The organism is Arthrobacter sp. NPDC056493 (assembly GCF_042795115.1).
Taxonomy (GTDB): domain Bacteria; phylum Actinomycetota; class Actinomycetes; order Actinomycetales; family Micrococcaceae; genus Arthrobacter.
Genome location: NZ_JBHTSL010000016.1, coordinates 1 through 56,407 on the forward strand (window position 1 = coordinate 1; position 56,407 = coordinate 56,407).

52 protein-coding genes (1 of these 52 cut by a window edge) are annotated in these 56,407 nt (G+C 66.8%); 28 read left to right on the plus strand and 24 right to left on the minus strand.

Annotation, left to right across the window (positions count from 1 at the left end):
• Positions 1–624 (plus strand): lipoyl synthase (locus ACFQ50_RS09095; protein WP_377995196.1); only part of this gene is annotated, 624 nt, incomplete at its 5' end.
• A gap of 32 nt (positions 625–656) precedes the next feature.
• Entirely contained in the window at positions 657–1,229 is a 573-nt protein-coding gene (locus ACFQ50_RS09100; protein ID WP_377995197.1) for an MOSC domain-containing protein, read from the plus strand.
• Between the two features lie 5 nt (positions 1,230–1,234).
• Here the strand turns inward: ACFQ50_RS09100 and ACFQ50_RS09105 are convergent, their stop codons facing one another.
• Complete coding sequence (locus tag ACFQ50_RS09105; protein ID WP_377995198.1) at positions 1,235–1,534, minus strand: hypothetical protein; 300 nt, start codon at positions 1,532–1,534, stop codon at positions 1,235–1,237.
• An 85-nt stretch (positions 1,535–1,619) separates the two neighbouring features.
• Here ACFQ50_RS09105 and ACFQ50_RS09110 point away from each other — a divergent pair, with 85 nt between their 5' ends.
• Together ACFQ50_RS09110 and ACFQ50_RS09115 are read left to right on the plus strand one after the other, a co-directional pair.
• Positions 1,620–2,198, plus strand: coding sequence for a TetR/AcrR family transcriptional regulator (locus ACFQ50_RS09110; protein ID WP_377995199.1), 579 nt, complete (start codon positions 1,620–1,622; stop codon positions 2,196–2,198).
• 92 nt (positions 2,199–2,290) lie between these two features.
• Positions 2,291–2,935, plus strand: a complete 645-nt coding sequence (locus ACFQ50_RS09115; protein ID WP_377995200.1) for an NADPH-dependent F420 reductase — start codon at positions 2,291–2,293, stop codon at positions 2,933–2,935.
• Positions 2,936–2,946: 11 nt separating this feature from the next.
• Here the strand turns inward: ACFQ50_RS09115 and ACFQ50_RS09120 are convergent, their stop codons facing one another.
• Positions 2,947–3,954, minus strand: a complete 1,008-nt coding sequence (locus tag ACFQ50_RS09120) for an ABC transporter substrate-binding protein (protein WP_377995201.1) — start codon at positions 3,952–3,954, stop codon at positions 2,947–2,949.
• 177 nt (positions 3,955–4,131) lie between these two features.
• Between ACFQ50_RS09120 and ACFQ50_RS09125 the strand changes: the two genes are divergently transcribed.
• Positions 4,132–4,761, plus strand: coding sequence for a DUF6919 domain-containing protein (locus tag ACFQ50_RS09125; RefSeq protein WP_377995202.1), 630 nt, complete (start codon positions 4,132–4,134; stop codon positions 4,759–4,761).
• A 163-nt stretch (positions 4,762–4,924) separates the two neighbouring features.
• Positions 4,925–6,088 carry an ABC transporter substrate-binding protein gene (locus ACFQ50_RS09130; protein WP_377995203.1) on the plus strand — a complete coding sequence of 388 codons (1,164 nt, stop codon included), beginning with the start codon at positions 4,925–4,927 and terminating at the stop codon, positions 6,086–6,088.
• A gap of 69 nt (positions 6,089–6,157) precedes the next feature.
• Here ACFQ50_RS09130 and ACFQ50_RS09135 read toward each other — a convergent pair whose 3' ends face one another.
• Positions 6,158–6,625 carry a hypothetical protein gene (locus tag ACFQ50_RS09135; RefSeq protein ID WP_377995204.1) on the minus strand — a complete coding sequence of 156 codons (468 nt, stop codon included), beginning with the start codon at positions 6,623–6,625 and terminating at the stop codon, positions 6,158–6,160.
• Between the two features lie 180 nt (positions 6,626–6,805).
• Positions 6,806–7,522, minus strand: a complete 717-nt coding sequence (locus tag ACFQ50_RS09140; protein WP_377995205.1) for a GntR family transcriptional regulator — start codon at positions 7,520–7,522, stop codon at positions 6,806–6,808.
• Between the two features lie 125 nt (positions 7,523–7,647).
• Here ACFQ50_RS09140 and ACFQ50_RS09145 point away from each other — a divergent pair, with 125 nt between their 5' ends.
• Genes ACFQ50_RS09145 through nagA form a run of 4 tightly spaced genes read left to right on the plus strand, consistent with a single transcriptional unit; the run spans position 7,648 to position 12,394 of the window.
• Positions 7,648–9,075, plus strand: coding sequence for a sugar porter family MFS transporter (locus tag ACFQ50_RS09145; protein WP_377995206.1), 1,428 nt, complete (start codon positions 7,648–7,650; stop codon positions 9,073–9,075).
• Complete coding sequence (locus ACFQ50_RS09150) at positions 9,072–10,124, plus strand: N-acetylglucosamine kinase (RefSeq protein WP_377995207.1); 1,053 nt, start codon at positions 9,072–9,074, stop codon at positions 10,122–10,124. Before ACFQ50_RS09145 ends, ACFQ50_RS09150 begins: the two co-directional genes overlap by 4 nt.
• A 42-nt stretch (positions 10,125–10,166) precedes the next feature.
• Positions 10,167–11,249 carry an SIS domain-containing protein gene (locus ACFQ50_RS09155; RefSeq protein ID WP_377995208.1) on the plus strand — a complete coding sequence of 361 codons (1,083 nt, stop codon included), beginning with the start codon at positions 10,167–10,169 and terminating at the stop codon, positions 11,247–11,249.
• Positions 11,246–12,394, plus strand: coding sequence for an N-acetylglucosamine-6-phosphate deacetylase (nagA, locus tag ACFQ50_RS09160; protein WP_377995209.1), 1,149 nt, complete (start codon positions 11,246–11,248; stop codon positions 12,392–12,394). Before ACFQ50_RS09155 ends, nagA begins: the two co-directional genes overlap by 4 nt.
• Positions 12,395–12,445: 51 nt before the next feature.
• On the opposite strand, the gene ACFQ50_RS09165 is transcribed toward nagA, so the two are convergent.
• The 5 genes from ACFQ50_RS09165 to ACFQ50_RS09185 are packed head-to-tail and all read right to left on the minus strand — an operon-like array spanning position 12,446 to position 19,813.
• Entirely contained in the window at positions 12,446–13,702 is a 1,257-nt protein-coding gene (locus tag ACFQ50_RS09165) for a M20 family metallo-hydrolase (protein WP_377995210.1), read from the minus strand.
• A gap of 8 nt (positions 13,703–13,710) precedes the next feature.
• Positions 13,711–15,420 carry an amidohydrolase gene (locus ACFQ50_RS09170; protein WP_377995211.1) on the minus strand — a complete coding sequence of 570 codons (1,710 nt, stop codon included), beginning with the start codon at positions 15,418–15,420 and terminating at the stop codon, positions 13,711–13,713.
• 19 nt (positions 15,421–15,439) lie between these two features.
• Positions 15,440–16,846 (minus strand): gamma-aminobutyraldehyde dehydrogenase, encoded by a 1,407-nt coding sequence (locus ACFQ50_RS09175; protein WP_377995212.1) that lies wholly within the window; start codon positions 16,844–16,846, stop codon positions 15,440–15,442.
• Between the two features lie 13 nt (positions 16,847–16,859).
• The gene (locus ACFQ50_RS09180; RefSeq protein WP_377995213.1) at positions 16,860–18,482 is read right to left on the minus strand and encodes a thiamine pyrophosphate-dependent enzyme; all 1,623 of its coding nucleotides are present in this window, start codon (positions 18,480–18,482) and stop codon (positions 16,860–16,862) included.
• On the minus strand, positions 18,479–19,813 hold the full coding sequence (locus ACFQ50_RS09185) for an MFS transporter (RefSeq protein WP_377995214.1): 1,335 nt from the start codon (positions 19,811–19,813) through the stop codon (positions 18,479–18,481). Before ACFQ50_RS09185 ends, ACFQ50_RS09180 begins: the two co-directional genes overlap by 4 nt.
• Before the next feature lie 153 nt (positions 19,814–19,966).
• Between ACFQ50_RS09185 and ACFQ50_RS09190 the strand changes: the two genes are divergently transcribed.
• The 4 genes from ACFQ50_RS09190 to ACFQ50_RS09205 all read left to right on the plus strand — a co-directional run bounded on the left by ACFQ50_RS09190 (position 19,967) and on the right by ACFQ50_RS09205 (position 23,728).
• Positions 19,967–21,154, plus strand: a complete 1,188-nt coding sequence (locus ACFQ50_RS09190; protein ID WP_377995215.1) for a PucR family transcriptional regulator — start codon at positions 19,967–19,969, stop codon at positions 21,152–21,154.
• A gap of 146 nt (positions 21,155–21,300) precedes the next feature.
• Positions 21,301–22,689, plus strand: coding sequence for an MFS transporter (locus tag ACFQ50_RS09195; RefSeq protein WP_377995216.1), 1,389 nt, complete (start codon positions 21,301–21,303; stop codon positions 22,687–22,689).
• Entirely contained in the window at positions 22,686–23,096 is a 411-nt protein-coding gene (locus ACFQ50_RS09200; RefSeq protein ID WP_377995217.1) for a RidA family protein, read from the plus strand. The genes ACFQ50_RS09195 and ACFQ50_RS09200 overlap by 4 nt, the downstream gene beginning before the upstream one ends.
• A complete protein-coding gene (locus ACFQ50_RS09205) occupies positions 23,093–23,728 on the plus strand; it encodes an RraA family protein (protein ID WP_377995218.1) in 636 nt (211 codons plus the stop codon). The genes ACFQ50_RS09200 and ACFQ50_RS09205 overlap by 4 nt, the downstream gene beginning before the upstream one ends.
• Positions 23,729–23,804: 76 nt before the next feature.
• On the opposite strand, the gene ACFQ50_RS09210 is transcribed toward ACFQ50_RS09205, so the two are convergent.
• Genes ACFQ50_RS09210 through ACFQ50_RS09225 form a run of 4 tightly spaced genes read right to left on the minus strand, consistent with a single transcriptional unit; the run spans position 23,805 to position 29,156 of the window.
• Positions 23,805–25,523: a flavin monoamine oxidase family protein gene (locus tag ACFQ50_RS09210; RefSeq protein ID WP_377995219.1), complete on the minus strand. Its 1,719-nt coding sequence runs from the start codon at positions 25,521–25,523 to the stop codon at positions 23,805–23,807.
• Positions 25,520–26,347, minus strand: a complete 828-nt coding sequence (locus ACFQ50_RS09215; RefSeq protein WP_377995220.1) for a nitrilase-related carbon-nitrogen hydrolase — start codon at positions 26,345–26,347, stop codon at positions 25,520–25,522. The genes ACFQ50_RS09210 and ACFQ50_RS09215 overlap by 4 nt, the downstream gene beginning before the upstream one ends.
• The gene (locus tag ACFQ50_RS09220; RefSeq protein ID WP_377995221.1) at positions 26,344–27,669 is read right to left on the minus strand and encodes a M20 family metallo-hydrolase; all 1,326 of its coding nucleotides are present in this window, start codon (positions 27,667–27,669) and stop codon (positions 26,344–26,346) included. Before ACFQ50_RS09220 ends, ACFQ50_RS09215 begins: the two co-directional genes overlap by 4 nt.
• Positions 27,666–29,156 (minus strand): amino acid permease, encoded by a 1,491-nt coding sequence (locus ACFQ50_RS09225; RefSeq protein ID WP_377995222.1) that lies wholly within the window; start codon positions 29,154–29,156, stop codon positions 27,666–27,668. The genes ACFQ50_RS09220 and ACFQ50_RS09225 overlap by 4 nt, the downstream gene beginning before the upstream one ends.
• A 184-nt stretch (positions 29,157–29,340) precedes the next feature.
• Between ACFQ50_RS09225 and ACFQ50_RS09230 the strand changes: the two genes are divergently transcribed.
• A complete protein-coding gene (locus ACFQ50_RS09230; protein WP_377995223.1) occupies positions 29,341–30,483 on the plus strand; it encodes a helix-turn-helix domain-containing protein in 1,143 nt (380 codons plus the stop codon).
• Here the strand turns inward: ACFQ50_RS09230 and ACFQ50_RS09235 are convergent.
• Positions 30,464–32,062: a glycoside hydrolase family 32 protein gene (locus tag ACFQ50_RS09235; protein WP_377995224.1), complete on the minus strand. Its 1,599-nt coding sequence runs from the start codon at positions 32,060–32,062 to the stop codon at positions 30,464–30,466. The two genes, ACFQ50_RS09230 and ACFQ50_RS09235, sit on opposite strands and share 20 nt — an antisense overlap.
• Positions 32,063–32,288: 226 nt before the next feature.
• On the opposite strand from ACFQ50_RS09235, the gene ACFQ50_RS09240 reads away from it, so the two are divergent.
• From ACFQ50_RS09240 to ACFQ50_RS09260, 5 genes are read left to right on the plus strand one after another with little or no spacing between them, the layout of a single operon-like run.
• Positions 32,289–33,725 carry a family 43 glycosylhydrolase gene (locus ACFQ50_RS09240; RefSeq protein WP_377995225.1) on the plus strand — a complete coding sequence of 479 codons (1,437 nt, stop codon included), beginning with the start codon at positions 32,289–32,291 and terminating at the stop codon, positions 33,723–33,725.
• Between the two features lie 59 nt (positions 33,726–33,784).
• On the plus strand, positions 33,785–35,119 hold the full coding sequence (locus ACFQ50_RS09245; RefSeq protein ID WP_377995226.1) for an ABC transporter substrate-binding protein: 1,335 nt from the start codon (positions 33,785–33,787) through the stop codon (positions 35,117–35,119).
• Positions 35,120–35,166: 47 nt separating this feature from the next.
• Positions 35,167–36,048, plus strand: a complete 882-nt coding sequence (locus tag ACFQ50_RS09250; RefSeq protein ID WP_377995227.1) for a carbohydrate ABC transporter permease — start codon at positions 35,167–35,169, stop codon at positions 36,046–36,048.
• Complete coding sequence (locus ACFQ50_RS09255; protein ID WP_377995228.1) at positions 36,045–36,950, plus strand: carbohydrate ABC transporter permease; 906 nt, start codon at positions 36,045–36,047, stop codon at positions 36,948–36,950. Before ACFQ50_RS09250 ends, ACFQ50_RS09255 begins: the two co-directional genes overlap by 4 nt.
• Before the next feature lie 38 nt (positions 36,951–36,988).
• Positions 36,989–38,068 carry a LacI family DNA-binding transcriptional regulator gene (locus tag ACFQ50_RS09260; RefSeq protein ID WP_377995229.1) on the plus strand — a complete coding sequence of 360 codons (1,080 nt, stop codon included), beginning with the start codon at positions 36,989–36,991 and terminating at the stop codon, positions 38,066–38,068.
• 62 nt (positions 38,069–38,130) lie between these two features.
• On the opposite strand, the gene ACFQ50_RS09265 is transcribed toward ACFQ50_RS09260, so the two are convergent.
• The 3 genes from ACFQ50_RS09265 to ACFQ50_RS09275 form a co-directional block, all read right to left on the minus strand.
• Positions 38,131–39,477, minus strand: a complete 1,347-nt coding sequence (locus ACFQ50_RS09265) for a formimidoylglutamate deiminase (RefSeq protein ID WP_377995230.1) — start codon at positions 39,475–39,477, stop codon at positions 38,131–38,133.
• Positions 39,474–40,673 carry an allantoate amidohydrolase gene (locus ACFQ50_RS09270; RefSeq protein ID WP_377995231.1) on the minus strand — a complete coding sequence of 400 codons (1,200 nt, stop codon included), beginning with the start codon at positions 40,671–40,673 and terminating at the stop codon, positions 39,474–39,476. The genes ACFQ50_RS09265 and ACFQ50_RS09270 overlap by 4 nt, the downstream gene beginning before the upstream one ends.
• A gap of 138 nt (positions 40,674–40,811) precedes the next feature.
• Positions 40,812–41,138 carry a PepSY domain-containing protein gene (locus ACFQ50_RS09275; protein ID WP_377995232.1) on the minus strand — a complete coding sequence of 109 codons (327 nt, stop codon included), beginning with the start codon at positions 41,136–41,138 and terminating at the stop codon, positions 40,812–40,814.
• Positions 41,139–41,326: 188 nt separating this feature from the next.
• Here ACFQ50_RS09275 and ACFQ50_RS09280 point away from each other — a divergent pair, with 188 nt between their 5' ends.
• Both ACFQ50_RS09280 and ACFQ50_RS09285 read left to right on the plus strand, forming a co-directional pair.
• The gene (locus tag ACFQ50_RS09280) at positions 41,327–41,806 is read left to right on the plus strand and encodes an NUDIX domain-containing protein (protein ID WP_377995233.1); all 480 of its coding nucleotides are present in this window, start codon (positions 41,327–41,329) and stop codon (positions 41,804–41,806) included.
• A 4-nt stretch (positions 41,807–41,810) separates the two neighbouring features.
• Positions 41,811–42,170 (plus strand): hypothetical protein, encoded by a 360-nt coding sequence (locus ACFQ50_RS09285; RefSeq protein ID WP_377995234.1) that lies wholly within the window; start codon positions 41,811–41,813, stop codon positions 42,168–42,170.
• A gap of 15 nt (positions 42,171–42,185) precedes the next feature.
• Here the strand turns inward: ACFQ50_RS09285 and ACFQ50_RS09290 are convergent, their stop codons facing one another.
• The 4 genes from ACFQ50_RS09290 to ACFQ50_RS09305 form a co-directional block, all read right to left on the minus strand.
• The gene (locus tag ACFQ50_RS09290) at positions 42,186–43,094 is read right to left on the minus strand and encodes an NAD(P)-dependent oxidoreductase (protein ID WP_377995235.1); all 909 of its coding nucleotides are present in this window, start codon (positions 43,092–43,094) and stop codon (positions 42,186–42,188) included.
• Positions 43,095–43,125: 31 nt separating this feature from the next.
• The gene (locus tag ACFQ50_RS09295; protein ID WP_377995236.1) at positions 43,126–45,045 is read right to left on the minus strand and encodes a TRAP transporter large permease subunit; all 1,920 of its coding nucleotides are present in this window, start codon (positions 45,043–45,045) and stop codon (positions 43,126–43,128) included.
• 112 nt (positions 45,046–45,157) lie between these two features.
• Positions 45,158–46,180 (minus strand): DctP family TRAP transporter solute-binding subunit, encoded by a 1,023-nt coding sequence (locus tag ACFQ50_RS09300; RefSeq protein WP_377995237.1) that lies wholly within the window; start codon positions 46,178–46,180, stop codon positions 45,158–45,160.
• Between the two features lie 44 nt (positions 46,181–46,224).
• Positions 46,225–47,577, minus strand: a complete 1,353-nt coding sequence (locus tag ACFQ50_RS09305) for an NAD(P)H-dependent oxidoreductase (protein ID WP_377995238.1) — start codon at positions 47,575–47,577, stop codon at positions 46,225–46,227.
• Between the two features lie 205 nt (positions 47,578–47,782).
• On the opposite strand from ACFQ50_RS09305, the gene ACFQ50_RS09310 reads away from it, so the two are divergent.
• Complete coding sequence (locus ACFQ50_RS09310) at positions 47,783–48,832, plus strand: LacI family DNA-binding transcriptional regulator (RefSeq protein WP_377995239.1); 1,050 nt, start codon at positions 47,783–47,785, stop codon at positions 48,830–48,832.
• Positions 48,833–48,846: 14 nt separating this feature from the next.
• Positions 48,847–49,158, plus strand: a complete 312-nt coding sequence (locus ACFQ50_RS09315) for a putative quinol monooxygenase (RefSeq protein ID WP_377995240.1) — start codon at positions 48,847–48,849, stop codon at positions 49,156–49,158.
• Positions 49,159–49,228: 70 nt separating this feature from the next.
• On the opposite strand, the gene ACFQ50_RS09320 is transcribed toward ACFQ50_RS09315, so the two are convergent.
• Positions 49,229–50,233, minus strand: a complete 1,005-nt coding sequence (locus ACFQ50_RS09320; protein ID WP_377995241.1) for a LacI family DNA-binding transcriptional regulator — start codon at positions 50,231–50,233, stop codon at positions 49,229–49,231.
• 144 nt (positions 50,234–50,377) lie between these two features.
• Here ACFQ50_RS09320 and ACFQ50_RS09325 point away from each other — a divergent pair, with 144 nt between their 5' ends.
• The 4 genes from ACFQ50_RS09325 (at position 50,378) to ACFQ50_RS09340 (ending at position 54,938) form a co-directional block, all read left to right on the plus strand.
• Positions 50,378–51,556: a Gfo/Idh/MocA family protein gene (locus tag ACFQ50_RS09325; protein ID WP_377995242.1), complete on the plus strand. Its 1,179-nt coding sequence runs from the start codon at positions 50,378–50,380 to the stop codon at positions 51,554–51,556.
• Complete coding sequence (locus ACFQ50_RS09330; RefSeq protein WP_377995243.1) at positions 51,553–52,569, plus strand: sugar phosphate isomerase/epimerase family protein; 1,017 nt, start codon at positions 51,553–51,555, stop codon at positions 52,567–52,569. Before ACFQ50_RS09325 ends, ACFQ50_RS09330 begins: the two co-directional genes overlap by 4 nt.
• Before the next feature lie 167 nt (positions 52,570–52,736).
• Positions 52,737–53,405 carry a GntR family transcriptional regulator gene (locus tag ACFQ50_RS09335; RefSeq protein ID WP_377995244.1) on the plus strand — a complete coding sequence of 223 codons (669 nt, stop codon included), beginning with the start codon at positions 52,737–52,739 and terminating at the stop codon, positions 53,403–53,405.
• Between the two features lie 126 nt (positions 53,406–53,531).
• Complete coding sequence (locus tag ACFQ50_RS09340) at positions 53,532–54,938, plus strand: MFS transporter (protein WP_377995245.1); 1,407 nt, start codon at positions 53,532–53,534, stop codon at positions 54,936–54,938.
• A 98-nt stretch (positions 54,939–55,036) separates the two neighbouring features.
• On the opposite strand, the gene ACFQ50_RS09345 is transcribed toward ACFQ50_RS09340, so the two are convergent.
• Together ACFQ50_RS09345 and ACFQ50_RS09350 are read right to left on the minus strand one after the other, a co-directional pair.
• Positions 55,037–56,032, minus strand: coding sequence for a substrate-binding domain-containing protein (locus ACFQ50_RS09345; RefSeq protein WP_377995246.1), 996 nt, complete (start codon positions 56,030–56,032; stop codon positions 55,037–55,039).
• A gap of 166 nt (positions 56,033–56,198) precedes the next feature.
• Positions 56,199–56,407, minus strand: partial view of a YbhB/YbcL family Raf kinase inhibitor-like protein gene (locus ACFQ50_RS09350; RefSeq protein ID WP_377995247.1) — the final stretch only. 322 nt of this gene lie beyond the right edge of the window; 209 of the gene's 531 nt are visible here — the last part of the coding sequence; its start codon lies off the right edge, out of view — the gene reads right to left on this strand; the stop codon is at positions 56,199–56,201.

A 56,407-nucleotide genomic window follows, 5' to 3' on the forward strand; every position in this document is an offset into this window, starting at 1 on the left:
GTCTGGCTCTACGCCGAAACGGTCCGCAAGATCCACGAACTGAACCCCGGCACCGGCGTCGAACTCCTCATCCCGGACTTCTCCGGCAAACCCGAACACATCGCGGCGATCTGCGACTCCAAACCCGAGGTCTTCGCTCACAACGTCGAGACCGTGCCGCGGATCTTCAAGCGGATCCGCCCGGCGTTCCGCTATGAACGCTCCCTGGACGTCATCACCCAGGGCCGGAACCTGGGCATGGTCACCAAGTCCAACCTGATCCTGGGCATGGGCGAAACCCGCGAGGAAATCTCCGAAGCCCTCCGCGACCTCCACGGGGCCGGCTGCGACCTGATCACCATCACCCAGTACCTGCGCCCCTCCGAACGGCACCTGCCCGTGGACCGCTGGGTCAAACCCCAGGAATTCGTGGACCTGCAGCACGAAGCCGAAGAGATCGGCTTCCTCGGCGTCATGTCCGGACCCCTGGTCCGCTCCTCCTACCGCGCCGGCCGGCTCTGGGCCACCGCGATGCGCAAAAAGGGCCGCGACATCCCCGCCGAACTCGCCCACATCGCCGACGGCATCCAGGACTCCGGAACCACCCGCCAGGAAGCCAGCTCCCTGCTCGCGAGGCCGGCCTGATCTCCATCCGCGGCCGGGTATAGCGTTATTGCATGACGGCAACCTACCGGTACGACGTGGACGTCCTGCATCTGCTCGTTTCGCCGGCGCACGCCTACTTCGGCCGCGCACGTGACGGCGCCGCTGACGTGCCGACGGCGGATGCGGACCGGGTTGAGATCGTGGACGGCAAGGGCATTGTCGGGGACCGGTTCTTCGGCAAGGCGGCGCACATGGACGCGGCAGTCACCCTGTTCGCCGTCGAGGCCCTCGAAGCCATGGCAGCCGAATTGGATGCCGGCCCCTTCGATCCGCTGCTGACCCGGCGCAACGTGATCCTCCGGGGCGCACACCTGGCCCCGCTCCTGGGCCAGGATTTCGCGCTGGAATCCCGGGGCGATGTGGTGCGGTTCAAAGGCGGCCGCCCCGCCCACCCCTGTACCTGGATGGACAGAATGCTCGCCCCCGGCGCGCACGCCGCGATGCGCGGGCGCGGGGGCATGCGCTGCCGGGCACTCTCCGACGGCGTGCTGCACCGTGGGCCCGCGGTGCTGGTCAGTCCGGTGCCGCTGGAGCCCGCACAGGCGGGCACTCCGAGCGTGCTGCGGCCGGACAGGCTGCCGTAGGAGTTTCAGCCGCGCACGCGTGCCCGTCCGCGCACCCAGCCGCTGATCCGGCCCTGCAGCAGCAGAAGCCTGGGCACTGCGAAGTACACGGCAGTCGGCACCACGATGAGCGTCAGGACGAAGGCCCGAAGCACGGGAGGCCAGTCCGGCGCGAAGACCGCAAGCAGGTTCATGCCGATCGCGGCCAGCGGGAAGATCGCCAGCCAGGTGATCGCGGCCCGCACGTGGACAGACACAAGACCTGGGATCCGGTGGTGATGCCCGTCTGTTTCGTCCGCCGCAAAGGCCCTGCCGTTGTGTTCCACGAAATCTCCAACTCTTTGTTTGGATTTGATGCTAGCCAGCGGCTGCGGGCAAAAGCAAACGAACGGTTGGAGATAACATCGGTCCATGGCATGGGACACGGAGGCTACACGCGAACGACTTCTCGACGCCGCCATCAGGGAATTCTCCGAGCGCGGCTTCTCGGGCGCGCGGATCGACCAGATCTCGAAAACATCGGGAACCAACCGGGAACGGATCTACTTCTATTTCGGCGGCAAGGTCCAGCTGTTCGAAGCAGCACTCAGCCGGCAGCTGGCAACCTCGCTTGAGGGCCTCCCGGTTCTCGGGTCAGGGCCGGAGGCCGCTGCGGACTTCGCTGGCCGGTACTTCGACTTCTCCGTCACCCAACCCGCCCTGGCACGGCTGACGTTCTGGGAGGGGCTGGAGCGCGGAACCCCGGTCGACGCCGAGCGGCGCGCGCTGCGGGCGGCGGGCAAGGTCAACGAACTGCGCCAGGCATTGCCGGGCGTAGACCAGCAGGCCGCCGAAGAGCTGCTCCTCACCATCGTGACGCTTTGCCATGCCTGGGCGTCGAGCCCCAACGTCAGCGCGGTCATTGCCGGCACGCAGGACACGGCACGCCGGCGGGCGTCGATCATGCGGACAGCCGAACTGCTCGCCAGGGACGCCGGGAATATCGCCTGACGCCTCTTGATTTTGTTGGAGATTGAAGTAACGTCGCCCACCTGGATGGATTTTCCTGATCCCTGGACTGACCCCCTGGAAGGAAGAACACAATGACTGACATCACCATCATCGGAACAGGCAACATGGCCCGCGGGCTCGCGACCCGCGCCATCGCAGGCGGCAAGAGTGTCCAGCTCCTCGCCCACGAGGACAAGGGCAAAGCCGATGCCCTCGCGGCCGAGCTTGAGGGCCAGGTGACCACGGGGGTCGTGGGCGACGACCTCAGCGGCGACATCGTGATTCCGGCCGTGTACTACGATCCTGCCAGAGACGTCGTTGCCAAGTACGGCAGCGCGCTGGACGGCAAGATCTATGTGGACATCACAAATCCGGTGGACATGTCCACGTTCGAAGGCCTCAGCGTCCCCGAGGGCAGCTCCGCGGCCGAAGAGCTGCAAAAATCCACCGGCGCCAAAGTGGTGAAGGCCTTCAACACCACCTTCGCCGGAACGCTGGCCGCCGGTGACGTGGCCGGCCAACAGCTCGACGTCCTCATCGCGGGTGACGACGAGGACGCCGTGCGGGCCGTCGCAGGGTTCGTGAAAGCAGGCGGCCTCCGGCCGATCGTCGTCGGACCCCAGCGGCGGGCCCGGCAGCTCGAGCAGGCCGGTTTCCTTCACATCCTGCTCTCCGCGAACGACCAGCTGCCGGAGTTCCAGTGGAACTCCGCGCTCAAGGTGGTCCCGGGAAGCTAGCCGCCAGGCAGCTAGCTCTTGGGCAGGCCCGCCGGATTCAGCTCCGACTTCTTGACCGCTTCTGAAGAGAGGCCCCAGCGGTCCAGGATCTTGCCGTAGGTGCCGTCCTCGATCAGGTGGTTCAGCCCGGCCTGGGCAGCTGCGCCGAGGCCGTTGCCCTTCTTGGTGGTGGCGGCGATGCTCGCCTTGAGCGGCCAGCCGCCGTCCACCAGGCCCACCAGCTTGGTCTTCTCGTCGGTAGCGGCCTTGTAGGCGGCGGTGGCGTTCGGCCCGAAGGTCAGGTCAGCGCGGCCGGACTGCAGCGCCAGGTTCGAGGCGGAGTCGTCGTCGTAGTACTGGAACTCGACCGGCTTCAGCCCCTTGGCTTTGTTCTCCTCGTCCCAGCGCAGCAGGATGGATTCCTGGTTGGTGCCCGAGCCAACGATGACGCGCTTGCCGGCAACCTCCGCGGCGGATTCAACCTTGCTGATGCCGCTGTCGCTCTTGGCGTAGAAGCCGAGCTTGTCGTCGCGGTAGCTGGCGAAGTCGAACCTGAGCTTGCGCTCCTCCGTCACGGTGACGTTGGAGAGGACGGCCTCGTACTTGCCCGATTCGACGCCGAGGGGCCAGTCGGCCCAGGCGGTCGGCACGATCTCCGCTTCCAGTCCCAGCGTCTGGGCCAGTGCGACGGCGACGTCCACCTCGTTGCCCACCGGCGTCTTGTTGTCCGTGGCGTAAACCGCCAGGGGCGGCGCGTAGGGGCTGACGGCCACTGTCAGCTTTCCGTCCTTCTTGATCGCTTCCGGAACCAGGGCCGCGGCGGCCGTGTCCACTGTGACGGGAAAGCGGTCCTGCTCAGGCGTCAGGTTGAAGGTCTTGGCTGATGACGTGGCGGTGGTCGTGGCGGCCGGCGCGTTCGCCGACGCCGCAGCCCCGGGGTCGGAGCAGGCGGAGAGCGCCAGCAGGCTGGTGGCGGCGAGGGCCAGGCCCACCGCCGGCGTGAATGCGCCCGTGCGGGACGTGGGAGACTGACGGTTCATTGGGTGCCCCTAAGAAAGTAGTGAATGCGAAGGTTGTGGCTGCAACTATCCGTCAGCGGAAATGAGCGGTCAAAGCCCGGGGAAACCGGAGGATACACGGCGTAACCGCGATTCACACTGCGTCCGACGGCGTCATTGGGCCTGCCCGTCACCGCGCCGCCGCGCCTAGCATCGAGTATGAGCGATCAATTCACGACCGAACGTGACAGCTACGGCAGGCTCCTGGCAGACCGTGAGGTGTGGCGGCAGGCCGGCACCCTGGCCGCCGCCGGGGAACTGACCGCGCGGTGGCTTGAGGGCACCAGCGAATACCAGCCCGGAACCCTCGCCCCGCGCTTCGACGACGAGACCCTGCCCATCGCCGGCCAGCTGGCCGAGCTCAACCGCAGCGGGCTGTTCACCAAGGAATCCCAGCCCGGCCTCGGTCCCGACGCCGGCCACGCCCAGCGCGAGTATGTCACCGGCTTCTGCTCAGCGGAGTCGGCGGCCCTCCTGTTGCGGCTGTCGGCCGGGACAGAACTCATTGCCATCGCGCACGCACCGGGAGAGGTCAGCCAGGCCTCCGTTCCGGTCACCGTGCACGACGGCGACGTGGTCACTGTTCTGGGAAGCAGCGAAAATCCCGTCGAATCGGAGCAGATCCAGGACTGGGCCCGCGAAAGCAACGAGACCCTCGCGCTCCTGCTGGCCGACTCCTGGTACGTCGAACTTCTCGATCCGGTCTGGGGCCGGCAGCAGCACCTTCTGCCCGCCGTGCTGGAAACCCTTAAGTCCGCCGGGGACGAGCGTTTGGCCCCCGATTTTTAACGTTCCGCGACGCCCGGTGAAGCTATGAGACCCCGAGGATGAACGATTGCGACGCCGGGTGAACGCCTGCGTCGGCAGCCATTGTGGCCGCCGGAGGGTCGCCATAATCTCAATCCAACGCTCAGCGCCATCCCCTCCGCTCCATCATCCAAAAGGAAACATCATGTCTTCTTCACACGAGAACCCGGGTTCCACCCGGATCGCCGCGGGCCAGCCCGCCGGCCGGAAGCGCCCCAGCGGGCTCAAGATCGGCATCGCCGCCGGCATCCTCGCCGTCCTGGGCGCAGGCGTCGCCGTCGCCACCACCGCCGCGAACAACTCCGCACCGAGCTCCGCCAACGCGGCCGCTGTCACCAGCCCCGCCACCGAGCTGAAGCTGGGCTACTTCGGGAACATCACCCACGCCACCGCCCTGGTCGGCGTCCAGAAGGGCTTCATCGCGAAGGAGCTCGGCGACACCAAGCTGAGCACGCAGGTGTTCAACGCCGGTCCGGCCGCGATCGAGGCACTCAACGCCGGCGCAATCGACGCCACCTACATCGGCCCGAACCCGGCCATCAACTCGTTCGTCAAGAGCAAGGGCGAATCCATCAGCATCATCGCCGGAGCGGCCTCCGGCGGCGCACAGCTGGTGGTCAAGCCTGAGATCAAGACCGCGGCTGACCTCAAGGGCAAGACCCTCGCCTCCCCGCAGCTCGGCGGCACCCAGGACGTGGCGCTTCGCGCCTGGCTCGGCAAGCAGGGCTACAAGACCAACACCGACGGCGGCGGGGACGTTGCGATCAACCCCACCGAAAACGCCCAGACCCTGAAGCTGTTCCAGAACGGCAAGCTCGACGGCGCGTGGCTGCCCGAGCCGTGGGCGTCCCGTCTGGTGCTCCAGGCCGGCGCCAAGGTCCTGGTGGACGAGAAGGACCTCTGGGACGGCTCGCTGACCGGCAAGCCCGGTGAGTTCCCCACCACCATCCTGATCGTCAACAAGAAGTTCGCCGCAGAGCACCCGCAGACCGTGGAGGCCCTGCTCAAGGGCCACGTGGAGGCCGTGAAGTGGCTCAACGACACCCCCGTCGCCGAGAAGGCCACGGAAGTGAATGCCGCCCTGAAGGAGGCTGCCGGCAAGGCACTCCCGCAGGAAGTCATTGACCGTTCGCTGAAGAACATCGTGTTCACGGTGGACCCGCTGGCCGGAGCGTTCAAGAAGCTGCTGCAGGACGGCGTGGACGCCGGCACCACCAAGCAGGCCGACATCAACGGCATCTTCGACCTGACCAAGCTGAACGAAGTCACCGGCGAAAAGACCTCTGCCGCCGGGCTGGGCCAGGAGTAATCCGGTAAGACACACAAAAAAGGATCCGGCGGGAACATTCCCGCCGGATCCTTTGTGGTTTAAGCGGCCCTACAGCGCCGTCGAGTAGTCTGCGGAATACTCCGGCACGGCCGAATATTCGGGCACGGCGTACGGATCCTCCGCGTTTTTCAGGGCGTAGTGGAAGACCATCCCGTCCTGGCTTTCCTGGCTTCCGACATATTCGGCGGCAACCCACTCCCCGCCGGCCACGGCCCCGGCCCAGGCATGGGCTTCTTCCCAGTGGACAGCGGAGGCCATCCGGCCGGGCTGCAGGCTCATGGACACGGCAACGCGCACAGCAGGCGCGCCATCGGCGGAATGGGGGCAGGTGAAGCCGACGATGTCCACGGAGACGCCAGGGGTGGCAAGGCAGGGCCGGCGGGCCATGGTGGTGGCCGCCGCATCCAGGCCGCCGGAACCGATGTCCTGGCTCACCAGCGCCTGCACCTGGCTGCGGAAAGCATGCAGTTCCGCGCCGCATTGCGTCCGGATTCTGTGCACCAAAGCTGTGATCATGTCCCCCTCGATTCAGGGAGGGCGTTACGCCGCCCCGTCGTGATTATGGACTTACACAACCACCCGGTAACTTGCTTCACAATGCCCGGCGACACCCGCCGTCGTGCTGCGCAACAGTGCTTCATCTTCCGCAGTTGGGCGTAACAAAACGATGCACTGCCCGCGGGAGGCGCACAGGCCCTAGACGTGCATCCGCGCCACGAAGCGGAACCGGTCCCCCCGGAACACCGACTCGGTCCACTCCACGGGCCGTCCGTCCGGGGTGAACCCGAGCCGGTGGACCAGCAGCATGGGAGCGCCCATTTCGACGTCGAGGAGTTGCACCTCCGCCGGTCCGGCCAGCTTGGTCTCCACAGTGTCCTCCACCTCGGCAATCCGGATTCCGTAGTCCTCGCGCAGGGCAGCGTAAAGGGAGCCGCGCTCCGCCACCGTCCGCGCAAGATCCGGCAGCGGCCCGGCAAGGAAAGCAATCTCGTGCGCCAGCGGCTCGCCGTCCACCAGCCTGATCCGCTCCACCCGGTGGATGTCCGTTCCCGGTTCCACCGCCAGGCGCCGCGCGGTGGCCGCGTCGGCCGGCAGCACGCTCACGTCAACAATCCGGGCCGCAGCCGTGAGCCCCTGGCTCGCGGCGTCGTCGGTAAAGGACGTGAGCTGGCGGACGTGCGTGACCTTGGGCGGCGCCACATACGTGCCCCGCCCCTGCGTCCGGTCCAGGCGGCCCTCGGCCACCAGCTCGCCGATCGCCTGCCGGACGGTGGTGCGGGACGTTCCGTACTGTTCCGCGAGCGCGCGCTCTGTAGGGATCAGGGTTCCGGGCACCGCGTCCTCGATGAGGGTGAGGATCTGCTCCTTGAGTACGTAGTACTTGGGCAGGGCGGCGGCCGCGGAGGTTTCCATGAATCTGATGGTACCTATTGACACGAAAATTGGTCTAGGCCAAAATGATGGAAATTGGTTTACACCAATTCCGGTGTGCATCAGTTCCCGGACCCCATCCCCATCACACTTCCAAGGACCCAAAGATGTCGTTCCTGCAAGACCTGCGCCAGACGCCCCGCCTCGGCCTGCTGGTCGGCGGCACCGCCGCCACCATCGGCATAATCTACGGCTACGACCTGTCGAATATCGCCGGTGCCCTGCTGTTCATCACCAAGGAGTTCCAGCTCTCCACCAGCCAACAGGAGCTGGTGACTACCGCCGTCGTGGTCGGTGAAGTTCTGGGCGCCGTCCTCGGCGGCTGGCTCGCCAACAAGCTGGGCCGCAAGGCCTGCATGGTGGGCGTGGCCGGAGCGTATGCGGTGTTCGCGGTGCTCAGCGCCCTCGCCGCCGACGTGCCCATGCTGCTCGTGGCCCGCCTGCTCCTGGGCCTGACCATCGGCATTTCCGTGGTGGTGGTGCCCGTCTTCGTGGCGGAGTCAGCGCCGCCCAAGGTGCGCGGCGCCCTGCTCGTGGCGTACCAGGTGGCCACCGTCATCGGCATCATCATCGGCTACCTGGCCGCCTATGTCCTGTCCTCCACCGAGAACTGGCGGCTTATGCTGGGCCTGGCCGCTGTTCCGGCCATCGCGGTCCTCGCCGTCACCCTCCGCCTCCCCGACACCGCCCGCTGGTACATGATGCGCGGGCGCACCGAAGACGCCCGCCGCACCCTCAGCTCGATAGAGCCGGATGCCGACGTCGACGCGGAACTGGCCGACATGCGCCAGGCCATCAGCGAGGAGCGCGGCGGCGGCCTGCGCGAGATGCTCCGCTCCCCCTACCTGAAGGCGACCGTGTTCGTCGTCGGGCTCGGCTTCTTCATCCAGATCACCGGCATCAACGCCGTGGTGTACTACAGCCCCCGGATCTTCGAGGCCATGGGCTTCACCGGCAACGCCGCCCTCCTGCTGCTGCCCGCACTGGTTCAGGCCGCTTCCCTGGTGGCCGTGTTCGTCTCGCTGTCCCTGGTGGACCGGGTGGGCCGCCGCCCGATCCTGCTCGGCGGCATCGGCATGATGATCGTGGCCAACGTCATCCTGGTGGGCGTGTTCATGGCCGGCAAGGACTTCGGCGGAATCCTGACCGTGGTCGGCTTCCTCGGAGTGCTGCTGTTCACCGTGGGCTTCACCTTCGGCTTCGGCGCGCTGGTCTGGGTCTACGCAGGAGAATCGTTCCCCGCCCGGCTGCGTTCCCTGGGCGCCAGCGCCATGCTGACCTCGGACCTTGTGGCCAACGTGATCGTCGCGGCCTTCTTCCTGACCATGCTGCAGCGGCTCGGCGGCGCCGGCACGTTCGCCGTGTTCGGTGCGCTGGCCGTGGCCGGCTTCGTCTTCGTCCACCGCCTCGCCCCCGAAACCAAGGGCCGGAACCTCGAGGAAATCCGCCACTACTGGGAAAACGGCGCCCGCTGGCCGGAAGCCACCGGCAGCAGCGGCAGCACCGGCGGCAGCAGCAAGCCGGCGGCCAAGTGAAGCGGCCCGTCCCCGGCCTGCGCCGCGTCCTGGGGCTGGACATTGGCGGCTCCAAGACGCACGCCATCCTGGCTGAGGTTGTGTTGCCGGACGCTGCAGTGAAGGACGACGGCGGGACCCCCGGCGGTGCCAGCCTCACCGCCGGCGGTGCCTCACCGGCCCGGAAGCTCGCGGAGTGCACGGTGGGCAGCGCGAACATCGCCTCCGTCGGGCCGGACGAAGCAGCTGCGGCACTGGATGACCTCGCCGGGCAGCTCGGCGTCAGCGATCCCGCCGGCCACGGAATAGACACCGTCTTTGCCGGCGCCGCGGGAGCCGACACGCCCGCCGCCCGGGAACGCCTGGCCGGCCTCCTCTCCCGCCGTTTCCCCGGAGCCCGGGTCCACGTGGACCACGACACCCGCATCATTCTCGCGGCCGGCGGCCTCACCGCAGGTACCGTCCTTATCTCCGGCACGGGCTCCGCCGCCTGGGCGAAGGCCGGCGACGGACGGGAGGCCCGGGCCGGCGGCTGGGGCTACCTGCTCGGCGACGAAGGCAGCGGCTACGCAGTGGCCCGCAGTGCGGTGCGTAACGCTTTGCGGGAATTCGACGACGGCCTGCCCGCCGGGCCGCTGACCGCACAGCTTTTGACGCAGACCGGAGCCGCGGAACCCGTCGACCTGCTTGATCTGTTCTACCTCCGGCCGGAGCGCCGGTACTGGGCCGGGCTGGCCGGAACCGTGTTCGCCCTGGCGGCGTCGGATGCTGCGAGCTCGGCCATCGCCGAGGACGCCGCCCGGCACCTTGCCCGCCTGGCACTGACGGTGAACCGGAGGGTCGGCACGGTACCGGACACGGCCGGGGACCCGCCACCTCCACCAGTCCTGCTGGCCGGCGGCATGCTGGTGAACCAGCCGTCGCTGGCCGCCGGGGTGCGCGGGCTGCTGACAGCCGGCGGCCTTCCCGACGTCCGCGTGCTGGACCGCGCGCCGGCCTGGGGCGCCGTGGAACTGGCCCGCGAACTGGCCGGGTCACCACACCGGCCAGCCGCCACAGTTCCCGCCTGATCCACTCTCACCACATACCCCGCTGATCCCCCAAGGAGACCCATGACCGCCCCGCACACCACGATCCTGACCAACACCGCTGCGGCCACGCCCCCGCTTCCCGGTTCCCTGATGGCCGCCGAAATCCTGGAACAGCCGGAGTCGCTGGCCCGGCTGCTTGAGCACGGCCGCCCCGCCGTCACACGGCTGGCCGCCATCCTCCGGGACGCCGACATCAGGTTCGTCCTCCTGGCCGCGCGCGGCACCAGCGACCACGCCGCCCTGTACGCGAAGTACCTCATCGAGACGGTGCTGGGGCTGCCGGCCGGGCTGGCATCGCCGTCGAGCCTTACCGTGTACGGCGCCGAACCGAAAATGGACGGGGTGCTGTGGCTGGCGGTCAGCCAGTCCGGCGGCTCCCCGGACCTGGTGGACTCCACCGCCGCTGCCGCCCGGGCCGGCGCCCTCACCGTGGCCGTCACCAACGCCCCCTCCTCGCCGCTCGCCGCGGCCGCGAGGCACCACCTGGACATCCTTGCCGGGCCCGAACGCGCCGTCGCCGCAACAAAGAGCTACACGTCGCAGCTCCTGGCACTCTGGCAACTGATCGACGCATGGGCCGGGGGAAACGGCGCGGAAGCGGCGGACCTGCCGCGTCTTGCCGCCGACGTCCTGGCCCGGCCGGAGATACTGGAGGTTGCAGACCGCTACCGCTTCGTGAACCACATCATCACCACCGGACGCGGCTTCTCCTACCCCACCGCACGGGAGGCGGCACTGAAACTGATGGAAACGTCCTACCTGGCCGCGCACGCCTTCTCCGGCGCGGACCTGCTGCACGGGCCCTTCGCCATGATCGACGCCGACCGGCCCGTCATCGCCGTCGCCTCGCCCGGTGCCGGCGGCCGTGCCCTGGCTCCGGTGCTGGACCGCCTCGCAGAACGCGGCGCGGACGTCTGCCTGGTGGGCGATCCCGGGGCCGCGCGTCCGCTGAACCACGTGGTGCCGCTGCCGGCTGTCCACGAACAGCTCTCCCCGATCCTGGAGATCATGCCCCTGCAGCGGCTGGCCCACACCATGGCGGCCGCCCGCCACCACGACCCGGACGCGCCCCGCGGACTCCGCAAGATCACGGAAACCTGGTGAGTCCGACGCTCATCACAGCTGCCCGGGTCATCCTGCCCGACGCCGTCCTGGAGCCGGGCTGGGTGGAAACCGACGGTTCTACAATCACCGCGGCGGGCCCCGGGCTGCCGGCCCGGGAGCCCGACTTCAGCTTTGCGGACGGCACCCTCGCGCCCGGTTTCGTGGATGCCCACATCCATGGCGGCGGCGGCTTCAGCTTCAACGACGCTGATCCCGCTGCCGCCGCGGCCCGGATCGCCGATGTGCACCGCTCCCACGGCACCACCACGCTGATGGCGAGCCTGGTCACCGCTCCGCTTCCGCAGCTCGAGAAGGCAGTGGCCGCACTGGCGCCCCTCGTGGAGCAGGGGGTGCTGGCCGGGATCCATCTGGAGGGCCCGTGGCTTAGCCCCGACCACCGGGGCGCGCACGCGGCGGAGCTTCTGCTCGTGCCGGCCCCTGCGGCCATCGACCGCCTGATGCTGGCCGGGCGGGGCACCGTCCGCATGGTCACGATCGCGCCGGAGCTGGAAGGGGGCCTGGCCGCCATCCGTCAGATCACCGGCTACGGCGCTGTCGCGGCCATCGGCCACACGGGCGCCGGTTACGACCTTGCCCGTGAGGCGATCGCGGCGGGCGCCACGGCCGGGACGCACGTGTTCAACGCGATGCGGCCGCTGCACCACCGGGAGCCCGGCCCAGCGCTGGCGCTGCTGGAGGACCCCTCGGTGTTTGCCGAGGTGATTGCCGACGGCGTCCACCTCCACCCGTCGCTGATCCGCTTCATTGCCGCCAGCCCGGCCCGCGCCGTTTTTGTCACCGACGCCATGGCGGCCGCCTGCGCGCAGGAAGGCACGTACCAGCTGGGCGGGCTGGACGTCCGGGTGTCCGACGGCGAGGCGCGCCTGGTCAGCGACGGCACCATCGCCGGCAGCATCCTCACCCTGGATGCTGCGGTCCGGCACGCCGTCCTCGAGGCCGGCATCCCGCTCGCCGACGCCGTCCGGGCGGCCAGCCAGAACCCGGCGGACATGTTGGGATTGACCGACGTCGGCCGCATCGAAGCAGGGCGGCAGGCGGACCTGGTGGTGCTTACCCCGGATCTTGAGGTGGCGGCGGTGATGAAGGCGGGGCGGTGGTTGAGCCCGACGCAACTTGCTGGCTAGTCCGGTTGGCTATGTCTACTCGTCCGGCGCGATTTACTCAGCCAGCGCGTTTTACTCGGCCAGCGCGCCGCTACAAAGCCTGCTGACCACTTCGGTGAGCATGGCCAGGCCGGCCACGATGTCCTCGTCGGTGGTGTATTCGTGTTCGTTGTGGGAGACGCCGTCCACGCTCGGGACGAAAAGCATGACCGTGGGGACGATGTCCTTCATGTTCGTTGAGTCGTGACCGGCGAGCGTCATCACTTCCTTGTTCGACAGCCCAAGGTCGGCAGCCACCTTGGCCGCAAGCTCCACGCCTTCCGGCTGGTACGGGGTCACCGGCCAGGAATGCGAGTGGTGCTTCTCCACCGCAACGTTCGCCAGCCGCTCGATGTCGGCGATGCGGGCGTGCAGCAGGGCGTCGGCCTCGGCCAGCACGGCTTGGTCGGCGCTGCGCAGGTCCAGCAGCAGGTTCACGCGGGAGGGAACCACCACCGGGGAGTTCGGGTAGACGTTCAGCTGCCCGACGGAGGTGTGCAGGACCCCGGGGAACCGGTCGGCCAGTTCCCGGGCCGCGACCACCAGCATGGATGCTCCGAGCAGGGCATCCCTGCGGTCCGCGATTACGGTGGAGCCGGTGTGGGCCTGCTCGCCGTGCACCACGAATTCGTACTTGTTGGCCGCCCAGTTGGAGCTCACCAGCCCGATGGTGATGCCCTCCCGTTCCATGCTGCGGCCCTGTTCGATGTGGATCTCCGCGCAGTAGGCTGCCACGGGTCCCTCATAGTCGGCCCGGCAGCCAATCGCATCCAGGGCATCGCGCACAGTGACTCCGGCAGCATCCGTGGTGTCCAGCGCTGCCTGAAGTTCCAGCTTGCCTGTGTAGACGGAGGAGCCCATCATTGACGGCTTGAAGCGGCTGCCTTCCTCGTTGAACCAGTTGACGACGGCGAGGTTGAACTTGGGTGCCGGCGCGCCGGCTTCCCAGCGTTCCACCAATCGGAACGCTGCGTGGGCAGCGGCGAGGACGCCGTACGCCCCGTCGTACCGGCCCGCCGTCGGCTGCGAATCCATGTGCGAGCCGACCACCACGAAGGGGGCGCCCGGCACGGCTTCGTAGAGTCCCCACTGGTTTCCCGCGCGGTCGAACCTGACGGTGAAGCCGCGCGCTTCAAGGAGTCCGGCCAGCCAACGCCGCTGCTCACCGTCGGGAGCGGTGGCGGCCTGGCGCTCCACGCCGCCGTTCGCCGTGGCGCCGAAGGCACTCATGGTGCGGAAGTCCTGGACGAAGGCCGTGTCCTGGGCGGTGAAGGTGGCTGTTGTGGTCATGGTCTCCCCTATGAACTCTGCCGCGTCAGTGCAGCGTGCTGAAACTCGGTGGTGGTGGCTTGGTAGGTAAAGCGGCCGCCGACGGCGGTTGCCAGGACCCGCAGTCCGCTGATGTCCGGCGCGTCCAGCGGCGACGCGGACAGAACGGTGAAGTCCGCCAGTTTGCCGGGGGCGAGGGTCCCCTTGATGTCCGCGGTTCCGGTGGCCGCCGCGGCTCCGCTGGTGTAGGCGGCCAATGCCTGCCGCGGGGTGAGCCGCTCGTCGGGATTGCCGAACGTGGCGCCGGAGGCGGTGCGCCGGTCTACGAAGGCCTGCATGCCGCGGAGAACGTTTCCGTTGGCCACCGGGCGGTCCGAACTGCCGGCCAGTGTCACGCCGGCGTCGAGGAAGCTGGCGGCGCGGTAGGCCCAGGGCAGGCGGTCGGCGCCGAGGGACGCGGTCATGCCGTCGCCGCCGTCGTGGAAGAAGCTGGCCTGCGGGGTGACCGCGATTCCAGCTTCCGCCAGCCGGGCCAGCTGGTCAGGCCGGGTCATGGACGCGTGTTCGATCCGGTTGGGCACGGCCCGGGCACCATACGTTGCCTGGCAGTCCGTAATGATGTCCACGGCGAGGTCGATCGCCCGGTCCCCGATCGCGTGGGCGGCGATTGACCACCCCGCGGCGTAGGCGGCCCCGATGCGTTCCCGCAGCTGCGCCGGGTCGGCCTGGAAGTATCCCACGTTGCCGGTGTTGTCCTTGTGGCCGTGGCTGCAGAACTCCTGGCTCACGGCAGCGGTTTCGCCCAGGAGGGACCCGTCAAGGAACACCTTGGCCGGCCCCAGCGAGAGGTACTCGTTCCCGAATCCCGTGGCCATCCCGAGGTCGAGCCCGGCCGGAGCCGCCCCCGGGCTGTCGGAGTCATGGCCGTCCAGCGCGTGCAGCACGTCGAGCACCGGCATCACCTGTGCCCGGGCGTGGAGTCGGCCGCTGGCTGCTGCGCGCTGGTAGGCGCCAAGTTCCGCCGGGCTGTGCCCGATCCAGCCGCCGCCCACGCCGGCCTCGGTGAAGCTCGTGATGCCCTCGGAGGCGTAGTAACGGGTGGCCCGCTCCAGGGCTGCCTCGATGTCATCGAGCGGGTACGGCAGGATGAGCTGTTGGATCAGTTCCTGCGCCGTCTCCTGGACAAGTCCCGTGGGACGTCCCGCTGCGTCGCGGACCACCGTTCCGCCGTCGGGATCGGGGAACGACGGCGGCTCCGCCCCCGCCTGCCGCAGCGCGGCTGTGTTTACCACGGCCATATGGCCGGAGTTGTGCCGCATGAGCAGCGGGCGCTGCCCCGTGATGCGGTCGAGTTCGGCAATGTCCGGGAACAGTCCGCCGTGGTGCTGCTGGCTGAAGCCCGTGGCCAGAAGCCAGGTGCCTGCTTCGGCTCCTGCGCCGGACCCCGTACCGGACACGGCGTCCCGCAGCAGTCCGTACAGTTCATCCAGCCCCCGGGCACCGGACACGTCCAGTTCGCCAAGGCCCAGGCCGAACCACGTGGTGTGGCAGTGCGCGTCGATGAATCCGGGGGTGACCGTGGCGCCGCCGAGGTCCAGCACTTCGGCGGCGTCCAGGCCGTCAAGGTCATCGTCGAGGCCCACGATGCGTCCCTGCCAGATGCCGAGCGAGCCGGCCGCGGGCCGCGTGGGATCCATGGTGATGATGTCTGCGTTCCGCAGGAGGAGATCCAGTTTCATGATTACCTAGCTGGCCTGCTTAGCGGTGTGACGTGGTGACGGACTTGATGCGGGTGTAGTCCTCCAGCCCGAAGACCGAGAGGTCCTTGCCCGTGCCCGAGTGCTTGAACCCGCCGTGCGGTGCTTCCGCCGGGATCACCTGGTGGCAGTTGATCCACACGGCCCCGAAGTCCAGCTCGTTGGAGACGCGGGTCACCACGCCGTGATTGTCAGACCAGACGCTCGACGCGAGAGCGTATTTGGTGCCGTTGGCCAGTTCGAGCGCCTCTTCCTCGGAGGTGAACGGCTGCACGGTCAGCACGGGGCCGAAGATCTCGTCGCACACCACCTCGTCGCTCTGGAAGACTCCATCGATGACCGTCGGCTCGAAGTGGAAGCCGGTCCCGTTGCGCTTTCCGCCGGCGAGGACCCTCGCGTTCGCGGGCAGCCGGGACAGGAACCCTTCCACGCGTTCCAGCTGCGCGGCGCTGTTGAGGGGGCCGAGGTCACCGTCTTCGCCGCCGACGTTGAGCGCCTTGGCCGCGGCCGCGAGCTCCTGGGCGAACTCCTCGTGGATGGATTTCTCCACCAGGACTCGGGTCACCGCCGTGCAGTCCTGTCCGGCGTTGAAGAAGGCACCGAGGGCGATCTCGCGTGCGGTGCGGGGAATGTCGACGTCGGCGAACACCACCGCGGGTGCCTTGCCGCCCAGCTCGAGGTGGACGTCCTTGAGGGTTTTGGACGCCGCGGACATGACCTGGGCGCCGGCCCGGGTGGAGCCGGTGATGGACACCATTTCGGGAATCTCGTGGTCCACCATGGCTGCGCCGGCTTCGCGGCCGCCGCAGACGATGTTCACGACGCCGGGCGGGTAGACCTCCTGTGCCAGCTCGCCCAGGATCACCGTTGACCACGGTGTGGTGTCGGCGGGCTTGAGGACCAGCGTGTTGCCGGCCGCAAGCGCCGGACCGATCTTCCAGATCGCCATCATGAAGGGGTAGTTCCACGGGGTGATCTGCGCGACCACGCCCACCGGCTCACGCCGGACCGTGGAGGAGAAGCCCTCGACGTACTCGGTCTGCGCCGTCCCCGAGACCACGCGGCAGGCACCGGCGAAGAAGCGCAGCTGATCAGCGCCGCGCAGGATCTCGAGCGTGCGCGTGAGCTGCCTCGGTTTGCCGGTGCACGCGACTTCGGCGTCAAGCAGGCGGTCCGCGTTGGCCTCGATGAGATCGGCCAGCTGCAGCAGCAGCGACTGCCGGGTTGCCGGCGTCGAGCGCTTGTAGCTCCTGAAGGCGCCGGCTGCAGCCTGGAAGGCGGCATCGACGGTGGCGGCGTCGCTGTCCGGGGCCCTGCCGATCTGCTCCCCCGTGGCGGGGTCGAAGAACGGCAGGCTGGCTGCGGAGTCCAGGGACTCGCCGTTGATGATGTTGCTAAGCGTGATCACGATGGGGCTCCGGTCAGTTGGCGGACGTCTTGGGCGAACGGGTTGCCGGATCCTGCGGCAGGTGGAGCAGGGCAGGCAGGCCGGAGTCGACGGCGCGGCGGAACGCGGCCGCGAAGTCCTCCGTGCGGTCCACACGTTCTCCGTATCCGCCGTAGGACCGGGCCAGTGCGGCGAAGTCCGGGTTGGTCATGTGCGTGCCTGAGGGCCGGCCCGGATAGTGGTTTTCCTGGTGCTCGCGGATTGTGGCGAAGATGCCGTTATCCACCACCAGGACGATGAACTTCGCGCCGTAGCCCATGGCGGTGGCAATTTCCTGGCCGTTCATCATGAAGCAGCCGTCCCCGGCCACCGAGATGACCTGCCGGCCCGGGTAGGCCAGGGACGCGGCGACGGCGGCCGGGATGCCCATGCCCATGGCGCCATTGCGCGGCGCAGCCAGGGAGTTGGCGGAGTTGTGCGCAAGGTAGCGGGCGGGCCACAGGGCGTGGTTCCCCGCGCCGAAGGTGAGGACGGCGTCGTCGTCCATTTCCTTCGTGAGGATCTCCATGGCGGCGCCCAGGTCGACGCCGATGCCGCCGTCGGGCTGCGGTGCCGAGAAGGCCAGGTGATCGGCGCGGGCACCGGCGAACCAGCCGGCGTCGGGGCGGACAGCCGAATTCGTGGCCGCAAGCGCGGCCGAGAAAGCAGACACATCGGCGGTGATGTGCTGGTCCACCCGGCCGAAATGGCCCAGCAGGTTGGCATCCGCGTTCACCACGATGGTTTCGGCGTCCAGTCCGCGCTTGTAGCCGTCGGACAGGACGTCGCCGCGGACGCAGCCGAGGAAGAGGACCAGGTCCGCTTCGTCGAGCCGGGCAGCGTTGGCGTCGCTCCTTCCGTACCCCAGCGAGCCGGCGTAGGCGTCGCTGCGGTGCGGGACGGCGTCGTACGCCCGGAAATCGGCCAGGATCGGAACACCGTGCCGTGACGCCCAGCCGGCCAGTTCCTCGCCGGATTCGGTGGTCCAGCCTTCGCCGCCGACCACGATCAGCGGCCTGCAGGCTGCGGCCAGCCGGCCCTCGAGTTCGGCGAGCGCAGCGGCGGAGGGCTCCGGGCTGGAGACCTTGCGGGGTGCCACCGTGGCGTCCTCGACGACGTGGACCAGGACGTCCTCGGGGAGGCCGATGACCACCGGTCCGGGACGGCCGCTCAGTGCTGTGAAGATGGCGTCGTCCACCACTCGGGCCGCGGAGGCGGCGTCGTCCAGGGTGACCACCTTCTTTGCGGTGCTGCCGAACCAGGCGTTGATGTCGAACTCCTGGAACGACTCCCGGCCGCGGTCCGCCACCGGGATGAGCCCGACGAAGAGGATCATCGGTGTGGCGTCCTGGTGGGCGGTGTGGATGGCGATGAAGGCGTTGGCGGCGCCCGGGCCGCGGGTCACCATGGCCACGCCGGGCAGCTCGGTCAGGCGTCCTTCGGCGAGGGCCATGAACCCGGCCCCGCCCTCCTGCCGGGCCACGACGTTCTGGATTGACGAGCCGTGGAGGCCGTCAAGGACATCGAGGAAACTTTCTCCGGGAACGGTGTAGACACGCCTGATGCCGGCCCGTTCCAGCTGGTCCACGATCAGGTGCCCGGCGGTTGTTGTGCTCAATGCTTCATGCCCTTTTCTTTGATGGAGAGGCCCGGGAGGAACAGGCCGGACAGCGCGGTCAGGATGGAGACCACCAGGAGGATCGCGGCGCCGGGCCAGAACGAGTTGCCGTTGGCTGCCACCAGCGCGGTGGCGACCAGCGGAACAAAGCCGGAGATGACTCCTGCGGTGTTGGACGTGATGGCCACGCCTGTGTAGCGGACCCTGGTGTTGAACAGGGCGGTCAATGCGGTTCCGGAGACGGCGTACGGGATGGAGAGTACGGCGACGCCGATGATCATGCCGAGGACCACGAGGACCGGGTTGCGGGTGTCGATGGCAAGGAAGACCGGGACTGCCACGAGTGCCGAGGCCACGCCGCCCCAGAGGATGACTTTGCTGGCGCCGAACTTTTCACCCATGCGGCCTGCCCAGATGAGGGCGAAGATTTCGAATGTTGCCGCGAGCAGTGAGCCGAGGAGGAGGAGTTCGGTGGGCAGCTTGAGGACCTTGGTGCCGTAGAACACCACAAAGCTGGTGATGAGGTAGAAGCCGCCGATGCCCAGCAGGGCCGAACACATGCCCACCAGGATCTGCCGCCAGCTGTTCTTCAGGACGCCGCGGATGGGGGCATGCTCGGTTTCGCCGGACTCCATGAGCGCCTCGAACTCGGGCGATTCGCTGAGCTTGCTGCGGATCCACAGCGAGACGGCCAGCAGCGGGATGGCCGCAACGAACGGGATGCGCCAGCCCCAGGCCTCGAAGTTCGTCTGGCCCACCAGGTACAGCATGCCGAAGAATCCGCCGGAAGACAGGATGGTGCCAATGGGCGAGCCGATCTGGGGCAGTGCGGCGTAGCGGGCGCGCTTGGCCACCGGGGCGTTCTCGACGGCGATGATCACCGCGCCGCTCCACTCACCGCCGACGGCGAGGCCCTGGACGATCCGCAGGGCGACCAGCAGGATGGGGGCAGCCAGGCCGATGGTCAGGTAGTTGGGCAGCAGGCCGATGAGGCCCGTCACGACGCCGATGCCGACGATCGTGACCATCAGGATCTTCTTGCGGCCCACCTTGTCACCCAGGGCGCCGAAGATGAACCCGCCGATCGGCCGTGCCACAAACCCGACGGCCAGCGTTGCGAAGGACCCCATCGCAGCGATAAACGGGTCCTGGGATACGAAGTACTGTGCGTTGAAGACCAGGGCCGCGGCCGTGGTGAAGAGGAAGAAGTCGTACCATTCCAAAGCCGTGCCCACGAGCGCTGCGAGGGCGACCTTCCTGGTCACCCTTTCATCGACGACGCGTTCTGCCGCGGGACCGAGGTCCGTGGCTCCGCTTACCGTGCTTGCCATTTAGTGCTCTCCAAAGATGCGTACGGGACCGGGCAGCAGGGCCCGGACGATTGCGAGGGGGTTCACTTCAAAAGTGACTCATTCCATAGTGCCAGTAGTTTTTCCCAAAATAACTAGCGATCCACCACGGAAAGGTGCGCCTAGAATGTAGGAATGCACAATCTGGAAACATCCGGGCATAACCCCCGCTGGGCCGAGCTCGTGGACTTGCTGGAGGGCCGGCTGGACGGGCTCGCGCTGGCTTTCACCACAAGGGTCCGTGAGATCCCGGAATACGGCGAGAGCCAGGTGACCGTCCAGGAAATCCGCGAAACGGCCATGGAAACGTTCCGCCGGCTGATTCGGGGTCTCCGGCACGGCCAGGCCGACGACGGCCGGGACGGACTGCTCGCCTTCGCCTCAGACCTGGGGTCCAAGCGTGCCCGGGCCGGAATCCCGCCGGAATCGCTGACATCAGCGGTGCGGCTCGACTTCAGCATCCTGTGGGCCGAACTCCTGGAGATCGCGACGCTGGAGGACGCGGCCCTCCTGACCTCCCGGGTGGACCAGGTGTGGCGCGTCGTGGACGAGTTCGCCACCCGCACCCACACCAGTTACCTCACTGAACGCACGCGCATGGCCCAGGAGGAGTCCAGCATCCAGCGCGAGTTCATCGCCCGCCTGTTCAACCAGAGCACGCCCTCCCTGGAAACGTCCGTCCAGGTCGGCTCGGCCCTGGGAATCAATCCGGAGTCACGCTTTGCACTGGTGGCCGCGAGCGGCGAGCCGGGGGCACGCCTGCGGGCGGGCGTATCCCACTTCGGCTCGGGCCAGCAAGCCCGGCACCGCCTGTTCCTTCACGAATCCGGCGGAAACACCTACGTGTTCTGGCCTTTGCCCGCCGTCCGCACCCGCGGCAGGCAGGGCGCAGAGCAGCAGCTGCCGGCTGCGATTTCCGACGTTCCATGCGGGTACGTGCCGGAGGTCCTGGGCCTTCGCGCCCTGCCGGCAGCGGCACGCACCGCCGAGAGCCTCGCTGCCCTCCTGCGTCCGCGCGATCCCGGCCCTTTGTCCGCCGACGCCGCCTGGGCCCGGCTCGCCCGGCAGAACCTGCAGGATGCCGGCCTGGATCTTGCCGCGGAAGTAGAAGAGGCCCTGACAGAGTGCAAGGGAGGCGAGCGCGAGCGCCTTCTGGAAACAGTACGGAACTTCCTGGCCACCGGGAACGTCACGCTCACCGCCGAGCAGCTGTTCTGCCACCGCAACACCATCCTGAACCGGCTGAACCGCTTCCAGGAACTCACAGGCATTGATCTGGCCGTACCGGCAAAAGCCGCCAGGCTGGTTGTTGCCTGGGCGTGAGGCCATCATCGGCCTGATGTGAGGATCCACAATCCACTGCCCGTTATGGTGGGGATTTTGCCATTGAAGCTGTGATCAGCAGCACAGAATAGTTGTAGCTACCTTGCACCGGACACTCGTCCCCCGCACCCCTTCCGGAGATACTGATGGCCCAAACGGTAGACACCACTCCCCCTTCCGAGTCCCGCCTCGACCTCACCAAAATGCGTAAGATCGCCCTTGCCAGCGTGATCGGAACCACCGTTGAGTGGTATGACCTCTTCGTATTCGGCACTGCCTCTGCACTGGTTTTCAACAAGATCTTCTTCCCCGGCTTCGACCCCATCGTCGGCACCATGCTTGCCTTCGGCACCTTCGCCTCCGCCTACATCGCCCGCATGATCGGTGCGATTGTGTTCGGCCATTTCGGCGACCGCCTGGGCCGGAAGTCCATGCTCCTGATCTCGCTGCTCACCATGGGTGCGGCCACCTTCGCCATCGGCCTCCTGCCGGACTACAACTCCATCGGCATCATGGCCCCGCTCCTGCTGCTCCTCCTGCGCGTCATCCAGGGCCTCGCCCTCGGCGGCGAATGGGGCGGCGCCGTGCTCATGACGGTGGAGCATGCCCCCTCCCGCCGGCGCGGCTTCTACGGTTCGCTCGTCCAGGTGGGCGTTCCGGCCGGCACGCTCATCGCGAACATCGCCTTCCTCATCGTTGCCTCCAGCGTGAGCCCGGAAGCCCTGCTGGCCTGGGGCTGGCGCATCCCATTCCTCGCCTCCGTGCTGCTGGTCGCCGTCGGAATCTACATCCGCCTGAACATCGAGGAGACCCCCTCCTTCCAGGCCGTGAAAACGCAGGGCGCGAAAGCCAAGATCCCCTTTGCCGCCCTCATGGCCAAGTACTGGAAACAGGTCATCCTGGGCGGCGTAGCCACCCTCTCCACCGGAAGCACCTTCACCCTCCTTGTGGCCTCCGGGGTCTCCTACGGCAAGAAGGAACTTGGCCATTCCGAGAGCCTCATGCTGTGGGTTGTCCTGGCCGCCTGTGCCCTGTGCTTCGTCCTGATCCCCTTCTTCGGGCAGCTTTCGGACAAGTACGGCCGCAAGCCCATCATCTACGCCGGTGTTGCCGCCGAGGCCGTGTTCGCCTTCCCGATGTTCTGGCTCATGGACACGAAATCGGTCGCCCTGCTCTTCGTGGCCTACCTGGCCATGATGACCGCCTTCGCAGCCAACTACGGACCCATCGCCACGTTCCTTGCCGAACTGTTCGGCTCGAAGGTCCGCTACTCCGGGCTGTCGGTGGCTTACATGCTCTCCGGCCTCCTCGGCTCCGCGGCCACACCGTTCATCACCACCTGGCTCCTGGGTCTGACGCACCAGAGCTCCTCGATCGCCTGGTACATCCTCGGCGCAGCAGTGGTCTCGCTGATGGCGCTCCTCATCCTCACGGAAACACGGCACGGCAACATCGACGCCGTCGACGAAGCCCCCGCCGCCACCGGGCATGCGGGCTCAGCCGTTGAAACGGCCAGCGCGGCGGCCGCAAAGTGACGGCATCTTCCCTGCGGCGCCTGGCCGAAATCCCCGGGCAGGCGCCCGCCGTCGGGCCCTTCTCGCACGCGGTCATCGCCAACGGCTTCGTCTTCACCTCGGGCCAGATCCCCGCCGTGACCGGCCTCGATGACCAGCCGGACACCTTCGCCGGCCAGGTCCGCCAAGCCATCGAAAACCTGCGGACCGTCCTGGCCGCGGCAGGCTCCGGCCTGGAGCACGTGGTCAAGGTCAACACGTACCTCACAGACCCTGGCCAGCTGGAGGAATACAACCGGGTCTACGCGGAATACTTCGGCGGGGCCAAGCCTGCCCGGACCACCGTGTGCGTCAGCCTGTGGGGCGTCTCGCTCGAAATCGAATGCGTAGCGGCAGTTGCCGTGCCGGCAGGCGGGACCGGCAAATGACTGCACAAGCGTTGACCAGCGACCTGCTGGAGCGGATCGCCGCGGTGAGCTTTCCCACCCTGGGCCACTTCCTCGAGGACGGGTTCGTGGATCCCGCCATCCAGTCACTGCTCGATGGCGTGAAGGTCGCCGGCCGTGCGGTCACGGTCCGGGTTGCGGGGAACGACGCGATCGCCATGAACTGCGCGCTCCTGGCCCTTCAGCCCGGCTGCGTCCTCGTGGTGGACATGTCCGGCGACCACCTCCATGCGCCGGTCGGGGCAGTCACCGCCGCCGCCGCGAAGGCCCGGGGAGCGGCCGGCGTCGTCGTTGACGGCAGGGCCACCGACGTCGAGGAACTGCGGCAGACCGGGCTGCCGGTGTTCGCGCGCGGGACCACTTGCCTCACCACCAAGCGGGTGTACGGAACGGAATCGGCGGTCAACGTGCCCCTGCAGTGCGGCGGCGTGACGGTGCACCCGGGCGACCTTGTGCTCGGCGACTCCAACGGCGTCGTCGTCCTCTCTCCGGAGGCAGCCGGTCAAGTCGTTGACAAGGCTCTTGCCTCGGACGCGGCAGAGCCCGGCCTGCTCGCCCGCATTGCCTCCGGCGAGCCGCTTGAGTCGGTCCTTCCAACCACGGCCGGGCAGTAGCACCGTACGTCCAGCGGCGGGGCTGGCCGGACAGACGGAAATGCCCGCAGCAGCTGCTGCGGGCATTTCCCCTGTCCTACGGGAGCCGGATTGGTTTCAGTTCCTCGAAGCGGTCGCCCGGGCCGGGGTTCCCGGCGTGCGTCCTGCCGCCGAGTTGGGTCATGACACCCCAGACGGCGTTGAGGCCGGTGGTGACGGCGCCGTCCGCCCACCCGCCGGTCCAGGAGACGTCGTCGCCGGCCAGGAAGATCCCGCGGTGCCGCGGTTCGTGCCCGTCCTGCATGAAGTGGCTGTAGAGACGCTCCTGGTAGCGGTAGTGGCCCGGCAGGTTGTCGCTGAAGGCACCCATGAAGTTGGGATCGTCCTCCCAGGACACGGTGATGGGATCCCCGATGATGTGGGAGGCGATGTCCACCGTCGGGTAGATCTGCTTGAGCGAGTGCAGCATGAGCCGGACGCGCTCGTCGGCATCCAGCGGCAGCCATTTCAGGGCGTCGTCGTTCCACGTGTAGGACAGGCAGATCAGGGCAGGCTGGTCCGGTCCGTTGTCCAGCAGGTATGTCCCCCGGGTGAGGCGGTCTGTGAGTGTGGTGGACATGACCTGGCGGCCGGTCTCCGGGTCGATGTCCTTCCAGAAAGGACGGTCCACCACCACGAAGGTCTTGGAGGACTGCAGATAATGGCTGCGTTCGATCGCGGTCCAAAGCTTGTGGCTGAACAGGGATTCGTCGACGTCGATGCGGGCGGAAAGCAGCCAGCTCTGGCAGGTCGCGATCACGGCCGGGTAGTTGCTGGTCCTGCCCCAGCGGTCGGTGACGGCGATGTCGCCGGGAGTGCCGTCACCGTTGGCCAGCCGGCGGACCGCCGCGACGCCCGGGCGGGGGTGGCCGCCGTGGAGCGAAGCCAGGCTTGTGCCGGCCGGCCAGTGGGATATACGGTCCGGGGCATGCTGCCACAGTCGCTCGGGCAGCAGCTGTGCACCACCGATGATGCGGTGCTGGTCGGCGTCGGCATCCACGTAGACCACACGCAGGATTTCCAGGATGGAATCGGGGAAGTTGGTATCCCAGCCGCCGGTGCCGAACCCGACCTGGCCAAAAGCTTCCCGGTATTCGAACGGCAAGGCGGAAAAAGCCCTGGACGTGGCGAGGTAACCGGAGAAGGACACATCGTCGAAGCGGGGAACGAGCTCGTTCCACAGCTTCTTGATGGTGCCCAGGTCCCGGTTGCGGATGGCCTCCTGCATAGCGCCGAAGTGGGCGCGTTCCGCCAGGCAGTCATCCCAGGCGGCCGCGACGTCGGCGAAGAACTGCGGCAGGTCTTCGGGCTTTTCGGCATAGTGGGCCTGGCCGCCGAGTTCGATGACGGTACTGCCGGCGGCGGGCGTGAGCGGGTTGGGGAACGGCTGGGTTTCGATGCCGACCATGTCCGCGTAGTGGAAGAACGACTGGCCCGAACGCGGGAAGCGCATGCCCCCGAGGTCTGCCACGGGACCGGCCTGGCCCTCCTGGCGCCCCGCGCGCAGCCGGCCCCCGATCCGGGAGGACTCATAGACAACGGGTTTCAGCCCCATTTTCATGAGCTCATGCGCGGCGACAAGTCCGGACAGCCCGGCGCCGATGACTGCCACCTCTGTTCCATGCACTGCTTCGGGGACCGAGCCGAGGCCCACGCGATGGCTGAGGTAGTCGTCGTACGGGAACGGGAAGTCGGGGTTGAGCATAGTCACCGGTTTTGCCCACCGGGCGGGCGGGGCCGGCTGGACGGTTTCGGTGCCTGTGGCGGCGAGGGTCATGGGGTTCCTTCAGGGATGGAGCAAGTGGCTGGAGTGAATCGGGTGAGGTAGTCCGTGTCCCGGCGGGCCCGGGCAACGGTGGAAGGGCTGATGTCAGCGACGATCAACGCATCAAGGGCGGCCGCCGAAACCTTGCGCCCGTAGGGGTCGGCAATCGTGCTGACCCCGGCGAAACGGGGACCGGAGTGGTTTGCGTAGGCGACATAGAGCTGGCTCTCCAAGGCCCGGGTGGGTACCACCATGGACGGGATCAGGCGGGTGTCGAGGGGATGGTCGCCAGTGTTGCCGGCCGCCCGCAGTGGAACCGCCGTCGGGACACAGAGCAGCTCGGCCCCTGCCAGGGCCGCCGCCCGGGTGAACTCGGGAAATTCGACGTCGAAGCAGATGCCGAGCGCCGTCTTGAAGCCGGCGTATTCAATGATCTCGGGGGCTTCCCCGCCCGGCGTGAAGACTGCGTTTTCATCGGGCCCGAAGAGATGCTGCTTCCGGTACCGGGTGCGCTCCTCGCCGCCGGGACCAAAAAAGGAGGCGGTGATGTACCGGTTACCGGCCGAATGCTCCACGGTCGACGCGACGAGGGCGATGGAATGCTCGGCGGCGATGGCGGCCAACTGGTCCCGCTGCGCCGTTCCGTCGGTGCCGTGCACGAGTGTCGGCGCGTAGCCGGCCGTGAACAGCTCGGGGGTGACCAGGAGCCCGGCACCCTTGGCCACCGCCTCGCCGGCCCTGAACGCTAGGCGCCGGAGGTTCTCCGCCGGGGAGTTGACCAGCCCGGTGGCCTGCATGACGGCGACGCGCAGGGTGGTTTGCGCTGTTTCCGTCATCGGGAACCGTCCAGATCGCCGCGGCAGAGCCGTTCGACGACGAGGGTGAGCATGTCGACGCCGGCGCAGGCATCGTCGTCGTGGGTAAACTCCCGTTCGTTGTGGGAGATGCCGTCCACGCTGGGGACGAACAGCATGACGGTGGGGACGATGTCCTTCATGTTGATGGAGTCGTGGCCGGCCAGGGTGAATACCCTGCGGTGGCTCAGGCCAAGGTCAGCGGCGCATTGGGCGGCGAGTTCGACGCCGGCAGGCTGGTAGGGGTTGATGCCCCAGGCGTGCGACTGCTGCACGTCGGCGGTGACGCCGGTTTCGGCCCCGATCCGGGCAATGCCCGCCTTCAGCAATGCCTGCGCTGCGGACAGGACGTCCTCGTCGGCGGTGCGGAGGTCCATGACCAGCTCCACGCGCGAGGGGACCACCACCGGGGAGTTGGGGTACACCGTCAGCTGGCCAACGGAGGTGTGGAGCACGCCGTCGGGGAAATGGTCTGCGATCTCGCGGAGCAGCACCACCAGCCGGGACGCGCCAAGCAGTGCATCCCGGCGGTCGGCAATGACTGTGGAACCGGTGTGCGCCTGCTCGCCGTGGACGGTAACGCTGTACTTGGCCGCCGCCCAGCAGGAATGGACCAGCCCGATCGTGGTGCCGGTGTCCTCCAGGGAACGCCCCTGCTCGATATGGATTTCGGCATAGGCTGCTGCCTCGGGGCCGGTCCCCGTCCCCAGCTGGCCGATGCTGCCGAGGGCCTCGCGGACGGAGACGCCGTCGACGTCGGTGGTCGCCAGTGCGCTTTCTGCCTGGAGCTTTCCGGTGTACACCGAGCTGCCCATCATGGAGGGGGCGAAGCGGCAGCCTTCCTCGTTGAACCAGTCCACGATGGCGAGGTTGTACTTCGGCGCTGCCTGACCGTCCGGCCGGTTGTTGATCCGGTCCGCGATGCGGCGCCCGGCGTGCAGGGCCGCGGCAACGCCATAGGCGCCGTCGTATTTTCCGGCGGTGGGCTGGCTGTCCAGGTGTGAGCCGACCAGCACGTAGGGAGCCCCCGGCGTCCATTCCAGGAGCGCGAACAGGTTGCCCACCTGGTCGGCCACGGTGCGGAACCCGTACTGCGCGGCCAGCGACGTGAACCAGGCACGGGCCCTGGCGTCGGCGGGCGTGGCGGCCTGGCGGTCGACGCCGTGTCCCGGTGTTTCGCCGATGGTGCAGAGGCTGCGGAAGTCCCGCAGGAATGATTCGGCAGCGGCTGTCCCGGCTGGTGTGTCAGTGGCGGGCGTGTCAGTGGCGGGCGTGTCAGTTTCAGTCAGGGGGCGGGCGCTCATGGCGTGGTGTCCTTTGCTGAGTTGGCGGGTGGTGTGGCTTCAGGGACTTCGTGGTTTGCCGCGTCCCGGGCAGCGAGTTCATTGACGCGTTTTCTCACCGCAAACCAGCCGATGATCAGTGCGGGGATGAAGATGCCGAGGGCCGCGACCGTGTACGTGCCGATTGGGTAGTCAAACAGCATCAGGACCAGGACGCTGGCCAGGAAGACGAGCGTGAGGTAGGAGGTCCACGGTGCGCCGGGCATCCGGAATGCGGGGCGGCGCAGCAGGCCGTTCCTGGCCAGCCGGTGCAGCTTGAGCTGGCACAGGACAATGGTTCCCCAGGTGCAGAGGATGGCCAGGGCTGTGGCGTTCAGTGCAATTTCGAAGGCCATGGCCGGCACCACCGCGTTGAGGCCGACGCCCAGCAGAGTGACCGCCGCGGTGAAGAGGATGCCGCCGTAGGGGACGCCTCCCCTGCTCATGCGCTCCATGAAGCGGGGCGCCGCGCCTGCCTGGGCCATGGAGCGGTAGATCCTGCCGGTCGAGTAGAGGCCTGCGTTGAGACTGGACAGTGCGGCGGTGAGGACCACGAAATTCATGACGTCGCCGGCGCCCGGGACGCCGATGCTGGTGAAGAACGTGACGAAGGGCGATTCGCCGGCTTTGTAGGCGTTGAAAGGCAGCAGCAGGGCCAGCAGGGCGGAGGAACCGACGTAGAAGACGGCGATGCGGAACACCACCGCGTTGACGGCTTTGGGCATCACTTTGTCCGGGTTCCTGGTTTCGCCGGCCGCGACGCCGATCAGGTCGATTCCGGCGTAGGCAAACACAATCCCCTGGATCACCACCACCGCCGGGAGCAGGCCGTTGGGCAGCAGGCCCCCGTTGTCGGCGATCAGGGAGAAACCGGGCGTGTGCCCGGCGACGGGGAAGCTGCCGGCGAAGAAGATGCCGCCCACAATCAGGAAGGTCACGAGTGCCCCGACCTTGATGAGGGCGAACCAGAATTCGAGTTCGCCGAAGAGTTTGACCGAGATCAGGTTCACGGCTGTCACGACGCCGAGGGCGACCAGTGCCAGCACCCATTGCGGAACGCTGCTGAAGGCCGTCCAGTAGTGGAAGTAGACGGCGATGGCGGTGATGTCCACGATGGCCGTCAGGGCCCAGGAAATGGCGTAGACCCATCCGGCAACGTAGGCTGCCTTTTCGCCGTAGAACTCGCGGGCATAGGAGACGAACGAGCCGGACGATGGCCGGTGGAGCACCAGCTCGCCCAAGGCACGGAGGATGAAGAAGGCAAAAATCCCGCACAGGGCATAAACCAGAGGCAGCACCGGTCCTGCCGAAGCGAGCCGCCCGCCCGCGCCGAGGAACAGGCCGGTGCCAATGGCGCCGCCGATTCCGATCATCTGAACCTGCCGGTTCGACAGGCCCTTCTTGTACCCTGTTTGCTCGTCAGGGCGGACGGCCGTTGTCCGTTGGTCGACGGGGTCTGTGGTGGTCATGGAAACTCCTGGCCGGTTGGTCTGTGATTGCCGCCACGCTGCAGCAGGAATCGATCGTCCCAACCAGAACCGGCCGCGCCAATGACGGCATCTCAGCGAATCCGGACCAAAAAATGTACGAAAGTACAGCCCCCTTGAAAGCAGGCGCCGCGATGATTAAGGAACCCGGGAGGAGGTGTTCTGCATGGTGGATCGGGAGTGGCAGGAAGTCATCGACGCTATCTCCGCTCGCGTGCCGGAACTGGTGGAGACATTCCTGGCCAAGGTGCTGGCTGACCCGGCCTACAGCGAGTCCAAGCTCACCATCGACGACTTGCGCAAGAGCGGTGAGGCCTCCTTCTCAACGATGCTCCGGGCCCTCGGCGGGGGCGGGCCGGAACTGGAGGCGGTGCGGGCTCTTGCCGCTGACCTTGGAGCCCGGAGAGCCCAGCAGGGCGTTGCCCTGGACAGCCTGATCCGCGCAATCCGCCTGGACTTCTCTGTCCTGTGGGATGCCATGTCGGACCCCGGGCTTGGCGCTGATCCGGCCTTGCTGGTCAGGCATGCGAAGCTCGTCTGGCAGATCGTGGATGCTTTCGCCTCGCGGGTCCAGGAGTACTACCTGGCCGAATCCGAGGAAGTCGAACGGGCGGACGCCGACCTGCAGCACCAATACCTGACGCAACTGCTGGCCCTGGCGGAGCCGACGGCCGCCGACCTCGCCCGCATCGCGGGCGCCCTCCGCGTTGATGTGGACGACTCCTTCTTCGTCGCGTCCATTGACCGGAACGACAGCCTGACGGTGCGCCGCCGGTTGCGGGCACGTCCGCCCCGTGACCCGGCAGTGTTCACCTACGACCAGGGACACCACACGCTGGTCATCCGGCGCCGCCCACACGGCATTCAAGGACCGCCCACGTTCCCCGAACTGGTCCTGTTCGAGGGCATGGCCGTAGCTGTTGCCCCTCCTGCGGACGGGGTGGAGGGGATCCGGATCGCTGTCACCGCTGCACGGGAAATCATGAAGGACCTCCCGATGGGCGCCACCGGGGTATTCACGCTCAGGGACCGGTGGATGTCCATCACCAGCCACCTCCTGACCCAGGTGGGATGCAGCCCGGCCAGCCTCGTGGGTCCGGCACTCGACCGCTGCACGCCGGTCGAACGGAGCCGGATCCTGGAGACTGTGGAGTGTTTCCTCGGCAACGGGAGCCTGCTGGAAACATCCGAACGGCTGGATGTCCACCGGAACACCGTGGTGAACCGACTTGCCGCCTTCAAGAAGTACACGGGGCTGGACCTGCAGCAGCCCCGTGATGCCGCGATGGCTATCCTTGCCCTGCAGTAGGTGCCCCCACTGCCGCGAACTCACGGATGGTGATTCCCGCGAAGGTCGCAGGGCCGCCGTCGGCATAGAGCGAGATCCCCGTATCGCCCTCGGCGAAGTGCACCTGCTGCGAGAGCACCGTATGCCCGGCGTTGACGAACACTTCCACGCTCTGCGTGTCGACGAAAATACGCAGGTGCACCGAGCGGGCGCCGGCGTCGATGGGTGCTGCAGCCCGCGTGTACGGCACGAGCGAGAAGCCGCCCTGGTCCGAAGGTGCGCGGTCAACATACAGGCGGTCACCGTACTTGCCGATGTTCGTGTGGCGCGCGCCGTCGGCGGAGCGGCCCACCGATACGCCGACGTTGGCGGCAGCATCCCACGAGATATCGAGTTCGAGTTCATAGGCGCGGCCACTCCACGGCAGCACGGCACTGCCATTCACGATGCGGTCGGGGAGCACGGTTGTGGAGCTGACGTAGTTTGCGAGCGCCGCAATCGGGGCGCTGAGCAGGCTGCACCATCCGCCAGGCTGGCGAACGAGGCGCAGCTCGCGCACGATCGAGTTCTGGCCGTTGTACCCGTCGGAGGAATCAGTCGGAACATCGCGGGCGGCGTACTTCCAGTTGTTCATCCACGCCACCGCGTACCGTCGCTCGTCCGGCGCGTCGGCTGCCGGCCACGTCACGGCGGCGTACCAGTCCCAGCCCCAGTCGAGCCACTGCGGGGTGAGGCTATGAGCAATAAACTGCTCGCCATCCCAGGCGCCCGTCCAGTACGCGTAGGTCATCGGCAGGCCGACGGCGTACGCGTCCATGCTTGCGCCCAGCACCCAGTGCCGCGTGCCGTCGTCGGCCGTCATCTGGAAAAGGTCGGGACACTCGATCCCGCCCAGCGCGTGGTTCGGGTAATCGAAGTTGCGCTTCAGCTGCCAGTTCCGCAAGTTGGGCGAGGTGTAGAACGCTGCATAGCGGGCGCGGCCGATCACGCACACCCACTCGCCGCGGGCCGCATCCCAGTGGATCTTTGGGTCGCGGAACCATTCCGCGTTCTCGATCTCCGCCGGTGTCACGGCCGTCCGGCCGTCGGTGTTGGCAATCACCGGATCGGGAAGCGCTGTAAAGGTGTCGCCGCCGTCGGTTGACCAGTACAGGTACTGCTCCTGGTATTTGCGGATGCCGCCGGTGGGCCGCGTGGCAAGCACGACGATCGCACCGGCGCCGAAGCCCGCGGTGTTGGCGGTGTCGACCACTGCCGACCCCGACCACACCGGAACATCTGCCTGCAGCGGCAGCGCCACTCCATGGTGGGTGAAGGCCACACCGTCGGCGGTGGTCGCGTGGTCCCAGCCGCCCGGGGCGTTGTTCTGGTCCGAGTGCAGATAGTACAGGTGCTGGACGCCGTTGACATAGACCGGGCGCTGCGGGTCGCACAGCCAGCCGGACGGCGGCGTCAGGTGGTAGACCGCGCGCAGAGCCCCGAAGGCCTGGGCCGCGGTGGCAGTCATGGCGCCACCCATGAGCAGCGCAAGCGCTCCGGTGCCTTGCAGGACGTGGCGGCGGGAAATGTTTGCTCGTTGGGAGAACCGTCGTTGGTTCATCGGTGACCTCGTCGTCGTGACTAATCGCTCGTCGTCGTGATTAATCGTTTGAGCAGACGGTAGATTACTCACGACCGAATGGTCAAGCGTTTAATCATCCCCAGCCACGCCGGGCGGCCCAAGCGCGGGACCGGAAATTTAATTTTGCTAAAACGCTTGATCACAACGCCGAAGCAGGCTAGCTTCTAGGTGATCAAACGCTTTAGCAGAATGGACATCAGCGCCGATGAATCACCCAGTCTTCTTCCAGCCCGCCGACGGATGGGTGGGAGATCTTATTCCCTACGAGCAGGACGGCGAGTTCTGGCTCTTCTACCTTCACGAAGTCCGCTCGGACCCTAAGCCGGGGACCTCGTGGAATCTGGTGACCACCAAGGACCTGGTCCAGTTCCAGGACCACGGGGTGTCACTGCACCACGGCGGTGAGGACGAGCTGGACTTCAACGCCTACACGGGCAGCATCGTGAGGGACGACGACGGCACCCACCACCTGTTCTACACCGGCCAGAACCCGCGGAACCTGGGCGCCGACGGGCTGCCCCTGCAGCTGGTCATGCACGCCACCAGCACCGATGGCATGAAGACCTGGGCCAAGCACCCGGAACTGACCTTCGGGGCCCCCGCCGGGCTGGAGACCGGCGACTGGCGGGACCCGTTCGTCTTCCGCGACGAAGCAGCCGGGCAGTGGCGGATGCTGCTGGCGGCACGGCACGAGAAAGGCCCGGAGCGCCGCCGCGGCGTCATCGCCCAGTGCGTCTCCTCCGACCTCCTGAGCTGGGAGCACACCGAACCCTTCTGGGATCCCCGGCGCTACATCACCCATGAATGCCCCGATGTTTTCGCCTGGGGCGACTGGTGGTACATGGTCTACTCCGAGTTCTCGGAATCGTTCACCACCCGGTACCGGATGTCCAAAAGCCCCGACGGCCCCTGGTCGGTGCCCCACCTGGACAGCATCGACGGCCGCGCCTTCTACGCCTCCAAGACCGCCGAACGGGGCGGGCGCCGCTTCCTCTTCGGATGGATCGCCAGCAAGGAGGACAGCCACGACGACGGCCCCTGGCAGTGGGCGGGCACCATGTCAGTGCTCGAAGCGCGCCAGAACCCGGACGGCACGCTGGGCTTCTCCTTCCCGGATGAGCTCGTGGACAGCTTCTGGGACAAGGTTCCGGCTCTCGACAACCAGGAACTGCCCGCAAAGCTGGACGTCCCGGACGGGTATGCGGCCGTCATCTCCGACGAGGACCTGCCCCGGCAGTTTTACGCCAAGGCGGTCCTGGACATTGCCGCCGGCACCACCGAGTGCGGACTGCTGCTGCGCTCCAGCGCCGACGGCGACCAGTCCTACATCCTGCGGCTGGAACCGAAACGCGGCCGCCTGGTCTTTGACCGGTGGCCGCGGAAAGTCACCGGCGACGCGCAATGGCATGTTTCGGGCGACGTCCCCTTCGACATTGAGCTCGAACGCCCCTGCGATCTCAGCCCCGGCGCCCACACGCTTGAGGTGATCGTCGACGGCGACCTGCTGGTCGCCGTCGTGGACCGGCAGGTCAGCCTCAGCACCCGGATCTACGGCTTGCCCGGCAACCGGATCGGCGTCTTCGCCGGCGAAGGGTCCGCCAGCCTCACCGAACTCGAGATACGTCAGCGCTCCAACAACTGAATACCCACCTTCAACCTCCGTTCCCATCAAGCCCGTTCCAATCGAGGAAGATTGCCGCCATGAAAAAACTGCTCCGCACAGCCGCCGTCGCCGCTGTCACCGCCCTGGCCCTGGCAGGCTGTGGCGGCGGAGGGGCCAGCAACCCCTCCAACGTGACCCCCACCGGCGAGATCAAGCCCCGGGAAATCTCCTGGCTGCTGTCTCGGCCGGCCGACGGCCCCGTCATCAACATCATGAAGAAGCTGGCCGCCGATTACACCAAGGACCACCCCGGCTTCTCACTGAACCTGATCACCACCCCGGACCGGCCCTCCTACATCCAGAAGCTCGAAACCCTCGCGGCCGCCAACAAGCTTCCCGAGCTCTTCGACACCGACGCCACCCCGTTCGCCCAGCAGCTGGCCAAGCAGGGCAAGATGCTCGACGGCGAGAAGCTGCTGAAGACCCTCAACGTCTACGACAACTACCGGTCCGGCGCGCTGGACTACCAGCGGTTCGACGACGGATCCCTCTACATGATCCCGTTCCAGTTCGAGCTGGAGTTCATCTGGTACAACAAGGCACTGCTGCAGAAGGCAGGGGTATCCACACCGAAGTCGCTCGACGACCTCCCCGCCATGTGCACGGCGCTGCGCAATGCCGGCATCACGCCGATCGCCCTCGACGGCCAGGACCAGTGGCCGCTGGAACGCTACGTCGCCTACCAGCCGTTCCGCGAAGCCGGCCCGGACTTCATCCAGAAGCTGAAGAAGGGCGAGGCCAAGTTCTCCGATCCCGCGGGCCAGAAGGCCGTCGAATGGCTGGCCGCCCTCGGCAAGGCCAAGTGCTTCCAGGACGGCTTCTCCTCGCAGGGGTACTCCGACGCCCAGAACCAGTTCACCTCCGGCAAGGCAGCGATGTACAACATCGGCACCTGGGAGCTGCCCAGCCTGGCCACGGACAAGCTGAACCCCGCCGTGCGGAATGACATTGACTTCATCACCCTGCCCACCACGGAGGGATCCGCCACCGCCGCCAACGAATTCGTGTCCCCGTCAGGCATCGGCATGGCCGTGAACGCCAAGACGTACGACCCGCTGGTGAGTGACTTCCTCAAGTTCGCCCTGGACAAGTACCCGGCCGAATACGCAGCCACCGGAGCGCTCTCGCCCACCACCAACGTCAAAACCGCCATCCCCGCCAACGCCACCCCCCTGTACAAGAAGGCCATCGAGAAGGCCGCCGACCTCGGGGAAAAGCAGGCCATGCCGTGGGACACGCAGCTTGATCCCACCACCAACGGCAGGCTACAGCAGGAGCTGGTGCTCCTGGTCCAGGGCGACATCACGCCCGAGCAGTTCACCAGCACGATGGACAGCACCGTCGCGCAGAACGCCCCGAAGTTCTTCAAGTAACCCCATGCGGCGGGGGACCGACGGTCCCCCGCCCGAAAGGCCCCATCATGCTGCCCAACAGATCCCGGCTCTCAGTTCTGGTCTTCCTGCTTCCTCCGCTGCTCCTGTACGGGGCGGCCGTGCTGTTCCCGATCCTCCAGTCCCTGTTCCTGAGCTTCTACTCCTGGAACGGCATCGGCGACATGGAGTTCGTGGGGCTGGCCAACTATCTCCGCATGTTCACCGCCGATGACATCTTCTGGCGCTCCTTCTTCAACGCCCTCGGCTACCTGGCCATCTGCCTGGTCCTGCAGCTGGGCGGCGCCCTGCTCGTGGCCAGCCTGCTCACCTCGCTGCGCCGCGGCCGTGAGCTCATCAAGACCCTCTACCTCCTGCCGGCTGTCATCTCCACCGTCGCGATCGCCTTCCTCTTCGTGCGCATCTACTCCATCGACCCCGTCGGCCTGCTCAACCAGCTCCTGCACTGGATCGGTCTGGGAAGCCTGGAACGCGCCTGGCTTTCCGACATCAACACCGTGCTCGCAGCCGTCTCCGCCCCCGAGGGCTGGCGGTTCACCGGGCTGTACATGCTCATCATCTACGCGGCGCTGATGGCTGTGCCGAAGGAACTGGAAGAGGCCGCCGTGCTCGACGGCGCGTCCCGGTGGACGCTGTTCACCAAGATCCGGTTCCCCTACATCCGTCCCGTGTGGATCACCACCACCATCATGGCCACCACCTACGGGCTGCGCGGCTTCGACATCCCCTACCTCATGACCAACGGCGGGCCCGGCCAGTCCTCGGAACTCCTGACCACTTACATGTACAAGACAGCGTTCACCAGCACCGACTTCGGGTACGCCAGCACCATCTCCGTGTTCATCGTGATCGAGTGCCTCGTCGCCGTCGGCCTCATCCTCTTCATGCTCAAGCGGAAGGCAGATTCATGATCACCCAGACAGCACCCGCCGCCACCCGCCGCGCCGCGCCGTCTCCGGCGCCTCCTGCCTCCCGCCGGCGCCGCCCGCCGAGCGTCTTCAAGACCCTGTCGCGCGTCCTGGTGGCGCTCATCGTCATCGTCCAGGTCTATCCGCTGGCCTGGCTGTTCGTGACCAGCCTGCGCAGCGAGACCGACTTCGCTGCCGGGGACCCCTTCGGCCTGCCCAAGGCTCTCACCTGGGAGAACTACGCCCGGGCCTTCGAAACCGGCGACCTTGGCCGGAACATCCTGAACAGCTTCATCGTCACCATGGGCGCGAACATCCTGATCGTGCTGCTGGGCATGATGGCCGCCTACGCCATCCAGGTGCTCGGCTTCCGGCTCAGCCGCCTGGTCCGCGGGCTGTTCATGATCGGCATCATCGTTCCTGTCCAGATCGCGTTGGTCCCGCTGTTCATCGACTACTCCACGGTGAACCTGCTGGACACCTACCAGTCGATGATCATTCCCCTGGCCGGGTTCTCGCTGCCAATGTCGGTCTACCTGTTTTCCTCGTTCTTCGACTACATCCCCCGGGAAACGTACGAGGCTGCTTCGCTGGACGGCGCCGGGCCGTACCGGATCTTCGGGCTGATCACGCTCCCCCTGTCACTGAACACCATCGTGACGGTGGTGCTGGTCAACAGCATCTTCATCTGGAACGACTTCATCTTCGCCAACACCTTCGTCCTGTCCGAGGAACTGAAGACGATCCCGCTGGGCCTGCAGAACTACATCGGTGCCATGGGCAAGGTCGACTGGACTGCGACGTTCGCCGCCGTCTGCGTCACCATCACGCCCCTGCTGTTGGTCTTCCTGGTGCTGAACAAGGCGATGATCCAGGGCCTGGAGAGCGGGGCGACCAAGGGATGACGGCCGTCGCAGACGGATATACTCCTGACGGAGGGCAGATGGTTTCAAAGGAGAAAAGTTCGGGTGGTCCCGTCAGCGGGACGCGGTCCCCGAAGGCATCCGGGCGCGCCCACCCAGTTACCCTTCGTCAGGTGGCCGAGGAGGCAGGCGTATCGACGGCGACCGTCTCCCTGGTGGTCAACAAGAAAAAGGACGCCCGCATCTCGGCCGAGACCCGCAAACGGGTCCGCGATGCAATCAGCAAACTGGGCTACCGGCCCAATGCCCTGGCCAAAACACTGGTCAGCGGCACTTCCCGATTCATCGGCCTGGTGGCCGACGCCATCGCCACCACGCCGTTCGCCGGCCAGATCATCCAGGGGGCGCAGGACGAGGCCTGGAAGCACGGCTATGCCCTCCTCATTGCCAACACCGAAGGCAACGCGGACCTCGAGAACGACGCCATCACGATGATGCTGGAGTACAAAGTGCGCGGCATCCTGTACTCCACGTGGTTCCACAGGGAAACCGACGTACCGGTGTCCCTTCACGAGGCGGACTTCGTTCTCGTGAACTGCTTCTCGAACGACCCGGACGCGAGGGCCGTCGTGCCCGATGAGGCGCAGGGCGGACAATCCGCAACTGAAATCCTGCTGGGGCACGGACACCGCAGGATCGCGTTCATCAACGCCACCACCCCCGCACCGGCCAAGGACGGACGCCTTGAGGGCTACAAGCGCGCCCTTGAAAACGCGGGCATTCCCTTCGACCCGGATCTGGTCCTGGAGGCCTACCCCGACCAGGAAGGCGGATACGGAGCCACACAGGAGCTGCTGCAACTCGGCGTCACCGCCGTCTACTGCTACAACGACCGCATGGCGATGGGCCTTTACGACGCCCTGCGCGAGCAGGGACTGTCCATCCCGGAGGACATGGCGGTGGTCGGCTTCGACAACCAGGAAGTCATCGCAGCGCACCTCCGCCCGCCGCTTTCAACGGTGGCGCTCCCGCACTATGAGCTCGGCGCCGCCGGCGTGCGGATCCTGCTGGGACTGGAAGAACCACCGGCCAGCGCCGCCGCCAAAATCCACTGCCCCACCGTGGAACGGACGTCCGTGCGGGTACAGGCACCCGCCTGACCTTCCGGCACTGCCCACTCTTGTCAGGCGCTGCCCGTTCCAGTCAGGCACTGCCCGGCCTTTCAGGCGGAGAACTCCTTGAGCGCCTCGGCCATCAGGCTCCCCACACTGCCCAGCCGCAGATGGGTGCCTTTGGAAGCCACTGGTTGGCCGGCGATGACGACGTCCGTGACGTCGCTGGCAGTGGCGCTGTACACCAGTTGTTGCGGACTTGAGCCGGCGGTCCGAACCGAGTCGGGGTCCACGGCCATGAGGTCGCAGACGGCTCCCGGCCCGATGGCGGACGCTATGGGTGTGCCCATCGACGACGAGGCACCGGCCGTGGCGGCGTGGAGGAGTTCCTGTGGCGAGAACCGGCCCCGCTGATGGGACCCGAGGCGTTCCCCGTATTCGAGGGCGCGCATTTCAGCCCAGGGATCGATGTTCGCATGCTGGTCAGTGCCCAGGGCGATCTTCGCACCGGCGTCGAACAGCGAGCGCGCAGGTCCGATCCCGTCCGCGAGATCGGCTTCGGTGGTGGGGCACATGACGGCAGCGACGCCTGCTTCTCCGAGGAGGTGGACATCCTCCGCCGAAAGATGGGTGGCGTGGACAACGGAAAGCCGCCGGGACAACAGCCCGTGCCGGTCAAGCAGCCCGGCCGGGGTGACCCCGTAACTCTCCAGGCACGCCAGGTTCTCTGCGGGTTGCTCGCTCAGGTGAATGTGGAGCGGAATGTCGGCTGGCAACTGCCGGGCGACGATTTTGAGGGCTGCCTCCGGTACTGCGCGCACGGAGTGCAGGGCTGCGCCCACGCTGATCATGTCCGGGGAAAGGGTCTCCGCTATCACTTGCCGAAGCGAAGCCAGCCGCTCCAGCCAGCCTTGGGCGCCGGCGTCGCCGAACCGTGCCTGTTCCGGGCTGAGCGGCGAGTGGATGCCCCCGGCCAGGTACAGGGTGTCCAGCAGCGTCAGCCGGATGCCGGCGGCTGCGGCCGCGCGGGCAAGCGCCAGCTCCATGGCGTGCGGCTCGGCGTAGGGCTTCCCGCCGGGCCTGTGGTGGACATAGTGGAACTCCGCCACGCTGCTGAAGCCGGAAACCACCATCTCGGCGAAGACTGCAGTGGCGAGCTTTTCGTACTTCTCAGGCGTCAGCTCGGCAGCGCTTCGATACATCTGTTCCCGCCACACCCAGAAGTCCCCGCGCCCTGCATGGGTCCGGCCCCGCAGGATCCTGTGGAAGGCATGCGAATGCGCATTGGCCGCCGCGGGGAAGACCACACCGTGCAGCCTCTGGTCAGTAGCTTGGGGAGGGACGCCGGCAGTGACTTTGGCGATGCGGCCGTCCTGCACTTCAAGCCGGACGCCGGATGCCGCGGCTGAACCGCCGTCGCCACCGATGACCGCCGTTTCGCACCAGATGCCCTTCACAGCAGGCCCTCAAGGACATCCGCGAGCGCCTCGGCACCGGTGTTGGCGTCCTCGTCGGCAACATACTCTTCGGGGGAATGCGAGATGCCGCTGGGATTGCGGACGAACAGCATCGCGGACGGCACATAGGCCGACAGCACGCCGGCGTCGTGGCCGGCACCCGTGGCCAGCACCGGAGCGCGGGGCAGGATCCCGCTGATTCGCCGGGTCAGGCCGGGATCGAAGTGGACAGTGCCGCTGTAGGACTCCTCGGTGAGGGCAACGGAGCACCCCTCACGGGCAGCTATCTGCCGGGCGGCGCCGAAGATCGATTCGATCAGCCGGGCGGTCACGGCGTCGTCGGGATGCCTCGCGTCGAGCCACATGTCAACACGGGAGGCAATGACGTTGGTTCCGCCGGGTACCGGCGTCAGGCGTCCCACCGTGGCCCGAGCGTCCGGCTGCGTTGCAGCGGCATCGCGTACGGCGACGATGATCTGCGCCGCTGCGATCATCGGATCCGCACGGTCGGCCATCAGGGTGGTCCCGGCGTGGTTGCCCTGGCCGCTGATGCTCAGCTTCCACCGGCCGTGCCCCAGGATGGAACTTCCGACGGCGATGGCCGGGCCGCCGTTGCCCAGGCCCTTGCCCTGTTCGACGTGCAGTTCTACAAAATCCCCGATCCGGGCCAGGGCGTGGGGATCCGGACCGACGTGGCGGGGATCGAGGCCGTTCAGCCGTGCGGCGTCCGCAAAGGTGTTGCCGTCGCCGTCGCGCAGGTTCCGCGCCTTGTCCACGTCGATGGCTCCGGTGAGGAGGCGGGATCCGAGGCAGGCCACACCAAACCGGGAGCCCTCCTCCTCCGGGAACACCGTGATGGCCAGGGACCGGGCCGGCACAGTTCCGCGGGCCATCAGGATGTCGACGGCGGCGAGTGCCGACGCGACGCCAAGCGGGCCGTCGAAGGCGCCGCCGCCGGGCACTGAATCGAGGTGGCTCCCCGTGACCAGTGCACCGTCTTGGGGTTTACCCCACCAGGCCCAGACGATGCCGTTGCGGTCGGTCTCGACGGCTAGGCCGCGCTGGAGCGCCCGTTCGATGAACCACGCCCTCAGGTCGAGTTCCGCCGTCGAGTAGACGGGCCGGGAATAGCCTCCGCGCACCGCGTCGCGGCCCACGTCCTTGATGGAGTCAAGGAGCTGATTGACGGTTTCCACATGAACCTCCCAGTCCTCCCCTCGAAAGAACCATCCGTGATCTGAAGCGCGCCGCAAACTGGCAGGAGTTTTTGTCCAGATATCGCGAGCTAAAGCGCCATTTCCTCGCGATATCTGGACAAAAACTCGCTGGTTGTGTCAGTCGTCCGCGCTCTGGCTCAGGACTTGGAAGTCGGCACCGATGTTGACCTCCACCTCGGACCCGTCGGCCTTGCGGATCTCCACCTCATACGAGGAACCGGCACTGTCGCCCCGCTCGACCTCGGTCACCTGCCCGGACCCCACCTTGGCCATCGCGGCGTCGACTGCCTTGTCGCGGTCGGTTTGATTCAGCGGCTGCTCCGTGCTGCCGTTGGTGGTTGATTCGTCGTCGAAGGGGTTGACGGAAGCAGCGGCCACCGACGCTCCTCCCAGAGCCGCCGCAGCAACGGCTGCTCCAATAATCCAGGCTGTTCTCTTGCGCATGACAGACTCCTCCCGCTCGTTTTTCCAGTTTCCCCTGTGCAGGGGGCAGGATCAACGGTTGGGCGCGATCAACGGTTGTGCATCGCGATCATCGTCGCCACCAACGTGGCGGCCATTCTGCTCGCCGGGCACAGCAACCGCCAGCCGTTGCCGGGCAGCCAAGGGTAGCCTTGGGGCAGGAGGGCAACATGGCGGTCAGGAGCGCGGGCCTTCTGCTGTACCGGCGGGACGGCAGAACTGCATTGGAAGTGTGGATCGCCCACATGGGCGGGCCCTTCTGGGAGCGCAAGGACCAGCACGCCTGGTCGATTCCCAAGGGCGAGTACCTTGAAGATGAGGATCCGCTGGCGGCGGCGCAGCGCGAGTTTGCCGAGGAAATGGGAGTCCCGGCACCTTCCGCGGACTACGTGCTGCTCGGAACCTTCAAGCAGCCCTCCGGCAAGCTCATCACCGCATTCACGGCCGCATCCGCCTTCGCGCCCGAGAAAATCCTGAGCAACACCTTTCCGCTGGAGTGGCCCAAGGGGTCGGGAACCGTCCAGGACTTCCCCGAGATCGACCGCGCCGAATGGATCGCTGAATCCGAAGCCCGCATCAAGCTGGTCAAGGGCCAATTGCCCATCCTGGACGCCCTGCTCGAGCACCTCCGTGCCACTGAGGGGGAATGACGGTATGCGTGCGGCGTTCGTACACCAGGCCACCGTGGTGATGAAGGCCGACGGCGACCTGCGCGCTTTGGGTGCCGCCGTCACCCTTGGGCTGTGCGGAAGCTGGGACCATCCGCCGCCCTGCCCGCTGGCGCCCCACCACACCCGGCCCGAGAGGAACGGCGACACCGTCAGCCTGCGGATCATCTTCGCCACGAAACCGGCCGATGAAGCGGTTGTCCGCGGCCGCATCGAGGACGCGCTCCGCCAGGGGAGCCTCATCGGCCCGGACGGCCGCACCAGCCGCTGGGAGTTCCTGGGCGCCGGACCGGGTGAGCTCGATCCGTCCGAGGCCGAGCACGCCCGGCGCCTTATGGACTCCTAAGGTGCCCGGACGGGCCTATAGTCCCTGGCCGAGGACCGTCCGGTAGATCCCGGTATGGTCCAGGTCGCCGTCGCCCGCGGCGACCATGAGCTCGAAGGCACCGCGGACGCTGGCGGACAGGGGCAGCTTCAGGCCTGTGTCCTTGGCGATCTCGGCGATGAAGTTCAGGTCTTTCAGCTGGTTCTTCGCCGAGCCGCCGCCGTCGAACTCCCCGTCAATCCAGCGCTGGCCCTTTTGCCGGAGCACCTCCGAATTCGCCAGCCCGCCGGCCAGAATCGACTGCACCTGCGCGAGGTCGAGCCCGCTGGCGGTGGCCACGGCCATCGCCTCGGCCAGAGCCGTGACGGTGGCGGAGACGACGATCTGGTTGCACGCCTTCACTGTGGACCCCGCGCCGGTTTCACCGAAGCGGATGACGGTGGAACTGTAGAGCCCGAAGAGCGGCAGGAGTCGCTGCACAACGTCGGCGGGTCCTCCCACCATGGTGCTCAGCCGGCCCTCCTCGGCGCCTATGGTTCCGCCGCTGAGCGGGGCGTCCACCACCGTGACCCCGTGCTGGCGGCGGCAGTCCTCGGCGAACCGGGCAACCGCCACGGGGGAAACCGTTCCGTGGACCACCAGAACCGGTTTCTCGATGCCGGCGGCCCGCCATCCGGCCAGCAGTCCGTCCTCACCGGACAAGAGGTCAGCAACCTGCGGCAGGTCCGGCAAAACAGTCAGGACAACCTCGGCGGCGGCCCCGGCCGGGGTGGCAGCCACGCGTCCCCCTTCGATGGCCCTGGCTTTTTCCGCGGTGCGGTTCCAGAGCGTGAGGGGAACGCCGCCGGCGAGGATGTTCCTGGCGATCGGGGCACCCATGGGTCCGGTGCCCAGCAGGGCAACGGACGTGGGGAGGTCCGGGATGAGGTTCTGTGTATCTGTCACTGTGCTCATGTTCTTTGGAAAGGGAAGTTCGTTAGAAGGGGATGAGTCCGGCCACGGCAGGCAGGAAGGTGCTGAACCACGGAACGGCGGCCAGCACCAGCAGCCCGATGAAGACAGCGATGAGGTAGGGCCAGAAGTGCTTGAGGCTCTTTTCCACGGTCTCGAGGCCGGTTGCGCAGGCGACATAGAAGCCGACGCCGGCCGGCGGGGCGAATGACCCGATGCCCATGGAGATGATCAGCACCATGGCGTACTGCACCGGATTGACGCCGAATTCGGTGGCGATGGGAAGGAGCAGCGGCGCGAAGATCAGGACGGCGGGCAGGCCCTCGAGCAGCTGGCCCATGATGACCAGCAGCACCACGGTGAACAGCATGAAGAGGATGGGTGAGTCGCCCAGCCCGGACATGAGGTCGTGGATCTGCTGGGACACACCGGCGAGGGCAAGCGTCTGGGCCAGCGGCGACGCGGCAGCGATGATGAACAGAACCATGCCCGCCGTCGTCGTCGTTTCCCGCAGCGTATCGCCCAGCAGCCGCCTGCTGCCGCGCCGGTAGGCGGCGGCAAGGATGAAGGCGTAGGCGACGGCGACCGATGACACCTCGGTGGGGGTGGCGAAGCCGCTCAGGATGCCCACCACCATGCCCACCGGAAGCAGCAGCGTGGGGATGGCGAAGAACGTGGCGGAACCGCGCGCACGCCAGGTGGCCTTGGGGCTGGAGACGCCGCCCTGCTTCTTTGCGCGGAGGAAAACGAGCGCCATGACCACGAGGGCCAGGAAGGCGGCCGGAACAAAGCCGGCGAGGAACAGGGTGGTGGTGGAGATCGTGGTGATGGAGCCCATGATCAGCAGGACGATGCTCGGCGGGATGGTCTCACCCATGATGGCCGAGGCGGAGAGCACCGCGACCACCTCGCCGCGCGGGTACTTTCGTTCCTCGAGCATGCCGCGCATGGTGGTGCCCACGGCGGCGACGTCCGCAACCTTGGACCCGGAGATGCCGGAGAAGATGTACATGGTCACCACCACCACCTGGAGCAGGCCGCCGCGCAGGTGCCCGATGAGTGCGTCCACCAGCTTGGCGAGCGGCAGGGTCAGGCCGGCGGAGTTCATGACGGTTCCGGCGAGGATGAAGAACGGGATGGCCAACAGCACGAAGCCCTTGGCCCCGGAGGCCATGCCGATCGGGATGGCGCTGACCTCGGAGATCCCGCCGAGGTAGAGGTAGATGCCGGAGGCCAGCGCCAGGACGAACGCGATGGGCAGGCCGAGGAACAGCAGGGCGAACAGGGCAACCAGGACCACGCCGAGGAGGAGGTTGGGCGAGGCGTAGTAGAACAGCGGCTGGGACAGGACAACGACGGCGGCCAGGACGGCGGTGATCCCCGCCCCGACCAGGACGGCGCGGCGCGGCTGCCGCCAGAGTTTCAGGACGGCAAACCAGGCAATGAGCACCATGCCGACCGAGAAGGGCAGCGAGACCCAGAACACCGGCAGCTGGAGGATGGGCGTCTTTTCCTCGAGTTGCTGGACGAGGGTGGGAACGAAGAGGGCAAAGGCACCCGCACTCATGACGAAGACGAGGCAGTCGACGAGGGCCGCCAGGTAGGGCTTCCAACTGGCCGGAAGCCGCATGATCAGGGCCTGGACGGCCATGTGCGCACCCTTGGGGTAGGCGATCGCACCGCCGATGAAGGCGATGGTCAGGAGCGCGATTTCAGACACTTCCTGGGTCCACAGCACGGAATCCCCGGTGACCACCCTGACCATGATGTTCAGCAGGATCACGACGAGTTCGGCGAGGATCGCCGCGCCGACAGTCCATTCCAGGGCCTTGTCCAGCCAGACGGCCCCGCTCCAGCGCGGTGCAACGTGCCCGTGGTGGAGGATCTCTTCCGCATCAGACGGAAGGACCTCTTCGAGTTCCTTGGGTGCGAGTGTATGTTCCATGTTCTTCCAGACTGTCAACGTTGAGAGCGGGATGCTGAGTGCGGGGATGCTGCGTGCGGGATGTGGGGCTGAGGGCCGGAGCGCCCGACTGCGCTCCGGCCCTGAACGGGTTCTACTTGGCTGCGGTAATCGCCTGGTCGAAGAATTCCTTGCCGATCAGCTTCGAGAAGTCCGGGTAAAGGCTCTTGGACACGGCCTTGAACTGCTCAAGCCCGGCGGCGGTGGGCTCGTTGGCCTTCATGCCCTTGGCGGTAAGCTCAGCCAGCTGCTTTTCCGACTGCTCGGCGTCGTACGCCGTCTTGAAGGTGGCGGTCTCGGCCGAGGCGTCCGTTAGGGCCTTCTTCTGGTCCTCGTTGAGCGAGTCCCACTTCTTGGAGGACAGGGCGAGGACCCAGGCGTCGTTAATGTGGTGCGTCAGCGAGACGTACTTCTGGACCTCGGAGAACTTGTTGGTCCACGGCACCTCGATCGGGTTTTCCTGTCCGTCGATGGTTCCGGTCTGCAGGCCGGTGAACACCTCGGAGAACGCCATGGTGGTGGGGCTGGCGCCCAGCTTGCCGAAGAAGTCGGTCCACAGCGGGTTGCCGGGAACGCGGATCTTCAGGCCCTTGAGGTCTGACGGCTGCTCGATGGGCCGTTCGGAGTTGGTGATCTGGCGGCCGGTCCGGGTGAGGAAGGACAGCGCGACCGTGTTCTTCTCTTTGAGCTTTTCCTTCAGCATGTCGCCGGGCTTTCCTGCCAGGAACGCTGCCTCCTCCTTGGTGTCGTCAAAGAGGTAGGGGATGCTGATGGCGTTCATTTCCGGGACCACGGACGCGTACACCGACGTCGACAGGATCAGCGCGTCCAGGGACCCGCCCTGCAGCCTGGTGACGGCGGCGTTCTGGTCTCCGCTGAAGCTGGTCCCGTTGGGCACCACGGTGACAACCACTGAGCCGTTGGAGGTCTTCTTAACCTGGTCGGCGAAGTGCTGGGCGGAGACGCCCACCGAGGAGGTCAGCGGGTCCGGGATGGACAGCTGGATCTTGGCCACCGGCGCACCCCCGCCCGGGGCTCCGGAAGCGCATCCGGCGAGGAGAGTGGCGGCGAGGGTGGTGGCCAGCACTCCGGTGAGGGCGCGGGTCTTGGTGTTCATGTGATGCCTTTCTTCATTGGAAGGAGTCTGGGTAAAGCGGATGATCAGGCGCTCAGGGCGGCTTCCGAGACGAGCGCTTCCGTTTCGCGGCGCAGTTCGAGGGCCTGGGCGAGCGACTCGTCCATGATGACGTCCTCCCAGCGGACGGTTGCGCCCTTGGCGATGTCTGCACGCAGTTCAACGTGGTGGGCGAGTGCTACCGGCAATGCGCCGATCGCCACGGAGTGCCCGGCTGAGACGAGCTTGCCCCAGACGGTGAAGCCGCCCTCACCGTCGAGGAATTCGCCGGCTTTCAGGTCCTTCTTGGCGGTGGCAACGACGTCGCCGAAGAAGCCGACGGGCGAGCCGGTGGCGATGCCGCGGAGGGCTGCGTTGGCGATGGACATGTTCAGTTCGAGGCCCACGTAGTGGTACGGGCGGTACAGCGCTGCGTACTGGCCGGTGGGGTCCGGGTGCCAGGGGTATTCGTTGAAGCAGCCGGAGACGTAGCCGTTGGTTGCTTTGACGACGACGAAGACGCCTTCCTGGGTGTTGTGGCTGATCCAGCTGCCGTCGCGGTTGACGCTGGACATGACATCGACGCTTCCCTCGTGCGCGAGGGCTCCCCCGACGTCGGCCGGGCGGCAGATCGTGGCGATCTCCTCCACGTCACCCGGAGTGAAGCTCAGTCCGTTGTCCGACGGCGTGAGGCCGGCGCCGTTGGCGACGGCGGCCATCTCGATGGACGCCTTGGTGCCGTCACGGAAGGAGGTGTGCATGTACGGGTTCAGCTGGCCGGAGTCGGTGAGCTCCTTGGAGAACTCCCAGTTTTCCCACACGTTGTCCGGGTTCATCTCGTGGTAGTGCTCGAGGTACTTGGCGCCCTTGCCGGCGCAGACCACGTCGAAGCCGCTGGTCCGGGCCCAGTCCACCAGTTCCATGATGAGTGCGGGCTGGTCGCCGTACGCCATGGAATAGACGACGCCGGCCTCTTCCGCGCGCTTGGCGAGGGCCGGGCCGGCCAGGGCGTCGGCCTCGACCGTGACCATGATGATGTGCTTCCTCGTTTCGATCGCCCTCAGCGCGTGCTTCACGCCGACGATCGGGTTGCCGGTGGCTTCAACGATGACGTCGATGTCGACGTCGAACAGCTCGTCGGCGTTTGCCACGATGGTGGTGGAGCGGTTTTTGAGGGCGGCGGCGATGTCCGGTGCGATCTGGTCTTTCGGCCAGCCGACCAGCTCGAAGGCACCTTCTGCCCGCTTCACATTGATGTCAGCGATGGCCACAACATGGATGCCCGGGATGTTGTTCGCCTGCGCCAGGTACATGGTGCCGTACCGGCCGGCGCCGATCAGCCCTACGCGGATGGGGCGGCCCTGGTTCTCGCGGTCGCTAAGAAGCTTGTGAAGGTTCATGGGGAGCTCTCTGATTGATGACTGACCGAAGCGGGATAGCTTTCCATCCGGGGATGGAGCACCTCGTCGTCGCAGCTAGGTGTGATCTGGGCTAGCAGATGTTGTGATCTGCATTACCGGGTGGAACCGGTTCCACTTTTGTACCAGTCAGTGTTAAGCTGTGTCAACAGACGTCGGTGAAACCCACCGGCCGCAAGGAGGAGCATTGAAGAAGGCGCCCACTATCCGCGATGTGGCGGCAGCGGCGGGAGTCTCGGTGTCCGTGGTGTCGCGGGTGCTGAACCCCGAGTCCGGCCCGGTTGCGCCGGCCAAGCGCGAACAGGTCCTGAATGTCATCAATGAACTCGGGTACCGTCCCCGCGCTGCGGCGCGCGAACTCAGCGCCGGCCATGCCCTCACCGTCGGCCTGGTGGTTACCGACCTCGCCAACCCGTTCTTCGCCCAACTGGCGGACCGCGTGGTGTGGGAGGCCCGCAGCCACGGGGTGCAGGTGGTGGTGATGACCACCCAGGAGGACCCGCACCTTGAGGCCGAGTCCCTTGATACGCTCCTGGACCGTTCGGTGGGTGGCGTCATTGCCACGCCAACGGGCGGAAACGTCGAAAAATGGGACCGCCTGCGGGACCTCGGGGTCAACGTGGTGTTCGTTGACCGCGCCATTGCGGATCTCGGCGACGTCGACGTGGTCAGCATCGAAAACTCCGACTCGGCCCGGCGCGCCACCGACCACCTCATCGCCCTCGGCCACGAGCGGATCGGCCTGATCACCGGCCCCGCCAGCACATCCACGGGGCGTTCACGGATCGGCGGCTACCGGGCGGCCCTCGAAAGCGCATCGATAGGCCTCGACCCCATGCTGGTCCGGGACGTCCCCTTCCGCGGCGATGGCGGGGGCGACGCCGTCGGGTCCCTCCTTGCGCTTCCCGAGGCGCCCACCGGACTGATCGTGGCAAACACCGCCCAGGTGCAAAGCTCAGTGCGGCGCCTCGTTCAGATGGGCGTTCGCATCCCCGACGACCTCTCGGTTATCGTCTTTGACGACAATCCGTGGACCGAACTGACAAGCCCCCCGCTTAGCGTGATCCGGCAGCCGATCGGCATGCTCGCGGTACATTCCCTCGAACTCGTCCTTGGACGGATGCAGGGCCGGCTCCCCGCCGGCGCCAGAACCATCGAAGTGAAGGCGGATTTCGTGCCGCGCAGCAGCTGCGCCGCACCGGTCCGCTCCGTAGCCCGCAAGTCCGTAGCCCGATAAGAAAAGGAAAACCCATGACCGTAGTTGTCACCGCCATGTTCACGCCCAAGGAAGGTGCCTTCGATGACGTCGTGGCCGCCCTCTCCCCCGCCATCGCAGAGGTGCACGAGGAGCCCGGCTGCATTCTGTACGCCATCCACGAGGCCCCGAACGGCCAGATCGTGATGATCGAAAAGTGGGAAAGCGCAGCGCTCCTCGATGCCCACGGCGCCGGCGACCCCGTCAAGCGTCTGAACATCTCGCTTGAGGGGCTCCTGGCGGAGCCGGTGGAAGTGACGCGGCTGGCCGCCATTCCGGCAGGCACCAGCGCGCAGGGCGCACTCTAGTCTGCATAACGGCCCTGGAGAACGACGGCGACCCCCGCCCGTGCGGGTGGGGGTCGCCTTTCTTGTAAGGTCAGGCAGGCGGCGCCGTCGAGGTCCTGACCACCAGCTCCGGGTCCACAAGCTCCGTCCGCACCGGCAGCTCCGGATTCTCCATGCGGTCCAGCAGGGCCTTGGCAGCCCCGGCACCCACCTCACCGTTGCGGCCGTCGATGGTGGTCAGGCGCAGCAGGTTCGCTGAGGCAAGCGGCGAATTGTCGTAGCCGATCAGGGACAGATCCTCCGGAATCCGCCGCCCCCGGTCCCGCGCCGCCGCGGCCGCACCCATGGCCATCACGTCGTTGGCGGCAAAAATCGCAGTCAGCGCCGGGTTTTCATCCAGCAGCCTCAGCGCACCCTCGTAGCCGTCCGGCTCCATCGTCAGGCCGTGCCCCTGCACGGTGTGCGGCCGCAGCCCGTGCTCGCGCATCGCGGCCTCATACCCCCAGGCCCGCAGCCGGGCGGCGCCGCCCCCGCCGGTCACGTGCCCGATGTCCCGGTGCCCCAATCCGATCAGGTGCTCGGTGGCCAGCCGGCCGCCGGCCTGATCGTCATTGGCGACAACATCCGCCCCCGGAACAACGACGTCCCGGTTGCCCGCCACCACCGCAGGAACATCGACGGCCGCGAACATCTCCTCCGTGGGCTCGGTCGCGATCACAATGCCGTCCACCCGCAATGACATGAGGCCGTCCACCGGGGTCCGGTCCAGGTGGGCATTGAAGGACGGGTCAGCCACAGCCACGCGGAAACCGAGGGGGGCGAGCTCATCGTGCAGCCCTCCCAGCAGGCCCACGAACCAGAGATTCCGGTAGTCATCCAGAACGACGCCGATGGTCCGGGACCGGTTTCCGGCCAGGGTGGCCGCCGCCCGGCTTGGGCGGTAGTTCAGCCGTTCGATGGCTTCCTCGACGGCGGCGCGGCGGGCGGCGGAGACGCCGGGCGCACCGCGCAGGACCAACGAGACCAGGGATTTCGATACCCCGGCCGCGGAGGCAACGTCGTAAATGTTTGGGCGTCTGCCGGTCTCCTGGGTCACTCTGCAATTGTCACCCACGCAGGGGCGTTCTTGGGATATTGACAGGACAAAGTCCGGCCCTTATCGTTTCTATGGAGCGCTCCATTTTGCGTCACACGTCACAGCGGCCGAGTCCCGCAAAGCCCGTTTCAAAGGAGAAAACCAATGCCCAAAGATATCGGCGTAGCCGTCATCGGGGCGGGCATGGCCGGCAAGGCCCATGCCGCCGCCTTCCGCACCGCATCCGCCCTGTACAACCCCGTTCTGCCGCCGATCCGGCTGGTCTCCATCGGCGACGTGAACCCGGAGTTCGGCTCCCTCGCCGCGCGGCGCTTCGGCTACGAACGCAACGACACCTCGTGGCAGGCCATCGCCGAGGCTGATGACATCGACGTGGTCAGCGTCGTCATCGCCAACTCGCTGCACCGGGAAGTTGTGGAAGGCCTCCTGGCCGCCGGCAAGCACGTGCTGTGCGAGAAGCCGCTAAGCGACACCCTGGAAGACGCGCGGGCCATGGCCGACGCCGCCCGGAACGCCTCTTCGATCGCCCGCATCGGATTCACCTTCCGCCGCACCCCGGGCATCGCCTACATCCGCGACCTCATCCGGAACGGCACCCTGGGCAGGGTGCTGCACTTCAGCGGCCGCTACTGGACGGACTACGGCTTCAGCCCGTCGGCCCCCATGAGTTGGCGTTACAAGGGCGGTCCCGGCTCCGGTGCGCTGGCCGACGTCGGAAGCCACCTGGCCTATGTTTCCGAGTTCCTCTGCGGCGACATCAAGTCCATCAGCGGCGGCCGCCTGACCACCGCGATCGACAAGCGGCCGCTGCCGCTCGCCGCAGTCATGGGCCACGACCACGTTGCGGTCAGCGACACCTTCGAGGCCGTGGAAAACGACGACTACGCCGCCTTTAATGCCGAGTTCGAAAACGGCGCCGGCAGCTTCGAAGTCTCCCGCGTCGCGGCCGGCCACGCCAACAGCCTCAACTTCGAGGTCTTCTGCGAGAACGGCTCCGCCAAGTTCGACCAGCGCCGCCCCGGCGAGGTCCAACTGTTCCTCAACGACGGCTCCGGCCACGAGAGCGGCTACCGCCAGGTCATCCTCGGCCCCGGCCACCCCTACATCGCCGGCGGCCTCGCCATGGACGCCCCCGAGGTCGGCTTCGGCCAGAACGACGCCTTCGCCTACCAGTCGCGGGCGTTCCTCGAAGAGGTCGCAGGACTGGGCGAAGCGGAATCCCTGCCGCGCTGCGCCACCTTCGACGAAGGCGTCCGCAACATGGAACTGCTCGCCGCGGTCACCGAATCCGCCCTGAACAACGGAAAGAAGATCACGCTATGAAGCTTGGCGTCTACAACGCGATCCTGCACGACCGCCCGCTGGCCGAGGCCCTGAAGGTCGTCGCCGGCCTGGGCCTGACCGGCATCGAAATCAATTCCGGCGGTTTCCTGCCCGCCGTGCACGTCCCCACCTTCGATGACATCCTCGAAAGCGACGCCGCCCGCGACGACTACCTCGCAATCTTCGAAGGCACCGGCGTCTCCATCGCCGGCCTAAACTGCAACGGCAACCCGCTGCACCCCAACCGCGTGATCGGCGACAAGCATGCCGAGGACATCCGCCGCTCCATCCGCCTTGCCCACCGCCTCGGACAGAACCGCGTGGTCACCATGTCCGGCCTGCCCGGCGGGGAACCCGGCGCCACCGTGCCGAACTGGATCGTCAACGCCTGGAACTCCGCGGCCCTGGACGTCCTGGACTACCAGTGGGGCGTCGCTGCCGCCTTCTGGAAGGAAACCGACCGGCTTGCCGCCGACCTCGGCGTCAGGGTCGCCCTGGAACTGCACCCGCAGAACCTCGTCTTCAACCCCGCCGACGTGTACAGGCTCGTCGAACTGACCGGCGCCACCCACGTGGGCGTCGAACTGGACGCCTCCCACCTGTTCTGGCAGCAGATGGACCCGGTGGCCGTGGTCCGCGAACTCGGCCCGCTGGTCTTCCACGCCGCGGCCAAGGACGTGCGCGTCAACAAGGACACCGCCGCGGTCTACGGCGTCCTGGACAACCGCTTCCGCCGGCTGTCCCCGGAGGAGAACCGCACCAACCTCGGCGGCGAAGAGTGGGCCAACGAATGGCCCAAGCCGGCCGCCTGGGACTTCGTCGCCCTCGGCAAGGGCCACGACACCGCCTACTGGACCGAGTTCCTCCGCGCCCTCCACGAAGTAGACCCCAACATGCTCGTCAACATCGAGCACGAAGACGTCGAACTCGGCCGCATCGAAGGCCTCGAAGTCGCCTCGAAGGTCCTGAAGGACGCAGACGCAGCCCTGGCCGCGTCGCTGGTCAGTCCGTAGCCTCCGGACCAACAACAGACTCACAAACGGAAAGCCTGCCAGCCATCAGCTGGCAGGCTTTCCTGATTCGCATGGTCGCCTCCGGCCCCCGGGTATCGTAGTTGTGACTTTGGAATGCAGGTCCAACGCGCCGGACGCTCCGCGGGCGGGGAGAAAGGTAGGGCTCAATGCTGGACATCCCCATGGCCGGAAAGACCGGCGGCACGGAAGAGTCGCTGGAGGACGTGGCCTACCGGGTGATAGCAGACAGGGTCATCATGCTGGGAATCCGGCCCAACGCGTCGATCAATGAAACCCAGCTGTCGAAGGAAATGCAGATGGGCCGCACCCCCATCCGGGCTGCGTTGAAGCGGCTCGAAAACGACCATCTGATCGTTTCCCATGCACGAAAAGGCGCATTCGCCGCACCGGTCGACCTTGCCGACCTTGAGGAGATATCCGAGGTGCGTCAGGCGCTGGAACCGGTTGCGGCAGGACTGGCCGCCAGGAAGGCGCGGACAGACGCCCTCCAGACCTTTGGGAAGTACTCCGAGGTGATCCGCTCACTGGAAGCCGCCACCGTGGATCAGAGCGATCTGATGCGCCTGGATCTGGCCGTGCACCAGCTGGTTTACCGGGCTGCCGGCAACCGGCACATGGAAGAAATCCTCATCCGCTACGCCAATCTGTGGACCAGAATCCAGGGCCTGATGCTGGAGCGGCGCCCGCTGATACTGCAGCACATCGTTGAGCTGGATGGAGTCATCCAGGCAATCCTCACCAAGGACGAGGCCAAGGCAACGGCGCTCATGGCCGGCCATGTCAGCGGATTCAGCAGCTACATCAGCGCGACGTAACTTACGAATTTCTATTGACCTGTGATGGGACCCACATTACGCTCCTGATATATCAAGTGTTGCCAACCTGTCGACGATTGATCCAACACCTGATGCCTCATTCCCCTACCCAGGTGAGAAGGATTCATGAACATACACGTCGCCATCGATGAAGCGCGGTTCACGCGTTTCCACAAGAAGCTCGTCGCTGCCTGCATGGGAGGTCCGATCCTTGACGGCTACATCCTGAGCATCATTGCGATCGCCCTGGTGGGCATTTCGGCCGATTTCCACACAACGGAGCTCGAAACCAGCCTGATCGGGGCCTCGGCCCTGGTCGGTATCTTTTTTGGCGCTGTCCTGCTGGGTCCGCTGACCGACCGGATCGGGCGGCAGCTGATGTACACGATTGACCTGTGGGCGCTGGTGATCGTGTCAGTGCTGCAGTTCTTCGTCCAGGATTCCCTGCAGCTGATCATCCTGCGCTTCATCGCAGGCCTGGCCATCGGCGCGGACTACCCGATTGCCAACTCCCTCCTGGCAGAGTGGCTCCCCCGGAAGCGCCGCGGGCAGATGCTTGGCGTACTCCAGGTTGGCTGGTTCATCGGCGCAGCCCTGGCATCCCTCGTCGGGTTCGTCATCTTCGAAGCATTCGGTGCCGGCTCCTGGCGCTGGATCCTGCTCACCGCCGCCGTGCTGGGCACCGTTGTCATGCTCATGCGGCTGGGGACACCGGAGTCCCCGCGCTGGCTGCTGCACAACGGACGCAAGGCCGACGCCAAGCTGGCGCTTCGCGCCGCCCTCTCAGACCAGCTGAACGTCGACCACGTGGTCTTTGAAACAGCTGATGACACCCCTGCCGCCAAAAAGAAGGTCGATCTCCGCGTGCTGCTGCGCCGGCCCTACCTCAAGCGCATCATTTTCTGCAGCTCTTTCTACGCCCTGCAGGTGGGCCCGCTGTTCGCCATCTTTACCTTCGGCCCCACGATCCTGTCGTCATTCGGCATGGGCGAAGGCAACCTTTCCAACCTCGGTTCCGTCGTCATCGACATGGTGTTCCTGGCCGGCTGCATCCCGGCGCTGAAACTCATCGAGTCCTGGGGCCGCCGGCCGCTCATCATCTGGTGCTTCGCCCTGATGGCCATCCCGCTGTTCATCCTGGGCCTCTTCCCGTCGGCTCCCGTGGCCATCATTGTGGGCTGCTTCGTGGCCTACGCCCTGTTCTCCGGCGGGCCCAGCATCCTGGAATGGGCCTACCCGAGCGAGATTTTCCCGACCCATGTCCGGGCCAGTGCCGTCGGCATCACCACCGCAGTGAGCCGCATCGGCGCGGCCCTCGGAACGTTCGCGTTGCCGTTCGGCCTGGCTTACTGGGGCATCGGCCCCACCATGCTTGTCGCCGCGGTGCTGACCGCCATCGGATTCTTCGTCTGCCTGTTCATGGCCGAGGAAACCAAGGGCATGACGCTGGCCCAGGCCGGCGGCGAGCCCGAAGCCGCAGCCGCAGCCGCAGCCGCAGCCATCAATGATGAGCCGGTGCTGCAGGCAAACTAGCTCCCGCAAACCAGCAGCAAAGGCGTGCCGTTCAGTGCGGGTTTCCCACCCTGAACGGCACGCCTCCGTTTTGCCCGCAGGCACACCGTCGCTGACCTTTAGCGGATTCCCTGGTCTGCGAACTTCACGACATCCGCCGCGTTGGACTTGTCGACGATGGTGGGTCCGGTGAGTACCGGCTGCCCGCCGCCGAGCTTGAAGCCGCCCCGCTTGACCTGCCACAGGGCGTCCACGGACTCGTATCCCTGGAGCCACGGCTGCTGGTCCACCGTAAACAGCACCGTGCCGTCCGCGATCTTTTGGGCCAGCTCCTTGTTCAGATCAAAGGAGGCGACCTTGGCCGAGCTGCCCGCGGTTGCCACGGACTTCAGGAGGGTCAGCGTAATGGGGGCACCCAGGCCGATGATGACGTCGGCGTCCTTGGCCGCCTGCAGCTTGGCCGTTGCCGTCGACTCAACAGAGGTCATGTCAGCACCGTTCACGTAGAGGATCTCGGTGCCCGGGACCTTGGACTTCACGCCGGCGCAGCGCGCTTCCAGCCCCACATGCCCCTGCGCCTGGATTACGCAGATGGGGTGCTTGAAGTTCTCGGCCGCCAGTTTCTCGCCCACCGCCTGGCCGGCGAGTTGCTCGTTGGAGCCGAAGTGCGTAAACGCCCCGAGCTGCCTGGAGACGTCCTCACCGGCATTCAGGCTCACGATGGGGATGCCGGCGTCAGAGGCCTTCTTGAGGGAATCCTTCAGAGCGCCGGGCGTGGCCAGGGTGACGGCGATCCCGTCCACCTTCTGGTCCACGGCCTGCTGGATCAGCTGCGCCTGCCGGCCGGCTTCGGGATCGTTCGTGTAGAGGAGCTCCACGTTGTCCTTGGCGGCGGCCTCCTCGGCGCCCTTCCGGACGGTGTCCCAGAAGGTGTCGCCCGCCGGGGCGTGCGTGACCAGGGCAATCTTCATGCGCGGAGTCGAGACGGCCTGGCCTCCGCCGCCACCGCTGTTGGCTTCCGGTGCCCTTCCGCCCTGGCTGGAGCAGGCCGTCAGGGCAAGCATCGGGATGGCAACTGCAGCGACCGCCGCACGGCGCCAAAAGAACTTCTTCACTGGTGATCTCCTTCGATCGTGTCCAGATGATGGGGACCACACCCCTGCACCCTCCCCGGGGCGACAGGCGATGTGATTGAGCGCACTTGGAGCGCTCCATTACTTGAGAATAAGAGCGGGACTTTGTCCTGTCAATAGTTCTATTCGAGGAGCCTCCGCCGACGGCTCAGCGCTGGTATACGCCGGTGAGCGTCGCCGCGCCCAGCAGGTGACGGGCGAGTGCGGATCCCAGCCCCGCAGGCTTTGTGCCTGCCCCTCCCGGCAGCTCCTCAGCGTCCAGCGCATAGACGGTCACGATATAGCGGTGCCGCCCGTGTCCGGGAGGCGGCGCCGCCCCCAGATAGCCGCGAAAGCCGCCGTCGTTCTTCAGCTGCA

Bases quoted from the DNA above. Each gene is read 5' to 3' on its own strand.
- ACFQ50_RS09280 (WP_377995233.1), top strand. From the start codon at position 41,327: ATGGCGGTCAGGAGCGCGGGCCTTCTGCTGTACCGGCGGGACGGCAGA.
- ACFQ50_RS09205 (WP_377995218.1), top strand. From the start codon at position 23,093: ATGACTGCACAAGCGTTGACCAGCGACCTGCTGGAGCGGATCGCCGCG.
- ACFQ50_RS09240 (WP_377995225.1), top strand. From the start codon at position 32,289: ATGAATCACCCAGTCTTCTTCCAGCCCGCCGACGGATGGGTGGGAGAT.
- ACFQ50_RS09275 (WP_377995232.1), bottom strand. From the start codon at position 41,138: ATGCGCAAGAGAACAGCCTGGATTATTGGAGCAGCCGTTGCTGCGGCG.
- ACFQ50_RS09230 (WP_377995223.1), top strand. From the start codon at position 29,341: ATGGTGGATCGGGAGTGGCAGGAAGTCATCGACGCTATCTCCGCTCGC.
- ACFQ50_RS09285 (WP_377995234.1), top strand. From the start codon at position 41,811: ATGCGTGCGGCGTTCGTACACCAGGCCACCGTGGTGATGAAGGCCGAC.
- ACFQ50_RS09185 (WP_377995214.1), bottom strand. From the start codon at position 19,813: ATGGCAAGCACGGTAAGCGGAGCCACGGACCTCGGTCCCGCGGCAGAA.
- ACFQ50_RS09340 (WP_377995245.1), top strand. From the start codon at position 53,532: ATGAACATACACGTCGCCATCGATGAAGCGCGGTTCACGCGTTTCCAC.
- ACFQ50_RS09255 (WP_377995228.1), top strand. From the start codon at position 36,045: ATGATCACCCAGACAGCACCCGCCGCCACCCGCCGCGCCGCGCCGTCT.
- ACFQ50_RS09145 (WP_377995206.1), top strand. From the start codon at position 7,648: ATGTCGTTCCTGCAAGACCTGCGCCAGACGCCCCGCCTCGGCCTGCTG.
- ACFQ50_RS09220 (WP_377995221.1), bottom strand. From the start codon at position 27,669: ATGAGCGCCCGCCCCCTGACTGAAACTGACACGCCCGCCACTGACACG.
- ACFQ50_RS09125 (WP_377995202.1), top strand. From the start codon at position 4,132: ATGAGCGATCAATTCACGACCGAACGTGACAGCTACGGCAGGCTCCTG.
- ACFQ50_RS09295 (WP_377995236.1), bottom strand. From the start codon at position 45,045: ATGGAACATACACTCGCACCCAAGGAACTCGAAGAGGTCCTTCCGTCT.
- ACFQ50_RS09195 (WP_377995216.1), top strand. From the start codon at position 21,301: ATGGCCCAAACGGTAGACACCACTCCCCCTTCCGAGTCCCGCCTCGAC.
- ACFQ50_RS09190 (WP_377995215.1), top strand. From the start codon at position 19,967: ATGCACAATCTGGAAACATCCGGGCATAACCCCCGCTGGGCCGAGCTC.
- ACFQ50_RS09315 (WP_377995240.1), top strand. From the start codon at position 48,847: ATGACCGTAGTTGTCACCGCCATGTTCACGCCCAAGGAAGGTGCCTTC.
- ACFQ50_RS09300 (WP_377995237.1), bottom strand. From the start codon at position 46,180: ATGAACACCAAGACCCGCGCCCTCACCGGAGTGCTGGCCACCACCCTC.
- ACFQ50_RS09250 (WP_377995227.1), top strand. From the start codon at position 35,167: ATGCTGCCCAACAGATCCCGGCTCTCAGTTCTGGTCTTCCTGCTTCCT.
- ACFQ50_RS09120 (WP_377995201.1), bottom strand. From the start codon at position 3,954: ATGAACCGTCAGTCTCCCACGTCCCGCACGGGCGCATTCACGCCGGCG.
- ACFQ50_RS09330 (WP_377995243.1), top strand. From the start codon at position 51,553: ATGAAGCTTGGCGTCTACAACGCGATCCTGCACGACCGCCCGCTGGCC.
- ACFQ50_RS09245 (WP_377995226.1), top strand. From the start codon at position 33,785: ATGAAAAAACTGCTCCGCACAGCCGCCGTCGCCGCTGTCACCGCCCTG.
- ACFQ50_RS09260 (WP_377995229.1), top strand. From the start codon at position 36,989: ATGGTTTCAAAGGAGAAAAGTTCGGGTGGTCCCGTCAGCGGGACGCGG.
- ACFQ50_RS09335 (WP_377995244.1), top strand. From the start codon at position 52,737: ATGCTGGACATCCCCATGGCCGGAAAGACCGGCGGCACGGAAGAGTCG.
- ACFQ50_RS09305 (WP_377995238.1), bottom strand. From the start codon at position 47,577: ATGAACCTTCACAAGCTTCTTAGCGACCGCGAGAACCAGGGCCGCCCC.
- ACFQ50_RS09155 (WP_377995208.1), top strand. From the start codon at position 10,167: ATGACCGCCCCGCACACCACGATCCTGACCAACACCGCTGCGGCCACG.
- ACFQ50_RS09140 (WP_377995205.1), bottom strand. From the start codon at position 7,522: ATGGAAACCTCCGCGGCCGCCGCCCTGCCCAAGTACTACGTACTCAAG.
- ACFQ50_RS09165 (WP_377995210.1), bottom strand. From the start codon at position 13,702: ATGACCACAACAGCCACCTTCACCGCCCAGGACACGGCCTTCGTCCAG.
- ACFQ50_RS09215 (WP_377995220.1), bottom strand. From the start codon at position 26,347: ATGACGGAAACAGCGCAAACCACCCTGCGCGTCGCCGTCATGCAGGCC.
- ACFQ50_RS09325 (WP_377995242.1), top strand. From the start codon at position 50,378: ATGCCCAAAGATATCGGCGTAGCCGTCATCGGGGCGGGCATGGCCGGC.
- ACFQ50_RS09135 (WP_377995204.1), bottom strand. From the start codon at position 6,625: ATGATCACAGCTTTGGTGCACAGAATCCGGACGCAATGCGGCGCGGAA.
- ACFQ50_RS09115 (WP_377995200.1), top strand. From the start codon at position 2,291: ATGACTGACATCACCATCATCGGAACAGGCAACATGGCCCGCGGGCTC.
- ACFQ50_RS09130 (WP_377995203.1), top strand. From the start codon at position 4,925: ATGTCTTCTTCACACGAGAACCCGGGTTCCACCCGGATCGCCGCGGGC.
- ACFQ50_RS09100 (WP_377995197.1), top strand. From the start codon at position 657: ATGACGGCAACCTACCGGTACGACGTGGACGTCCTGCATCTGCTCGTT.
- ACFQ50_RS09210 (WP_377995219.1), bottom strand. From the start codon at position 25,523: ATGACCCTCGCCGCCACAGGCACCGAAACCGTCCAGCCGGCCCCGCCC.
- ACFQ50_RS09225 (WP_377995222.1), bottom strand. From the start codon at position 29,156: ATGACCACCACAGACCCCGTCGACCAACGGACAACGGCCGTCCGCCCT.
- ACFQ50_RS09170 (WP_377995211.1), bottom strand. From the start codon at position 15,420: ATGAAACTGGATCTCCTCCTGCGGAACGCAGACATCATCACCATGGAT.
- ACFQ50_RS09110 (WP_377995199.1), top strand. From the start codon at position 1,620: ATGGCATGGGACACGGAGGCTACACGCGAACGACTTCTCGACGCCGCC.
- ACFQ50_RS09235 (WP_377995224.1), bottom strand. From the start codon at position 32,062: ATGAACCAACGACGGTTCTCCCAACGAGCAAACATTTCCCGCCGCCAC.